This is a genomic window from Gulosibacter sediminis (assembly GCF_030011715.1).
Classification (GTDB): Bacteria; Actinomycetota; Actinomycetes; order Actinomycetales; family Microbacteriaceae; genus Gulosibacter; species Gulosibacter sediminis.
The window spans coordinates 1-56,444 of the sequence record NZ_JASCYH010000002.1 but is presented as its reverse complement, the minus strand read 5'-3'; the positions used below and the strand labels follow the sequence as shown (position 1 = coordinate 56,444).

The 56,444-nt window shown below is 66.6% G+C and carries 53 protein-coding genes and 4 tRNA genes (1 of these 57 running past the window's edge); 37 read left to right on the top strand and 20 right to left on the bottom strand.

Going from position 1 to position 56,444, the window contains the following annotated elements:
• The 4 genes in view from ctaC to QM019_RS01440 are tightly spaced (at most 60 nt apart) and all read left to right on the top strand, a layout consistent with a single transcriptional unit that may run on beyond the window.
• A protein-coding gene (gene ctaC, locus QM019_RS01455) for an aa3-type cytochrome oxidase subunit II (protein WP_282851578.1) crosses the window boundary here: on the top strand, positions 1 to 894 show its 3' portion. It extends 24 nt beyond the left edge of the window; 894 of the gene's 918 nt are visible here — the last part of the coding sequence; its start codon lies off the left edge, out of view; its stop codon occupies positions 892 to 894.
• Between the two features lie 18 nt (positions 895 to 912).
• On the top strand, positions 913 to 2,637 hold the full coding sequence (ctaD, locus tag QM019_RS01450; protein WP_282851577.1) for an aa3-type cytochrome oxidase subunit I: 1,725 nt from the start codon (positions 913 to 915) through the stop codon (positions 2,635 to 2,637).
• Positions 2,638 to 2,643: 6 nt separating this feature from the next.
• Positions 2,644 to 3,063, top strand: coding sequence for an aa3-type cytochrome oxidase subunit IV (gene ctaF / locus QM019_RS01445; RefSeq protein ID WP_282851576.1), 420 nt, complete (start codon positions 2,644 to 2,646; stop codon positions 3,061 to 3,063).
• 60 nt (positions 3,064 to 3,123) lie between these two features.
• Positions 3,124 to 4,260: a winged helix DNA-binding domain-containing protein gene (locus QM019_RS01440; protein WP_282851575.1), complete on the top strand. Its 1,137-nt coding sequence runs from the start codon at positions 3,124 to 3,126 to the stop codon at positions 4,258 to 4,260.
• A 12-nt stretch (positions 4,261 to 4,272) separates the two neighbouring features.
• Here QM019_RS01440 and QM019_RS01435 read toward each other — a convergent pair whose 3' ends face one another.
• The 3 genes from QM019_RS01435 to trpD are packed head-to-tail and all read right to left on the bottom strand — an operon-like array spanning position 4,273 to position 6,196.
• Complete coding sequence (locus QM019_RS01435) at positions 4,273 to 4,809, bottom strand: hypothetical protein (protein WP_282851574.1); 537 nt, start codon at positions 4,807 to 4,809, stop codon at positions 4,273 to 4,275.
• 3 nt (positions 4,810 to 4,812) lie between these two features.
• A complete protein-coding gene (locus tag QM019_RS01430; protein ID WP_193127766.1) occupies positions 4,813 to 5,073 on the bottom strand; it encodes an HPr family phosphocarrier protein in 261 nt (86 codons plus the stop codon).
• A 52-nt stretch (positions 5,074 to 5,125) separates the two neighbouring features.
• Positions 5,126 to 6,196: an anthranilate phosphoribosyltransferase gene (trpD, locus tag QM019_RS01425; RefSeq protein ID WP_282851573.1), complete on the bottom strand. Its 1,071-nt coding sequence runs from the start codon at positions 6,194 to 6,196 to the stop codon at positions 5,126 to 5,128.
• A 25-nt stretch (positions 6,197 to 6,221) separates the two neighbouring features.
• On the opposite strand from trpD, the gene ctaE reads away from it, so the two are divergent.
• The 8 genes from ctaE (at position 6,222) to paaZ (ending at position 15,702) form a co-directional block, all read left to right on the top strand.
• A complete protein-coding gene (ctaE, locus tag QM019_RS01420; RefSeq protein ID WP_282851572.1) occupies positions 6,222 to 6,905 on the top strand; it encodes an aa3-type cytochrome oxidase subunit III in 684 nt (227 codons plus the stop codon).
• Between the two features lie 24 nt (positions 6,906 to 6,929).
• Positions 6,930 to 7,769, top strand: a complete 840-nt coding sequence (qcrC, locus tag QM019_RS01415; RefSeq protein WP_282851571.1) for a cytochrome bc1 complex diheme cytochrome c subunit — start codon at positions 6,930 to 6,932, stop codon at positions 7,767 to 7,769.
• A 51-nt stretch (positions 7,770 to 7,820) separates the two neighbouring features.
• Positions 7,821 to 8,900, top strand: coding sequence for a cytochrome bc1 complex Rieske iron-sulfur subunit (gene qcrA / locus QM019_RS01410; protein ID WP_282851570.1), 1,080 nt, complete (start codon positions 7,821 to 7,823; stop codon positions 8,898 to 8,900).
• Positions 8,884 to 10,491 (top strand): cytochrome bc1 complex cytochrome b subunit, encoded by a 1,608-nt coding sequence (gene qcrB, locus QM019_RS01405; protein ID WP_125105786.1) that lies wholly within the window; start codon positions 8,884 to 8,886, stop codon positions 10,489 to 10,491. The genes qcrA and qcrB overlap by 17 nt, the downstream gene beginning before the upstream one ends.
• A gap of 147 nt (positions 10,492 to 10,638) precedes the next feature.
• Complete coding sequence (locus tag QM019_RS01400) at positions 10,639 to 11,853, top strand: thiolase family protein (protein ID WP_282851569.1); 1,215 nt, start codon at positions 10,639 to 10,641, stop codon at positions 11,851 to 11,853.
• A gap of 31 nt (positions 11,854 to 11,884) precedes the next feature.
• Positions 11,885 to 12,703 carry an enoyl-CoA hydratase/isomerase family protein gene (locus QM019_RS01395; RefSeq protein WP_282851568.1) on the top strand — a complete coding sequence of 273 codons (819 nt, stop codon included), beginning with the start codon at positions 11,885 to 11,887 and terminating at the stop codon, positions 12,701 to 12,703.
• Positions 12,700 to 13,554: a 3-hydroxyacyl-CoA dehydrogenase family protein gene (locus QM019_RS01390; RefSeq protein WP_282851567.1), complete on the top strand. Its 855-nt coding sequence runs from the start codon at positions 12,700 to 12,702 to the stop codon at positions 13,552 to 13,554. The genes QM019_RS01395 and QM019_RS01390 overlap by 4 nt, the downstream gene beginning before the upstream one ends.
• Positions 13,555 to 13,596: 42 nt before the next feature.
• Positions 13,597 to 15,702, top strand: coding sequence for a phenylacetic acid degradation bifunctional protein PaaZ (paaZ, locus tag QM019_RS01385; RefSeq protein WP_282851566.1), 2,106 nt, complete (start codon positions 13,597 to 13,599; stop codon positions 15,700 to 15,702).
• Positions 15,703 to 15,717: 15 nt separating this feature from the next.
• On the opposite strand, the gene QM019_RS01380 is transcribed toward paaZ, so the two are convergent.
• The 3 genes from QM019_RS01380 to QM019_RS01370 form a co-directional block, all read right to left on the bottom strand.
• The gene (locus tag QM019_RS01380) at positions 15,718 to 16,335 is read right to left on the bottom strand and encodes a TetR/AcrR family transcriptional regulator (protein ID WP_282851565.1); all 618 of its coding nucleotides are present in this window, start codon (positions 16,333 to 16,335) and stop codon (positions 15,718 to 15,720) included.
• A 91-nt stretch (positions 16,336 to 16,426) separates the two neighbouring features.
• Entirely contained in the window at positions 16,427 to 17,776 is a 1,350-nt protein-coding gene (locus QM019_RS01375) for an AMP-binding protein (protein ID WP_428831944.1), read from the bottom strand.
• A gap of 50 nt (positions 17,777 to 17,826) precedes the next feature.
• Positions 17,827 to 18,309, bottom strand: coding sequence for a PaaI family thioesterase (locus tag QM019_RS01370; RefSeq protein ID WP_125105792.1), 483 nt, complete (start codon positions 18,307 to 18,309; stop codon positions 17,827 to 17,829).
• Between the two features lie 173 nt (positions 18,310 to 18,482).
• Between QM019_RS01370 and paaA the strand changes: the two genes are divergently transcribed.
• Genes paaA through QM019_RS01340 form a run of 6 tightly spaced genes read left to right on the top strand, consistent with a single transcriptional unit; the run spans position 18,483 to position 23,197 of the window.
• Positions 18,483 to 19,466 carry a 1,2-phenylacetyl-CoA epoxidase subunit PaaA gene (paaA, locus tag QM019_RS01365; RefSeq protein ID WP_428831943.1) on the top strand — a complete coding sequence of 328 codons (984 nt, stop codon included), beginning with the start codon at positions 18,483 to 18,485 and terminating at the stop codon, positions 19,464 to 19,466.
• Positions 19,467 to 19,524: 58 nt separating this feature from the next.
• Positions 19,525 to 19,842 (top strand): 1,2-phenylacetyl-CoA epoxidase subunit PaaB, encoded by a 318-nt coding sequence (gene paaB / locus QM019_RS01360; protein ID WP_193127771.1) that lies wholly within the window; start codon positions 19,525 to 19,527, stop codon positions 19,840 to 19,842.
• Positions 19,839 to 20,666: a 1,2-phenylacetyl-CoA epoxidase subunit PaaC gene (gene paaC, locus QM019_RS01355; RefSeq protein WP_282851564.1), complete on the top strand. Its 828-nt coding sequence runs from the start codon at positions 19,839 to 19,841 to the stop codon at positions 20,664 to 20,666. The genes paaB and paaC overlap by 4 nt, the downstream gene beginning before the upstream one ends.
• A gap of 8 nt (positions 20,667 to 20,674) precedes the next feature.
• A complete protein-coding gene (paaD, locus tag QM019_RS01350) occupies positions 20,675 to 21,211 on the top strand; it encodes a 1,2-phenylacetyl-CoA epoxidase subunit PaaD (protein WP_193127773.1) in 537 nt (178 codons plus the stop codon).
• Positions 21,211 to 22,404 carry a 1,2-phenylacetyl-CoA epoxidase subunit PaaE gene (paaE, locus tag QM019_RS01345; RefSeq protein ID WP_282851563.1) on the top strand — a complete coding sequence of 398 codons (1,194 nt, stop codon included), beginning with the start codon at positions 21,211 to 21,213 and terminating at the stop codon, positions 22,402 to 22,404. Before paaD ends, paaE begins: the two co-directional genes overlap by 1 nt.
• Positions 22,405 to 22,414: 10 nt before the next feature.
• Positions 22,415 to 23,197 (top strand): enoyl-CoA hydratase/isomerase family protein, encoded by a 783-nt coding sequence (locus tag QM019_RS01340; protein WP_282851562.1) that lies wholly within the window; start codon positions 22,415 to 22,417, stop codon positions 23,195 to 23,197.
• A 10-nt stretch (positions 23,198 to 23,207) separates the two neighbouring features.
• Here QM019_RS01340 and QM019_RS01335 read toward each other — a convergent pair whose 3' ends face one another.
• Complete coding sequence (locus tag QM019_RS01335) at positions 23,208 to 25,670, bottom strand: DNA gyrase/topoisomerase IV subunit A (protein ID WP_282851561.1); 2,463 nt, start codon at positions 25,668 to 25,670, stop codon at positions 23,208 to 23,210.
• 76 nt (positions 25,671 to 25,746) lie between these two features.
• On the opposite strand from QM019_RS01335, the gene QM019_RS01330 reads away from it, so the two are divergent.
• Positions 25,747 to 26,886, top strand: coding sequence for an alkaline phosphatase family protein (locus QM019_RS01330; protein WP_282851560.1), 1,140 nt, complete (start codon positions 25,747 to 25,749; stop codon positions 26,884 to 26,886).
• 22 nt (positions 26,887 to 26,908) lie between these two features.
• Here QM019_RS01330 and sepH read toward each other — a convergent pair whose 3' ends face one another.
• Positions 26,909 to 27,970: a septation protein SepH gene (sepH, locus tag QM019_RS01325; protein WP_125105799.1), complete on the bottom strand. Its 1,062-nt coding sequence runs from the start codon at positions 27,968 to 27,970 to the stop codon at positions 26,909 to 26,911.
• A 192-nt stretch (positions 27,971 to 28,162) separates the two neighbouring features.
• Here sepH and QM019_RS01320 point away from each other — a divergent pair, with 192 nt between their 5' ends.
• Complete coding sequence (locus tag QM019_RS01320; protein ID WP_125105800.1) at positions 28,163 to 28,459, top strand: DUF4193 domain-containing protein; 297 nt, start codon at positions 28,163 to 28,165, stop codon at positions 28,457 to 28,459.
• A 24-nt stretch (positions 28,460 to 28,483) separates the two neighbouring features.
• Here QM019_RS01320 and QM019_RS01315 read toward each other — a convergent pair whose 3' ends face one another.
• The gene (locus QM019_RS01315) at positions 28,484 to 28,942 is read right to left on the bottom strand and encodes a DUF3093 domain-containing protein (RefSeq protein WP_282851559.1); all 459 of its coding nucleotides are present in this window, start codon (positions 28,940 to 28,942) and stop codon (positions 28,484 to 28,486) included.
• Between the two features lie 91 nt (positions 28,943 to 29,033).
• Here QM019_RS01315 and dut point away from each other — a divergent pair, with 91 nt between their 5' ends.
• The 5 genes from dut (at position 29,034) to dxs (ending at position 35,871) form a co-directional block, all read left to right on the top strand.
• Entirely contained in the window at positions 29,034 to 29,516 is a 483-nt protein-coding gene (dut, locus tag QM019_RS01310) for a dUTP diphosphatase (RefSeq protein WP_282851558.1), read from the top strand.
• Positions 29,503 to 30,249: a DUF3710 domain-containing protein gene (locus QM019_RS01305; protein WP_282851557.1), complete on the top strand. Its 747-nt coding sequence runs from the start codon at positions 29,503 to 29,505 to the stop codon at positions 30,247 to 30,249. Before dut ends, QM019_RS01305 begins: the two co-directional genes overlap by 14 nt.
• Positions 30,250 to 30,264: 15 nt before the next feature.
• Positions 30,265 to 31,026: a DUF3159 domain-containing protein gene (locus tag QM019_RS01300; RefSeq protein ID WP_282851556.1), complete on the top strand. Its 762-nt coding sequence runs from the start codon at positions 30,265 to 30,267 to the stop codon at positions 31,024 to 31,026.
• Positions 31,027 to 31,099: 73 nt separating this feature from the next.
• Complete coding sequence (acnA, locus tag QM019_RS01295; RefSeq protein WP_428831949.1) at positions 31,100 to 33,796, top strand: aconitate hydratase AcnA; 2,697 nt, start codon at positions 31,100 to 31,102, stop codon at positions 33,794 to 33,796.
• A 104-nt stretch (positions 33,797 to 33,900) separates the two neighbouring features.
• Positions 33,901 to 35,871 (top strand): 1-deoxy-D-xylulose-5-phosphate synthase, encoded by a 1,971-nt coding sequence (dxs, locus tag QM019_RS01290; protein ID WP_282851554.1) that lies wholly within the window; start codon positions 33,901 to 33,903, stop codon positions 35,869 to 35,871.
• On the opposite strand, the gene QM019_RS01285 is transcribed toward dxs, so the two are convergent.
• The 5 genes from QM019_RS01285 to QM019_RS01265 form a co-directional block, all read right to left on the bottom strand.
• Positions 35,825 to 36,718: a hypothetical protein gene (locus QM019_RS01285; protein ID WP_282851553.1), complete on the bottom strand. Its 894-nt coding sequence runs from the start codon at positions 36,716 to 36,718 to the stop codon at positions 35,825 to 35,827. The two genes, dxs and QM019_RS01285, sit on opposite strands and share 47 nt — an antisense overlap.
• A 98-nt stretch (positions 36,719 to 36,816) precedes the next feature.
• Positions 36,817 to 38,970, bottom strand: coding sequence for a 3-hydroxyacyl-CoA dehydrogenase NAD-binding domain-containing protein (locus QM019_RS01280; RefSeq protein WP_282851552.1), 2,154 nt, complete (start codon positions 38,968 to 38,970; stop codon positions 36,817 to 36,819).
• Between the two features lie 9 nt (positions 38,971 to 38,979).
• A complete protein-coding gene (locus tag QM019_RS01275) occupies positions 38,980 to 40,194 on the bottom strand; it encodes a thiolase family protein (protein WP_282851673.1) in 1,215 nt (404 codons plus the stop codon).
• Between the two features lie 48 nt (positions 40,195 to 40,242).
• A complete protein-coding gene (locus tag QM019_RS01270) occupies positions 40,243 to 41,496 on the bottom strand; it encodes a ribonuclease D (protein WP_282851551.1) in 1,254 nt (417 codons plus the stop codon).
• Positions 41,483 to 42,043 carry a DUF3000 domain-containing protein gene (locus QM019_RS01265; protein ID WP_428831942.1) on the bottom strand — a complete coding sequence of 187 codons (561 nt, stop codon included), beginning with the start codon at positions 42,041 to 42,043 and terminating at the stop codon, positions 41,483 to 41,485. Before QM019_RS01265 ends, QM019_RS01270 begins: the two co-directional genes overlap by 14 nt.
• A 108-nt stretch (positions 42,044 to 42,151) precedes the next feature.
• Here QM019_RS01265 and QM019_RS01260 point away from each other — a divergent pair, with 108 nt between their 5' ends.
• Entirely contained in the window at positions 42,152 to 43,357 is a 1,206-nt protein-coding gene (locus QM019_RS01260) for an alpha/beta hydrolase family protein (protein ID WP_282851550.1), read from the top strand.
• Here QM019_RS01260 and QM019_RS01255 read toward each other — a convergent pair.
• From QM019_RS01255 to QM019_RS01245, 3 genes are read right to left on the bottom strand one after another with little or no spacing between them, the layout of a single operon-like run.
• Positions 43,330 to 44,097 (bottom strand): dihydrofolate reductase family protein, encoded by a 768-nt coding sequence (locus QM019_RS01255; protein ID WP_282851549.1) that lies wholly within the window; start codon positions 44,095 to 44,097, stop codon positions 43,330 to 43,332. The genes QM019_RS01260 and QM019_RS01255 overlap by 28 nt on opposite strands.
• A 10-nt stretch (positions 44,098 to 44,107) precedes the next feature.
• Positions 44,108 to 44,533, bottom strand: coding sequence for a SufE family protein (locus QM019_RS01250; RefSeq protein ID WP_282851548.1), 426 nt, complete (start codon positions 44,531 to 44,533; stop codon positions 44,108 to 44,110).
• Between the two features lie 8 nt (positions 44,534 to 44,541).
• Positions 44,542 to 45,447 carry a sulfurtransferase gene (locus tag QM019_RS01245; protein ID WP_125105813.1) on the bottom strand — a complete coding sequence of 302 codons (906 nt, stop codon included), beginning with the start codon at positions 45,445 to 45,447 and terminating at the stop codon, positions 44,542 to 44,544.
• Positions 45,448 to 45,575: 128 nt separating this feature from the next.
• On the opposite strand from QM019_RS01245, the gene zapE reads away from it, so the two are divergent.
• The gene (gene zapE, locus QM019_RS01240; RefSeq protein WP_282851671.1) at positions 45,576 to 46,568 is read left to right on the top strand and encodes a cell division protein ZapE; all 993 of its coding nucleotides are present in this window, start codon (positions 45,576 to 45,578) and stop codon (positions 46,566 to 46,568) included.
• A 248-nt stretch (positions 46,569 to 46,816) separates the two neighbouring features.
• Positions 46,817 to 48,067: an ammonium transporter gene (locus QM019_RS01235; RefSeq protein WP_282825366.1), complete on the top strand. Its 1,251-nt coding sequence runs from the start codon at positions 46,817 to 46,819 to the stop codon at positions 48,065 to 48,067.
• A gap of 311 nt (positions 48,068 to 48,378) precedes the next feature.
• On the opposite strand, the gene QM019_RS01230 is transcribed toward QM019_RS01235, so the two are convergent.
• Positions 48,379 to 48,645 (bottom strand): DUF7218 family protein, encoded by a 267-nt coding sequence (locus tag QM019_RS01230; RefSeq protein ID WP_125105815.1) that lies wholly within the window; start codon positions 48,643 to 48,645, stop codon positions 48,379 to 48,381.
• Positions 48,646 to 48,902: 257 nt separating this feature from the next.
• Positions 48,903 to 48,974, bottom strand: a tRNA-Val gene (locus QM019_RS01225).
• A 192-nt stretch (positions 48,975 to 49,166) separates the two neighbouring features.
• On the opposite strand from QM019_RS01225, the gene QM019_RS01220 reads away from it, so the two are divergent.
• From QM019_RS01220 to QM019_RS01185, 8 genes are all read left to right on the top strand, one after another.
• Positions 49,167 to 49,239, top strand: a tRNA-Gly gene (locus QM019_RS01220).
• Between the two features lie 49 nt (positions 49,240 to 49,288).
• Positions 49,289 to 49,359: transfer RNA gene (locus tag QM019_RS01215), tRNA-Cys, on the top strand.
• A gap of 45 nt (positions 49,360 to 49,404) precedes the next feature.
• Positions 49,405 to 49,476: transfer RNA gene (locus tag QM019_RS01210), tRNA-Val, on the top strand.
• Between the two features lie 129 nt (positions 49,477 to 49,605).
• On the top strand, positions 49,606 to 50,268 hold the full coding sequence (locus QM019_RS01205; protein WP_282851547.1) for a pentapeptide repeat-containing protein: 663 nt from the start codon (positions 49,606 to 49,608) through the stop codon (positions 50,266 to 50,268).
• A gap of 62 nt (positions 50,269 to 50,330) precedes the next feature.
• Positions 50,331 to 50,582: a hypothetical protein gene (locus QM019_RS01200; RefSeq protein WP_282825372.1), complete on the top strand. Its 252-nt coding sequence runs from the start codon at positions 50,331 to 50,333 to the stop codon at positions 50,580 to 50,582.
• Positions 50,583 to 50,732: 150 nt separating this feature from the next.
• Positions 50,733 to 51,146 carry a hypothetical protein gene (locus QM019_RS01195; RefSeq protein WP_282825374.1) on the top strand — a complete coding sequence of 138 codons (414 nt, stop codon included), beginning with the start codon at positions 50,733 to 50,735 and terminating at the stop codon, positions 51,144 to 51,146.
• Between the two features lie 202 nt (positions 51,147 to 51,348).
• Entirely contained in the window at positions 51,349 to 53,274 is a 1,926-nt protein-coding gene (thrS, locus tag QM019_RS01190) for a threonine--tRNA ligase (protein ID WP_241209171.1), read from the top strand.
• Positions 53,274 to 53,834, top strand: coding sequence for an HIT family protein (locus QM019_RS01185; RefSeq protein ID WP_125105820.1), 561 nt, complete (start codon positions 53,274 to 53,276; stop codon positions 53,832 to 53,834). The genes thrS and QM019_RS01185 overlap by 1 nt, the downstream gene beginning before the upstream one ends.
• Positions 53,835 to 53,850: 16 nt before the next feature.
• On the opposite strand, the gene pdxR is transcribed toward QM019_RS01185, so the two are convergent.
• Entirely contained in the window at positions 53,851 to 55,332 is a 1,482-nt protein-coding gene (gene pdxR, locus QM019_RS01180; RefSeq protein WP_282851546.1) for a MocR-like pyridoxine biosynthesis transcription factor PdxR, read from the bottom strand.
• An 84-nt stretch (positions 55,333 to 55,416) separates the two neighbouring features.
• On the opposite strand from pdxR, the gene pdxS reads away from it, so the two are divergent.
• Positions 55,417 to 56,328, top strand: coding sequence for a pyridoxal 5'-phosphate synthase lyase subunit PdxS (gene pdxS, locus QM019_RS01175; protein WP_125105822.1), 912 nt, complete (start codon positions 55,417 to 55,419; stop codon positions 56,326 to 56,328).
• Positions 56,329 to 56,444 lie beyond the last annotated feature (116 nt).

The window sequence follows — 56,444 nt, the reverse complement described above, 5'->3', positions numbered from 1 at the left end:
GCGGCATCACTGGCGCTTGCTGCCCTCGCCTCGGTGACGCTGGCCGGATGTACTGCCCAGGAGCTCAATGGCTTCATGCCCGGCGAAGTTGGCACAAGCGACTTGGGCGACATGGTCTCGACGTTCTGGGTGAACTCGTGGATCGTGCTGCTTGTCCTCGGTGTGTTTGTCTGGGGACTCATCATCTGGGCGACCGTCGTCTACCGCCGCCGCAAGAACGACACAGGCATGCCGCGACAGATCCGCTATCACATGCCGATCGAGATGCTCTTCACGATCGTGCCGGTGATCTTGGTTGCCGGCTTCTTCGCATTCACCGCGCGTGACCAGGCCATCGCTGAAGAGGTCTACACCGAGGGTGAGATGGACGTACACATTGAGGTGTACGGCAAGCAGTGGGCGTGGGACTTCAACTACCTGCCCGTTGATGGTTCGGAGTACGACGGCAACGTCTACTACCAGGGCGTCCAGGCCGAAGAGGTGCGCGACGAGAATGGCGACACGACCGGCGAAATCAACGAGGACGAGCTTCCCACGCTCTACCTGCCGGTTGGCGCGCAGGTGACGATTGACCTCAAGTCCCGAGACGTTGCGCACTCCTTCTGGGTGCCGGAGTTCCACTACAAGGAAGACACGATCCCGGGCAAGACCAACCACTTCTCGCTGGTTGCGGAGCGCGAAGGCACGTACATCGGTAAGTGTGCCGAGCTGTGCGGTGAGTACCACTCGATGATGCTCTTCAAGGTGGAGGTCGTCTCTCAGGCCGAGTACAACGAGTACATCCAGTCGCTGCGCGACGAAGGCAACACCGGTGCCGTCGGCGACGAGGCTAACCGCAACAACCAGAACCCTGGCACCAAGGTTCCGGTCATCGAGCAAGACGAAGCTGAATAATCTCTAGGGCAGGGTGAAATGACTACTACGCAGAACAGACCCGCGGCAGCGCAGTCGCCGCAGGCCGCAGAGCCCGATTTGACGCCGAGCAAGGTGGGCAACAAGGGCAATTTGATCATCGATCTCCTCACCACCACCGACCACAAGAAGATCGGGTACATGTACCTTGTCTCATCGGTCGTGTGGTTCTGCATTGGTGGCGTGATGGCGCTCCTCATCCGCGGGCAGCTCTTTGCCCCTGGCATGGAGATGATCGCGACGAAGGATCAGTACAACCAGCTCTTCACGATGCACGGCACGATCATGCTGCTGATGTTCGCGACCCCGCTGTTCTCGGGATTCGCCAACGTGCTGCTGCCGCTGCAGATCGGAACGGCCGACGTTGCCTTCCCTCGCCTGAACGCCTTCGCGTACTGGCTCTACTCCTTCGGCGCGATCACCGCCGTGATGGGCTTCCTCACCCCGGGTGGTGCGGCCGCCTTCGGTTGGACCGCCTACACGCCCCTTTCGCTGACGACGTTCTCGCCGAGCGTCGGTGGCAGCCTCTGGCTCGCAGGCCTTGCCCTGACGGGGTACGGCACCATCTTTGGTGCCGTGAACTTCATCACGACGATCGTCACGATGCGCGCGCCGGGTATGACCATGTGGCGCATGCCGATCTTCACTTGGAACACCCTCATCACCTCGATCCTCATCCTGTTCGCCTTCCCGGTGCTCACCGTTGCCTGGTTCGGCGTGCTGATGGACCGCGTATTTGGTACCCATATCTACGACGTGGATTTGGGCGGTGCGATCCTCTACCAGCACCTGTTCTGGTTCTTCGGCCACCCAGAGGTGTACGTCATTGCGCTGCCGTTCTTCGGTATCGTCTCCGAAATCTTCCCGGTGTTCAGCCGCAAGCCGATCTTCGGTTACAAGACGCTCGTGCTCGCTACCATTTCGATCGCCGCGCTGTCGGCTTCGGTGTGGGCGCACCACATGTACGTCACTGGTTCGGTACTCCTGCCGTTCTTCTCGCTGATGACCATGCTCATTGCTGTGCCAACGGGTGTGAAGATCTTCAACTGGCTCGGCACCATGTGGCGCGGTTCGATCACGTTCGAGACACCGATGCTCTGGTCGCTCGGCTTTCTCGTCACCTTCCTCTTTGGTGGTCTCACCGGCGTTATCCTGGCGTCGCCAATGCTCGACTTCCCGCTCTCCGATACCTACTTCGTGGTCGCGCACTTCCACTACGTCATCTTCGGTACCGTCGTGTTCGCGATGTTCGCGGGCTTCTACTTCTGGTGGCCGAAGTGGACGGGTAAGATGCTCAACGAGGGCCTCGGCAAGGTTCACTTCTGGCTGCTGTTCGTCGGCTTCCACCTCACATTCCTCGTGCAGCACTGGCTCGGCGTCCTCGGCATGCCCCGTCGCTACTACACCTACCAGGCCGAGGACAACTTCACGTGGGCCAACCAGGTCTCGACCATCGGCGCCATCTTGCTCGCGATCTCGATGATCCCGTTCTTCCTCAACGTGTACCTGACTCACCGCAACGGCAAGAAGGTCACGGTCAACGACCCGTGGGGCTACGGTGGCTCGCTCGAGTGGGCGACCAGCTGCCCGCCGCCGCGCCACAACTTCACGGAGATCCCGCGCATCCGTTCGGAGCGTCCGGCGTTCGACCTCAACCACCCCGAGTACGCGGCGCCGGGTGCCCACCTGGAGTCCGACACCGTTGCGAGCGGAAAGGCGCACTAGTCCAAGATGAAAACCACACGCAATATTCTGTGGGGCCTCACCGCCTTCTACTTCGCAGTGTTCGTCGGTTACACCGTGTGGACCGCGGTTATCGAGAAGGAAGCAGAGTGGGTCGGTATCATCGGCTTCGCACTCATGAGCCTCTTCTCCGCGTTCATCGCGTGGTACATGGGTCTCGAGAACAAGCCATTCGCTCGTAACCTCCTGCCGGAGGACCGCGAGGAGGCCGAAATCAGCGAGGCTGACCCCGAGCTGGGCGTGTTCGCCCCCCACTCCATGTGGCCCGTGATCCTTGCCGCGGCCATCGCTGCCGTGTTCGCGTCGATCTGCTTCGGCTGGTGGCCGGTCTTCTGGTTTGCCCCGATCGGGGTCGTCGGTCTGCTCGGCTGGATGTTCGAGTTCTACCGCGGCAAGTACGCGCACTAGCGATTCGCTGAACGGAGCCCTGCAATCTCACGGTTGCAGGGCTTCGTTCGGTTCAGGCGGATGCTCGATAATTGGGTGATGGTCACCGCGAACGAACTCGTCGAGCTGCGCATGATTGCCCAAGGGTTCGTCACGGCGCCCTTCGCGACTCCGGCCGCCGCCGCGGCACACCTCTCGGCGTCCCAGGGCCAGCACCTCGGCGGTGTCATTGCTTCCCTGGCACTCCGCACGACGAGCGGGGCGCGCGCCGATGTTGTGTCGGCCTTCGCTCGCGGCGAGATCGTGCGCGGCTATCCGATGCGCGGAACTGTGTTTGCCGTCGCCGCCGACGACCTGGCCTGGCAGCTCGCACTCACCGGGCCCCGCCAGCTCGCCTCCGCCAAGCGACGGCGGATCGAGCACGGGCTCGATGAGTTGGTGCCGCAGGCGGCCGAGCTCGCCCGGGCGGCGATCGCGGCGTCGCCCGACCGAGCCATCACCAGGGCGGCCCTCGGCGAGGCGTGGGAGGCCAACGACATCCCGACCGATTCCGGCCGGCTCTACCACCTCGTGTTCACGCTCATGGCCCGGGGCGACGTCGCGTACGGGCCGCTGCGGGGCAGCGACCACCTGCTCGTCGACGCGCACGAGTGGCTGCCCGGCAGTTCGTCCCTCGAGGCGCGTTTCAACAGCGACGAGCGTGCCGCGCTCGAGCACTGGCTTCGGGCGTACCTCACCGGGCATGGTCCGGCGACGCTGCGCGACTTCGCGTGGTGGACGAAGCTGCCGCTTGGGCGCATCCGGGCCGCCGAGTCCGAGGCCACCTCCGAGCTCGAAGCGTACGGCGAGCTCGAGGGCGAGACCCGGTGGGGTCGCGCCGGCCTGCGCGAGGAGCGCGAGCGAATCGGCGCCGAGACGCTCGCCGTTGGCCGCCTGCTGCCCCCGTTCGACGAATTGGTACTCGGGTATCCCGACCGCCACTACATCGTGCCAGCGGAGCACCACGCCCGACTCGTGCCGGGCAACAACGGCGTCTTTCGCCCCTCGGCGGTCCGCCGCGGCGCGATTCTCGGCACCTGGAGCGCGAAGCAGCGGGCGGCGGGCCGCGAGTTCTTGCTCGAATCGTTCGCCGAGTCGGTGTCGGAGGCGGCGCGGGCCGAGTTCGCGCGCGCGTTCGCGAGCTATCCGCATCCAGAGCCGGATGCGGCGGGGGAGTAGCGCTCAGCCGCGCTAGTCGCCGTAGTGGTCGCGCACGATCTCGCCCGCGGTCACGGCGTCGCGGAAGCGCCGGACGTTGCCGGGGTGGATCGCGACGAAGCTGAAGAGGATGCCGACGATGGCAGTCCAGGCGAGCAGCGTCAGCACGTCGCCGGTCAGAGTCATGGGGATGAACCCGACGACGTACCCGCCGGCCATCGCGGCGGCGGCGTCGCCAGCCGAGAGGCGGGCCACGCGCGCCTCGGTGAAGTCCTGCGTGCCGGGCACGAACGAACGCATCACGACGTAGCCGAGCGCGTAGCCGAGCGACACGAGCGCGCTGACGATGAGCCAGCTGCCGAAGAGCGCCGGGAAACCGCTGGCGGCCAGATTCTGTCGGCCGGTCTCGGTGGCGTAGTGAAAGAGGAAAAACGAAACACCCCAGGCGAGGAAGGTGTCGACACCGATTGCAACCGCCGTCGGTCGCACCGGGCCACGAATCGCCGAGGCGAACACACGAACATCGTCGTCGTGCGCTGCGGCGCCCCCCGCCGGGGTGTTTCGCGGCATCGACTATTCGCCGAAGTTCGACTCAACGAGCGCGACGAGACCATTCACGGCGGCCTCGGCCTCGGGGCCCTCGGCGACGAGGGCGAGCTCGGTGCCCTTGGTGGCGCCCATGGCCATGATGCCGAGGAGGCTCTTCGCGTCAACGCCGTTGACGGTGACCTTCGCGTCGTACTTCGAGGCCTCCTTGACGAATTCCGAGGCGGGGCGGGCGTGCAGCCCGGTTTCGTTGTTCAGGGTGACGCTGCGGCTGATCTGATCGGACATAGTTACTCCTCGCGGTGATGCACTGGCGTGCTGCGGACGGCTTCTACCGTACTCAAACTTCGGTGTTGAACTTCTGGGATGCGGCCACGAATTGGTCAAGCTGTTCGATGGCCTTGCCGCTGTCGATCGCCGCTGCCGCGACCTCGATCTTTTCGGCGAGGCGATCCCGAATCGGGCGCTCGATCGACTCGGGCGACTTGGCGATGTCGAACGCGACGAGACCGGCAGCCGAGTTGAGCAGCACGATGTCGCGCACGGCGCCGGCGCGGTCGCCGCGCAGCGTCTCGCGGGCGATCTCGGCGTTGAACTCCGGCGTGCCACCGAGCAGCTCCTCGAGGTCGTAGGTGCCGAGGCCCACATCGCGGGGGTGCAGGTCATGCTCGGCGACGTCGCCGCCCGAGACCTCCCAGATGTGCGAGTAGCCGGTCACGGTAAGCTCGTCGAGGCCGTCGTCGCCGCGGAACACGAGCGCGGCGGCGCCACGCGTGCGAAACACGCCGACGATCACGGGGATCGATTCGCGGCGGGCGACGCCGACGGCGGATGCCTCGGCTCGCGTCGGGTTCGAGAGCGGGCCGAGCGAGTTGAACACGGTCGGAACACCGAGCTCCTTGCGCACCTTGCCCGCGTAGCCGAAGCCCGGGTGGAACAGTGAGGCGTAGAGAAATGCCTGGCCCGTCTCGGCGAAGATCTGCTCGAGGGCCTCGGCGTCGGTGCTGTGCACGGCGCCGAGCGCAGTGAGCACGTCAGAGGCGCCTGACTTCGCCGAGGCGGCGCGGCCGCCATGCTTGAGCACAGGGGTGCCGGTGGCAGCGATCACGAACGACGACATCGTCGAGACGTTGACGGTGCCGATCATGTCGCCGCCGGTGCCGACAATGTCGACGCCCCAGGCGGGGAGCTTGGTGGGCACGGCCTTCGCGAGAATGGCATCCCGGAAGCCAATGACCTCTTCGACGGTCTCGCCCTTGGCCCGCAGCGCGATCAGCCATGCGGCAAGTCGAGCGTCGGTGACGTTGCCAGCCATGACTTCTTCCATGGCCCAGGTTGCCTGGCGAACTGAGAGGTCCTCGCCGCGAAGCAGGGAATCAAGCATTTCGGGCCATGTTTGCAGCGAAGTCATAACAAAAAGAGTAGCGGGCGAAGAAATGCCGCCCCGCCTGTCAACTTTGCGAACCTGGGAAATCGGTCATAATGGTCATGTGACTTCTGCATCTCCCACTCCGACTGCACCGCGGGTCCATCGCCCCAATACTGTGGCGATTGGCACGATCGTCTGGCTTGGCTCCGAAGTAATGTTCTTCGCTGCCCTGTTCGCCATCTTCTTCACGCTTCAGGCCATGGCCCCGGCGCAGTTCGATGCCGGGCACGCCATGCTGAACATCCCCTTCGCCGTTGGCAACACGATCGTCCTCATCTCGAGCTCGTTCACGTGCCAGATCGGCGTTTCGCACGCTGAGGCTGGCCGTCGCAGCCGCAAGGACAACGGCGGTCGCTGGGCCACCATTGAGTGGTTCTACCTCAGCGCGATCCTCGGTTCGATCTTCATCGCGGGTCAGGTCTTCGAGTACGCCACGCTGGTCAGCGAGGGCTACGTGCTCAACCTGAACTCGTACACGAGTGCCTTCTTCATGGCCACGGGCTTCCACGGTCTGCACGTGACGGGCGGCATTCTTGCCTTCCTCATCGTGATCGTGCGCCTCTACGCCGTCCGCAAGATGGGCAAGCGCGAGATGCAGAGCGCCATGGCGATCTCCTACTACTGGCACTTCGTTGATGTCGTCTGGGTGGGTCTGTTCTTCGTCATCTACATCCTGCCGTTCATTCAGTAGCCGAGCCGAGGAGAAAGTTCGCTCATGTCTCTCACCACAACGAACCGCTCGGCCGCGAAGCGGAAGTCACGAGGGCGCGCACGTCGCAGCCCGCTCGCGACCGCGGCCCTGCTGGGAATCGGCCTGCTGCTGACGGGTGGCGCCTACGGTGCCATTGACACCGTCGTGGCCAACGCTGCCGAGGGTGGCAGCGAGGTCGACATGAACAGCGCGCAGACCATCGAGGCCGGCGAGAAGCTGTTCAACTCGAACTGCGCCACCTGCCACGGTATGAACGCGGTTGGCACCACCGAAGGCCCGAGCTTGATCGGTGTCGGCGCCGCCGCCGTCGACTTCCAGGTCGGCACCGGCCGCATGCCGATGCAGAACAACGCGCCGCAGGCGCCCGCCAAGCCCGTGCAGTTCACCGACGAAGAGACTGCGCAGCTCGCGGCCTACGTCGCATCGCTCGCCCCCGGCCCCGCGATTCCGGACGACGAGTACCTGCAGGGTGACGGCGACGCCGCCAACGGTGCAGAACTCTTCCGCATCAACTGCGCCATGTGCCACAACGTCGCCGCTGGCGGCGGTGCGCTCACCGAGGGCAAGTTCGCTCCCGAGCTGCAGACGGTCGCGCCCGAGCACATCTACGAGGCCATGGTCACAGGCCCGCAGAACATGCCGGTCTTCAGCGACACGAACCTCACGCCGCAGGACAAGGCCGACATCATCACCTCGATTCAGTGGATGACGCAGAACACCTCGATGGTCGGCGGCTACAACCTCGGGTCGATCGGCCCCGTCGCGGAGGGTCTGTTCATCTGGATCTTCGGCCTCGGTGCTGCCACCGGCTTTGCCATCTGGATCACTTCGCGGCCTAACTAGCCGTTCGATTCGTCACGTTTTTACTCCTCCACACTCCAGAAAGGCATCACCATGGCTGAAGACGAACACGGCGGCGAGCTTCGCACCGCCAATTCGTCGGACCGTGAGGTCAGCTCTGGCACGCTCGTAGAGCCCGCCGAGCCGCTCGAGAATCCGGGTCTGCCGGCGCATCACCACAAGGTGACCGACACGGATTCCGCTAAGGAAAAGAACACGGCGCGCGTCATCACGCTGCTGTTCTGGATCTCTCTCGCGTCCACGATTTTTGCGGTGCTCGCCTACTTCATCTGGCCGATCGACCGTGAAGACATCACGAGCGTTCGCTGGAACAACATGTTCGTCGGCCTCGGCATTGCCTTCGGCATGCTCTCGATCGGCTTCGGCGCGGTCGCGTGGTCGAAGTACCTGATGAAGGACGAGGAGATGGCCGAGGCCCGTCACAAGACGGGGGGCTCGCCGGCGACCAACAAGCGCGTTGCCGAGATCTTCAAGCAAGCCGATGAGGAGTCGGGCTTCAGCCGTCGCAAGCTGCTGCGCAACTCGCTCATCACCTCGGTGCTCGCGCTGCCGCTGCCCGGCATCGTGATGCTGCGCGACTTCTACAACGCGAACAACCCGAAGCCCGTTGAACTCATGCACGAAACGCTCTGGGACACCGGTGTGCGCCTCGTGCGCGACCCCACCGGCACGCCCATCAAGGCGTCCGAGGTCACCATCGGGTCCGCGTTCCACGTGATCCCCGACGGCCTGCTCGAGGTCGAGCCCGGCATGCTCAACGAGAAGGCAAAGGCCGTCGTGTTGCTCATGCGTCTGCCCGAGGAAAGCCTCAACGAGGCCGAGGACCGCAAGGACTGGTCGTACCACGGCATCGTCGCGTACTCGAAGGTCTGTACTCACGTCGGTTGCCCGGTCGCGCTCTACGAGCAGCAGACCCACCACCTGCTGTGCCCCTGCCACCAGTCGCAGTTCGATGTGACTGACCACTGCCGCGTCATCTTCGGCCCGGCGGGCCGTCCGCTGCCGCAGCTGCCCATCACCGTTGACAGCGAGGGTTACCTGGTCGCTCAGAGTGACTTCCACGAGCCTGTCGGCCCGACCTTCTGGGAGCGTCGCCATGACTACAACGTTTAAGGCACCTGCCGCCGAGACCGGCGCGGTCGCGAAGGCCGCCGTCTGGTTCGACGAGCGCACGAGCGTCTCGGGCGCCGTGAAGGAGCTCGGCCGCAAGATCTTCCCCGACCACTGGTCGTTCATGCTCGGTGAGGTCGCGCTCTACAGCTTTATCGCGATCCTCCTCTCGGGCACGTTCCTCACCTTCTTCTTCGACCCGTCGATGGCGCACGTCGAGTACGAAGGCTCGTACGTGCCGCTGCAGGGCATGGGTATGTCGGCAGCCATGGCGTCGACGCTCGACATCTCGTTTGATGTCCGCGGTGGTCTGCTCATGCGCCAGGTGCACCACTGGGCGGCGCTGCTGTTCGTGGCGTCGATCATGCTGCACATGGCCCGCATCTACTTCACCGGTGCGTTCCGCAAGCCGCGTGAACTCAACTGGGTCATCGGCCTCGTCCTCTGGGTCATCGCGATGCTCGAGGGCTTCTCGGGCTACTCGCTGCCTGACGACCTGCTCTCGGGTAACGGTCTTCGCATCGTCGACGGCATGATTAAGGGCGTTCCAGTGCTCGGCACCTGGATCTCCTTCTGGCTGTTCGGCGGCGAGTTCCCTGGCGACGCGATCGTCGGCCGCCTCTACTCACTGCACATCATGCTGCTGCCGGCCTTGCTCATCGTGTTCCTCGTGCTGCACCTGCTGCTCATGGTCGTGAACAAGCACACGCAGTGGCCTGGCCCCGGTAAGACCGAGGGCAACGTCGTCGGCAACCCGGTGCTCCCGGTGTTTGCGGGCAAGGCCGTTGGCTTCATGTTCCTCGTGCTCGGCCTCATCTTCTTCATCGCGTCGACGTTCCAGATCAACCCGATTTGGAACTATGGCCCGTACGACCCGTCGCCGGTTTCGGCAGGTACGCAGCCTGACTGGTACATCGGCTTCGGTGACGGCATGCTGCGACTGATCCCGCCGGGCCTCGAGGTTCCGATCGGCACGAGCTACACGATCACGTTCGCGATCCTCATCCCGTTCGCGTTCATGGGTCTGTTCGTCATCGGCCTGTTCGTGTACCCGTTCATCGAGTCGTGGATCACGGGTGACAAGCGCGAGCACCACCTGCTCGACCGACCGCGCAACGTGCCGTTCCGCACCGCGCTCGGCGCCGCGTGGATCAGCTTCTACGCCACAATGTGGGCGGCCGCGTCGTCCGACCTCATCGCCACGCACTTCCACATGGCGATGGAGCACGTCATCCACTTCCTACAGTTCTGGTTGATCATCGGAACGTTCATCGTCTACTTCGTCGTGCACCGCGCGTGTATCGCGTTGCAGAAGGCCGACCGCAACCTCGCGCTGCACGGCCACGAGTCGGGCCGCGTCGTGCGCCTGCCGCACGGTGAGTTCCAGGAAGTCCACGTGCCCCTCACCGACGACGAGCAGTTCGAGCTGCAGTACGACAACTTCGTGCCGGTGCAGCCCTACACGGATGCAAATGGCAAGAAGCAGGGCAAGCTGCGTGCGCGCCTGTCGCGCTGGTTCTTCGCCGACCGCATCGAGCCGGTCACGAAGGCTGAGATCGAGGCAAGCAAACACCACCACGGTGAACTGCACTAACGCCGCAGAACGAGGGCGGGCCCGAAGCAATTGCTTCGGGCCCGCCCTCGTTTTCGCGTGAGTTTCGCCGCTCTCGAAATACTGCAGGGCGTATACAGTAAAGTGAACCGCGAAGTCCGCACGTGTGTGAACAAAGGAGTTGGCCAAGTGGCTGAGGCATACATCATCGATGGCGTCCGCACCCCCGTGGGGCGCTACGGCGGGGCACTCGCCTCGGTCCGTCCCGACGACCTGGCCGCACTCGTGATCGGCGAGGTCGTGCGCCGCAGTGGCATCGATGCCACCTCGGTCGACGAGGTCGTGTTCGGCAATGCGAACGGCGCTGGCGAGGAGAACCGCAACGTCGCCCGCATGGCGTGGCTGCTGGCGGGGCTGCCACAGGAGGTGCCGGGGTTCACGATCAACCGGCTCTGCGCATCCGGCATGACTTCGATAGTTTCGGCGTCTCAGATGGTGCGCTCGGGCGACGCCGACCTCGTCGTCGTGGGCGGTGTTGAGTCGATGACGCGCGCGCCCTGGGTGGTCGAAAAGCCGGGGAGCGCCTGGGCGAAGCCCGGCCAGAGCTACGACACGTCGATCGGCTGGCGCTTCCCGAACCCCCGCTTCGTCGACGGCGAGCTCGCCCGCGACGGCAAGATGACCTTCTCGATGCCCGAGACCGGCGAGGAAGTCGCCGAGGTCTTCGGCATCAGCCGCGAGGACGCCGATGCCTTCGCGGTGCGCTCGCACGAGAACGCCTTCGCGGCGATCGAAGCTGGCCGCTTCGACAATGAGATCGTGCCTGTCGAGGTGCGCGACCGCAAGGGCAACGTGACGGTCGTCGACACCGACGAGGGGCCGCGCGCGGGCACGACGCTGGAGGTCCTCAGCCGGCTTCGCCCGGTGGTGAGGCCAGGCGGCGTGGTCACCGCCGGCAATTCTTCGTCGCTCAATGATGGCGCCTCGGCGCTCGTGATTGCCTCCGACCGCGCGATCGAGCGCTTCGGCCTCACGCCTCGCGCCCGCATTGCGGGCTCTGGCTCGGCCGGTGTAGCGCCCGAGATCATGGGAGTCGGCCCGGTGCCTGCGACGCGCAAGGCCCTCGACCGCGCTGGGTGGTCGCTCGACTCGGTGGGCGCGATCGAGCTCAACGAGGCGTTCGCTACGCAATCGCTCGCCACGCTGCGCGAACTCGGTGCCGACCAAGGCCGGGTGAATCGCAACGGTGGCGCGATCGCGCTCGGTCACCCGCTCGGTTCCTCCGGTGCCCGCATCACCGTGACCCTCATGAACCGCATGGAGCAGGAGGGGGCCGACCGCGGCCTCGCCACGATGTGCATCGGCGTTGGCCAGGGCACCGCCGTGCTGCTCGAGCGCCCGTAGCCGCCCGCGATCGAAGAACTGGAGCACCTCCATGACGATTTCCGACCTCGTCGCGCGCGCGGCCGCATTCGAACGGCTTGGCGTCGACGTTGCCGCCGACCGCGTCATCGTGACCCTCGACCACGCGCCCACCCGCAACGCGATCGACCAGCAGATGGTCGATGAGCTGCACGTCCTGTGCGGCGAGCTCGAGCGCGAGCCACGCATCCTCATCATCACCGGCGCCAACGGCATCTTTGCCTCGGGCGCCGACATCGCGCAGCTGCGCGAGCGTCGCCGCGACGACGCCCTCGCGGGCATCAACTCGACGATCTTCGACCGCATCGCGAAGCTGCCGATGCCGGTCATCGCCGCGATCGAGGGCTACGCCCTGGGCGGCGGAGCGGAGCTCGCGTACGCGGCGGACTTCCGCATCGCGACCCCCAATGTGAAGCTCGGCAACCCCGAGACCGCGCTCGGCATCATGGCCGCGGCGGGCGCCACCTGGCGGCTCAAGGAACTCGTGGGGGAGCCACTCGCGAAGGAGATCCTGCTCGCGGGACGTCAGCTCGGCGCTGACGAAGCGCTCGCCTGCCATCTCATCACCGAGGTGCACGAGGCCGCGTCGCTGCTCGACGCGGCGAACGTGCTGGCCGACCGCATCGTGAAGCAAGACCCGCTCGCGGTGCGCATCTCGAAGTCGGTCTTCCACCTACCTCGTGAGGCCCACCCGGTCGTCGACACGCTCGCCCAGGGCATGCTGTTCGAATCGCAGCAGAAGTTCGAGCGCATGCAGGCCTTCCTCGACCGACGCGAGGCGAAGCGAGCAGCCAGTGCGGCCGAAAACGAGAGCAAGGAGAGCAAGTCATGAGCACATCCGTGCTTCCCGCCCGCGTTGGCGTCATCGGCGGCGGGCGCATGGGCGCCGGCATCGCCCACGCGTTCCTCATCAACGGCGCCGACGTCGTCGTACTTGAGCGCGATGAGGCCGCCGCTGCGGCGGCGCACGATCGCGTGGTCGAGAGCGTCGCGAAGTCGATCCAGCGTGGATTTGAGCTCGACGCCGAGGTCACGGCCGCGCGGCTCCGCACGGCGGTCGACTACTCGGCGCTCGCCGACCGTGACCTGGTCGTCGAGGCGGTGTTTGAAGACTTCGCGGTGAAGCGGGATGCGCTGCGCGCGGCCGAGGCGCAACTGCGCGCCGACGCGACGCTCGCGTCAAACACCTCGTCGATCTCGCTCGACAGCCTCGCGGCGGAACTTAAGCGTCCCGAGCAGTTCCTCGGGCTGCACTTCTTCAACCCGGTGCCCGCGTCGACGCTGATCGAGGTCGTTATCGCCTCGGCCACGTCGGCGGCGCTACGCGAGGCGGCGCCCGAGTGGGTGCGCGCGCTCGGCAAGACGCCGGTCGTTGTGCGGGACTCGCCCGGCTTCGCCTCGTCGCGCCTCGGCGTCGCGATTGCACTCGAGGCCATCCGCATGGTCGAGGAGGGCGTCGCGAGCGCCGAGGACATCGACGCCGCGATGGAGCTCGGGTACAAGCACCCGCAGGGGCCACTGAAGACGACCGACATCGTTGGCCTCGACGTGCGCCTCGGCATCGCCGAGTACCTCGCCGAGCACCTCGGCGAGCGCTTCGCCCCGCCGCAGCTGCTGCGCGACAAGGTGGCTCGCGGCGAACTCGGCCGCAAGAGCGGCCGCGGCTTCTACGACTGGAATTAGGCGCGTCGGCACCCTCGCCGCCGCGGAGAGGACACAGCAACCATGACCCAGGTCAGCAACACCATCGACTTTGTGCCGAGCTACGTGCGCGATGAATGGTGGACGCCGTCCGGCGAAACCGCCGGGCAGCTCGTGCGGGATGCCGCGACGGGTGACGTGATCGCGCAGGTCTCGACCGACGGCCTCGACCTCGCCGAGGTGGTGGAGTACGCGCGCACGGTCGGTCGGGCCGGGCTTGGCGCGTTCACGATTCACCAGCGAGCGATGATCCTGAAGCAGCTCGCGCTGCTGCTCACCGAGCGCAAACCCGAGCTCTACGAACTCTCGATGCGCAGCGGTTCGACCAAGGTCGACAACTTCATCGACATCGACGGCGGTATCGGCGTGCTCTTCACGATGAGCTCGAAGGCACGACGCGAGCTGCCGAACTCGAATGTCGTCATCGACGGGCAGCTCGAGCAGCTGTCGAAAGACGGCTCCTTCGTCGGCGAGCACATCTACGCCCGCACGCCCGGCATCACCGCCGAGATCAACGCCTTTAACTTCCCCGTCTGGGGCATGCTCGAGAAGTTCGCCCCGGCGTTCATCGCGGGCGTGCCGTCGATCGTGAAGCCCGCGACGCCAACGGGGTACATCACCGAAGCCTGCGTGCGCATCATGGTCGAGTCCGGGCTGCTGCCCGACGGTTCGCTGCAGCTCGTCTCGGGCTCGGCGCGTGAGCTGCTCGACCACCTCGACTTCCGCGATTCCGTCGCCTTCACGGGCTCGAAGTCGACGGCTGACAAGCTGCGACAGCACCCGAACGTTGCCGAGGGAGGCCTGCGCTTCAACGCCGAGGCCGACTCGCTCAACGCGGCGATCCTCGGCGACGACGCGACGGCCGACTCGCCCGAATTCGAGTCGTTCGTACGTTCTGTGGTGACCGAGGTGCAGGCGAAGGCGGGGCAGAAGTGCACCGCGATTCGTCGCGTGATTGTGCCGAACGCGCTTGTCGAGCCGGTCATCAACGCGATCGCGCAGCGCCTCGACGAGAAGGTCCGCGTGGGCGACCCCCGCGCCGAGGGTACGACGATGGGCGCGCTCGCGTCGCTCGAGCAACTGCACGACGTGCAGGATGCGGTCGACCGCCTGATCTCGGGCGGCGGCGAAGTCGTCTACGGCTCGAACGAGCGCGATGAGGGTGCCACTGCGGCCTTCATGTCGCCGGTCGTGCTTAAGTGGGATGACAACCGCGCGGAGGCACTCCACGGGACCGAGGCGTTCGGGCCGGTCACCTCGGTCACGGGCTACGACACGCTCGACGAGGCCGTCGAACTCGCGGCGCTCGGCGCGGGCTCGCTCGTTGCGACGATCGCGACGAACGACCCCGAGGTGGCACGCACGCTGACCACCGGCATCGCGGGCTACCACGGTCGCGTGCACCTGCTCAACCGCACGACGGCGAAGACCTCGACCGGGCACGGCTCGCCGATGCCGCACCTCGTGCACGGCGGCCCGGGCCGCGCCGGTGGCGGCGAAGAGCTCGGCGGCGTGCGCTCGATCTTCCACTACATGCAGCGCAGTGCGATCCAAGGCTCGCCCGATCTGCTCACCGCGGTGACGGGCCAGTGGCACACCGGCGCGGCCCAGCAGCGTGTCGGCGCGCCGAGCTACGGCGGCACGCCCGAGGGCGAGAACGGGGCGGTGCATCCGTTCCGCAAGTCGCTCGAGACGCTGCGCCTCGGCGATGCGTTCGTGTCGGAGCTGCGCCAGGCGACGCTGCAGGAGATCACCGATTTCGCGAACACGACCGGCGACATCTTCTACGCACACACCAATGCGGAGGCGGCCGAGGCGAACCCGTTCTTCCCAGGCATCGTCGCGCACGGCTACCTGCTCATCAGCTGGGCAGCCGGCCTCTTTGTCGCTCCCGGTCGCAGCGCCGTCTACGCGAACTACGGCATGGAGCGGCTGCGGTTCATCACCCCGGTCGGCGTCGATGACTCGGTGCGCGTCGAGCTCACGGCGAAGCGCATCACCCCGCGTGAGACCGAGGCCTACGCCGAGGTCGTGTGGGATGCGGTGCTCCGCAACCAAGACGACGAGCTCGTCGCAACCTACGACGTGCTCACCCTCGTCGCGAAGCGCGAGGAACAGGCGCTCGGCTAGGCGACGTATGCGAAGCTATGAGCTTCGCGCACGCAGGCCCTGGAAGACCAACCGCACGACGAGGTCGCCCAGGGCCTGTCCGTTGAGCGGGCCGTCGGTGCGGTACCACTCGGTGATCGAGTTGATCATGCCGAAGACGAGCCGTGTCGCCGCGCGAGGGTCGATGTCGGCGCGAATGTTCTCTTCGTCGGCCACATCCTGCATCAGTTGGGCGACCGCGCGGTCGAAGTGGCGTCGGCGCTCGAGCACGCGGCGCTCGAGCTCGGTGTTGCCGCGCAGCCGCAGCAGTAGGGTCACCTCGGCGAGCTCCCCTGTTAGTACCGTGACGGTGGCGCGCATGACGAACTCGAGCCGGTCAACAACGTCGCCGGTCACGGCCTGCGGGTCGTCGAGCACGGCCTCGAGCGCGCCCATGGCATGGTCGAGCGCGGCGGCGAGCAGTTCTTCCTTGCTGCGCACGTGGTGGTAGATCGCCGACTTCGAGACACCGAGCTGGTCGGCGATCATGCCGATCGTCGTGGCCTCGTAGCCGTGCTCGTTGAACAGGCGCACGGCCGCTGAAATGACGTCGTCGCGATCGTTGCCGGGGCGGCCGCGGCGGGGCGCGTCGGGCTTGGTGCTGGAGATACTCATGTCTGGGGCAATCCTAGGCGGGAATGGGAGCGACGGGCACGTACGCAAACGGGACCCGCTGGTGTGGCGGGTCCCGGATGCGGTGGTCGCGTTAGCGCGTGAGCGGGCGGTAGTGGTCGGGTAGCTCCGACTGCCGCCGGTCGCGGTAGTCGAAAATGCGCTTCGCTTTGCCCTCGGAACGGGCGACGGTGTTCGGGTCGACGATGTGGATGCGCACCGAGGAGCCGATGCGGATCTTGATGTCCTGGCGCAGGTGCTCGCCGCAGGCCTGGGCCTCAGCCATGGTGAACTCGGGGCGACGCTCGATCACGACCGTGAGCTCGTCCATCCGCTTCGGGCGCGTGAGCTCGAGGTGGTAGTACGGGCTGAGCGCGCGCTGGCCGAGCGCGAGCTCCTCGATCTGCGACGGGAACATGTTCACGCCGCGCAGGATGATCATGTCGTCGGTGCGGGTTGCGACCTTCTTCATGCGGCGCATGTTCGGGCGGGCGTCGCCTGGCAGCAGCGTCGAAAGGTCCTTCGTGCGGTAGCGGATGATCGGCATGGCCTCTTTGGTGAGCGAGGTGAACACGAGCTCACCGATCTCACCGTCTGGCAGCACCTTCGTGAGGTCGTCCTTGTCGACGATCTCGGGGCGGAAGAGATCCTCCCAGATCGTCGCACCGTCTTGATGCTCGACCGACTCGCCCGCCATGCCGGGACCCATGAGCTCCGACAGGCCGTAGATGTCGATGGTCTTGAGGTCGAAGCCGCGCTCGATCTCGGCGCGCATCTGCTCGCTCCACGGCTCGGCGCCGAGGATCGCGATCTCGAGCGAGGTGTCGCGGGCATCGAGGCCCTGCTGATGCATCTCGTCGAGGATCGTCAGCAGATACGAGGGTGTACACATGATGATGCGTGGCGAGAAGTCCCGAATCATCTGAATCTGGCGCGAGGTCTGGCCGCCCGACATCGGCACGACCGTAAGGCCGGCCGCTTCGATGCCGGCGTGGGCGCCGAGACCGCCGGTGAACAGGCCGTAGCCGTAGGCGTTATGGACGATGTCGCCCTTCCGGGCGCCGGCGAGTCGCATGACGCGGGCGACGGCGCGGGCCCAGCGGTCGAGGTCGCCCTCGGTGTAGCCGACCACGGTCGGGCGCCCGGTCGTGCCCGACGATGCGTGCACACGGCGCACCCGCTCCATCGGCACGGCGAAAGTGCCGAACGGGTAGTTCTCGCGGAGATCTTCCTTCGTCGTGAACGGGAACTTCGCGAGGTCGGCAAGCTCCTGCAGATCGTCGGGCGTGACGCCGGCCTCGTCGAACTTTTTGCGGTACATCGGCACGTTCTCGTACGCGTGACGCACGGTCCACTTGAGGCGCTCGAGCTGCAGTGCGTCGAGCTCCTCACGGCTCATCTGCTCTTCGGGGTCGAGCGTGTCGAGATCAAATTTCTGGTCCACGGGAAATCGTTGCCTTCTCAGATCGATTGGTGGGGGAGTGGAGGCGGTGGCTACTCGGGCTTGCGGATGGTCCGGCAGCGGCCGCGGAAGAGGGCGATGCGTTGTGCCTCGGTGTCGTCGGGGCTCTGCGCGAAGATTTCGATGTCGCAGATGCCGCTTCGGGCCTGGTGCTGCATCTCGGCGCGAGCGGTGAGGGTTTGCCCCTGCGTCGCTTGGCGGAGGAAGTTGATGTCGACTCCCTGCGCGACCGTGATGGTGCCGTCGTCCTCGGGTGGATTGCACGCGAGAGCGAACGCCGTGTCGGCGAACGCGAACACCATGCCACCGTGGGCGATGCCAAATCCGTTGAGCATCTCCTGGCGAAGCTCCATCTCGATCTCGACCTTGCCGGGCGCGTACGAGCGCACGCGAATGCCCATCCACTTGCTCGCAAAATCGTCCTGCAGGATGCGGTGGGAGGATGCGAGCTCGTCGAACGTGGGGGTGGATTCGACAGCGGAATTCCTGGTGGTCGGCGACGGTGCCTGGGTCATGGGTTCACTCCTTCGTGAATTCCTGAACAGTCTTACAGAAAATTCGAAATATCGCTGAGAGTCGGCTGCTTGACCTTTCGAGTGGAACACATATACTGAACGCACGTTCTGTAATTGCTGACGTGTAGTCGCGTGCGCCCACGCGGCCACCGCCAAGTCGAAGGAGACACACAGTGACGAACAATGTGACCGAGCTGCCCGGCCGCGACGAACTCGACCTCGAGCGGGCGCAGACGTACTTTGACCAGCTCATCGCTGACGACACGCGCGTCGAACCGGCCGACTGGATGCCCGACGCCTACCGCAAGACCCTCACGCGCCAGATGGCCCAGCACGCGCACTCCGAGATCATCGGCATGCAGCCCGAGGCGAACTGGATCACCCGAGCCCCGTCGCTGAAGCGCAAGGCGATTCTCACCGCCAAGGTGCAGGACGAGGCCGGCCACGGCCTCTACCTCTACTCGGCCGCTGAGACGCTCGGCACTCCGCGCGACGTCATGACCGAGCAGCTCATCTCTGGCAAGGCGAAGTACTCGTCGATCTTCAACTACCCGGCCCGCACCTGGGCCGACATGGGCGCGATCGGCTGGCTCGTCGACGGTGCCGCGATCTGCAACCAGGTGCCGCTGTGCCGCTGCTCGTACGGACCGTACGGCCGCGCGATGGTGCGCATCTGCAAGGAAGAGTCGTTCCACCAGCGCCAGGGCTGGGAGATCCTCTACTCGCTCTCGAACGGCACGCCCGCGCAGAAGCAGATGGCGCAGGAGGCCGTGAACCGCCTCTACGGCCCCGCGCTGCAGATGTTCGGCCCGCCGGACGACCAGTCGCCGAACTCGCAGCAGTCGATGGATTGGAACATCAAGCGCTTCTCGAACGACGTGCTGCGCCAGCGCTTCATCGACATGATCGTGCCGCAGGCCGAGGCGCTCGGCCTGACCTTGCCCGACCCCGAGCTCAAGTGGAACGAGGAGCGCGGCCACTACGACTTTGGCGAGCTCGACTGGACCGAATTCTTCGACGTCATCAAGGGCCACGGCCCCGCGAACGCGCAACGCCTTGCCCGCCGCAAGGAGGCACACGAGAACGGCGCCTGGGTGCGCGAGGCTGCCGCGGCTTACGCCGCGAAGCAGGCCGACGTCGCCACCCGCGTGGCGTAGCCCGTACTAGTTTTCTCGTTGCGGTGGAGCACCGCGACGACTCGATGGAGAGTGTGAAATGTCCGAAACGACCGAATCCGTTCAGCCCGCGGGCCGCAACGAGTGGCCGCTCTGGGAAGTGTTCGTCCGTTCGTCGCGTGGCCTGAGCCATGTACACGCTGGCTCGCTGCACGCGCCCGACGAACACATGGCTCTGCGCAACGCGCGCGACCTGTACACCCGTCGCAACGAGGGCGTTTCGCTCTGGGTGGTGCGCAGCACCGACATCACCGCGAGCGACCCCGACCACAAGGACTCCTACTTTGAGTCGTCGCAGGGCAAGAACTTTCGCCACGCGACCTATTACACGAAGTCCGAAGGGGTGAAGCACCTGTGAGCGGCTCGGGCTTTGATTCCGCGACCCTCATCTCGGCCGGCTACGCGCTTACGAGCGAGGAGCTGATCCAGCGCGATGTGCAGGCGAGCGAGGATGTCGCGCAGTACGCGCTACGACTCGGCGACGACGCGCTGATTCTCGCGCAGCGCAACCTCTGGTGGGTTGCCCGCGCGCCCGAGCTCGAGGAAGACATCGCGCTGAGCAACATCGCGCTTGACCTGCTCGGCCACGCGCGCGTGCTGCTCACCTATGCGGGCAGCGCGTGGGGCAAGAGCGAGGATGACCTCGCTTACTTCCGCGAGGAAGAGGAGTTCCGCAGCCTGCACCTTGTCGAGCTCGAGAGCGAGGACTTCGGTCGCACCATCGCCCGGCAGCTTGTCTGGGCCCACTACGGCTTCGAGCTCTTCTCGCGCCTATCGCACTCGCAGGACGAGATTCTCGCGGCGATCGCGCAGAAGGCCGCGAAGGAGTACGACTACCACGTCGACCACGCCGAGCAGTGGACGCTGCGACTCGGCATCGGTACCGAAGCGGCGAACGCTCGACTGCAGGCGGGGCTCGACTACATCGCGCCCTACCTCGACGAACTGTTCGACGACGAGGAGCTGCACGATCGCCTCGACGGCATCGCGCCGCGCCCATCCGCGCTGCGCGAGCCGGTGATGTCGCGCGTGACCTCGGTGCTAGCCGAGGCCGGACTCACGCTGCCCGAGGTGCCCCAGGCCCTCACCGGAGGCCGCCGCGGCGAGCACCGCGAGTCGCTCGGTTACCTCCTCGCCGAGATGCAGGTGCTGGCACGGAAGCACCCTGGCGCGAGCTGGTAGGTGGGGGCATGAACACGCAGGTGCATCCCCACACGTCGACGCGGCCCAGCGACGCCCGGGCGGGCGCGGTGTGGGACGTCGCCGCGCAGGTTGCCGATCCGGAGATTCCCGTGCTCACGATCGCCGACCTCGGCATCCTCCGCGATGCGCTCGTCGCCGACGACGGCACGGCGCAGGTGATCATCACGCCGACGTACTCGGGCTGCCCGGCGATGGGCACGATTAAGCAGGACCTCCTGCACGCGCTCGAGTCGGCCGGCTACGCCGACCCCGAGGTTGTGCTCGTGCTCGCGCCGGCCTGGAGCACCGACTGGATTACCGACGAGGGCAAGCGCAAGCTCGAGGAGTACGGCATCGCGCCGCCCTCCGGCCGCTCGGCCGTCGGCGCGCAGCGCGGCGCGACTCGCCTCTCGCTCTCGGTACGCTGCCCTCGCTGCGGGTCCATCCAGACCAACGAACTCAGCCGCTTCGGCTCCACCTCCTGCAAGGCGCTGTATCAGTGCGCCGAATGCAAGGAGCCCTTCGATTACTTCAAGGTGCACTAGTGACTGCTACGAATCTGAACAAATCCGACTCGTCGGCCGGCGAAGGCGCCGGCACGGGCAAGCGTCGTGCGACGTTTCACCCACTCGAGGTGTCGCAGGTGCGCAGGCTTACTGACAGCGCGGTCGAGGTGAGCTTCGCCGTGCCCGCCGAACTGCAGGACGAATACGACTATGTGGCGGGCCAGTACGTGGCGCTGCGCACCGAGATCGACGGCACCGAGATCCGCCGCAGCTATTCGATCTGCGAGGCGCCCACCCCGGGTGTGCTCAAGGTCGGCATCAAGAAAGACCTCGGCGGCGTCTTCTCGACCTGGGCGAATGAAGACCTCAAGGCGGGGGAGACGCTCGAGGTGATGAGTCCGCAGGGTGCGTTCATCTCGCAGCACCGGCTCACCGGCATGAACGATGCCGAGGCCGTTTCGGGCGAGGCGCTCGCGGCGGGGCGCACGCATTTCGTGGCGGCCGCAGCCGGCTCGGGCATCACGCCCATCCTCGCGATCGCGAAGACCCTGCTCGCGCATCCTGAGACGACGCTCGACCTGATTTACGCGAACCGTTCCGCGAGCGAGGTGATGTTCCTCGAGGAGCTCGCTGACCTCAAGGACCGCTACCCGTCGCGGCTCGCGATTCACCACGTGCTCTCGCGCGAGCAGCGCCAGGCGCCGATCTACTCGGGGCGCATCGACGCCGACCGCCTCGGCCAGATCTTCACGCACCTCATCGATGTCGACAAGGTCGACGAGTGGTTCCTCTGCGGGCCGTTCGAACTCGTGCAGCTCATCCGCGACGAGCTGGATGGCCGCAATGTGCCGGCCGCGAAGGTGCGCTTCGAACTGTTCTCGACCGGCCAGCCGGGCGAGGGCGCCCAGGGCAGCGCCGGGCGACCGGTCGAGGTCGACCCCGAGGGCGAGAACTTCGAGATCAGCTTCCAGCTCGACGGCCTGACCGGCGACGTGAAGTCGCCGAAGACCGCCCGCGAGACGGTGCTCAACGCGGCGCTGCGCGTGCGCGCCGACGTGCCGTTCGCCTGCGCCGGCGGGGTCTGCGGCACCTGCCGCGCGAAAGTCACCGAGGGCACCGTCGACATGGCCGAGAACTACGCGCTCGAGGCCGACGACGTCGAGCGCGGCTACGTACTGACCTGCCAGTCGCGACCGACGAGCGATCGCGTCGCGGTGGACTTCGACGCCTAGGAGGCACGCCGTGATTACGACCCAGGTGACCGACCGGGTGATTGAGATTGTCCTGGATGCGCCCGAGCGGCTCAACTCGCTCGGCTTCGGCGACCTTGAGGAGCTCGCGACGGCGATTCGGGCGGCGGCCTCGGCCGTCGACTCGGGCGAGATTGGCGCGCTGGTGCTGCGAGGCGAGGGCCGCGCATTCTGCGCTGGCCGCGACATCTCGGGCGTCGACCCCGCCGAGGACGACGTGATCGGCTATCTCGAGGGTGGCGTCGAGACGGTCATGCGCGCGCTCAGCGAGTTTCCCGCGCCGACATTCGCGGCGGTGCAAGGCGCCTGCCTCGGGGTCGGGCTCGGGCTCGCGCTCGCGTGCGACGTCGTTTACGTCGCCGAACGGGCGAAGCTTGGTTCGCCGTTTGCGAACCTCGGGGCGACGCTTGACTCGGGCGGGCACTGGCTGTTCACAGAGCGCCTCGGGCCGCATCGCACGCTCGACCTCATCTACACGGCCGAGTTCATGAGCGGCCGCGAGGCGGTCGAGCAGGGGCTGTTTAGCCGCTGGGTCGCCGACGTCGAACTGCTCGAATTCACGCGCGTGCGCGCGGCGAAGGCGGCCTCGGGAGCCAGGCTCGCGTTCAACGCCTCGAAGGAGCTCGTGCAGCAAATCCGCGATCAGCGAGTTGGCCTGTGGAAGTCTATGTCGGCCGAGAACCACGCGCAGGCAGACCTCTGCGCGACCGAAGACTATCGCGAGGGCTTCGCCTCGTTCCAGCAGAAGCGCAAGCCCACATTCACAGGCCGCTGACCAGCCCCGCCTAGGCGGGTTGGCCCATCGCGCGACCCACGTACGCGACCGTGCCCTCGAGCTTGGTGCCCGACGCATCCCGGCGGGCGACCAGCTCGGGCAGCTGACGAATCGCGCCGTCCTTCGCATTCGCGTGCGCGGGGCCTGGGCCGACCCAGCCGATCGCAAGGGCCGATTCGCCGCGCACGAAGCGCTGCGCGCGCACGCCGCCGGTGCCGCGGCCCTTGGTCGGGTACTCGGCGAGCGGGGTGACCTTCGCGCTGCCCTCGACGTCGGCGAACAGCGCTTCGTCGCTCGGTGGCTCGGCGATGGTCACGACGACCGCGTTGTCGCGCTGCGCCGAGGTAACGACCGAGAAACCGATGACCCGCGCGCCGTCGCTGAGCCGCACGCCGGCCATGCCGCCGGCGCCGATCCCTTGCGGACGCACGTTCGACGCCTCGAACCGCAGCAGCTGGGCGTCGGACGTGACGAACACAAGGTCGTCCGCGTCGTCGGCCCGGGCGGCGCCCACCACCTCGTCATCGCCCTTGAGCGCGATGGCCGAGAGCTCGTGCTGCTTGCCCCACTCGGCGGGGTTCACACGCTTGACGACGCCGTTGCGGGTGCCAATGGCGAGCGGCGTCGATACGCTCAACGGCACGAGGCCCACGATTCGCTCTGCCTTGTCGGTGATGCCGAAGTAGTCGCGCGCCATGACGCCACCGGTGAGCAGCACTGAGCTAGCCGGCGAGGCGGGCAGCGAGACGGCGGTCATGCGGTAGACGATGCCGCGGTTCGTTACGGCACCGATGTCGCTCAGCGTGGTGGTCGCGATCTCGGCGAGGATCGCGTCGTGCTTCGTGCGGCGCTTCGGGCGCACGAACGTCTCGCCCTCGGCCACGTTGACGCGCAGGATGCGTCCGCTCGCCGAGAAGATGACGCGGGTCGGGTCGTCGCTCGACTGCAGCGACGCCTCGCCCGACTTCGCGCTCTGCTTTGCCGCCCGAATCTCGGTGTCGTCGGCGATGAGCACGGTGCGGCGCGGCGTCGCAAACTGGTCAGACGTGTCGCTGAGTTCCTGGCTGACGGCCTGGCGCAGCAACTGCTCGTCGGCGAGGAGCGCCTCGAGGTCGGCAATCTTGCGTCGCAGCTCGTCGGCTTCGGTCTCGAGCTCGATGCGCGAGAACTTCGTGAGGCGACGCAGGCGCAACTCGAGGATGTATTCGGCCTGGCGTTCCGAAAGGTCGAAGACGAGCATGAGCCGGCTCCGGGCGGCCTCAGCGTCGTCGGACGACCGGATGATCTCGATGACCTCATCGATGTCGACGAGCGCGATGAGCAGGCCGTCGACGAGGTGCAGACGGTCCTTGTGCTTGTTCAAGCGGAACTGGCTGCGGCGCCGCACCGCGCTGATGCGGTGCTTGAGATACACGTCGAGCATCTCGCGTAGGCCGAGCGTCTTCGGCGCGGTGTCGACAATCGCGACGTTGTTGATGTGGAAGGAATCTTCGAGCGGGGTGTGCCGGTAGAGCTGTTCGAGCACGGCCTCGGGCGCAAATCCCGTCTTCAGCTCGATGACGAGCTTGAGGCCCGACTTGCGGTCGGTGAGGTCGGTGACCTGCGAGATGCCGGCAAGCTTTTTGGACTGCACGCCCTGCTTGATCTTTTCGATGACCTTCTCAGGGCCAACGAGGTACGGAAGCTCGGAGACGACGATGCCGAGGCGGCGGGCGGTGACGTGCTCGATCGATGCCGTCGCGCGCATGGTGAACGAGCCACGCCCGTTCGCGTAGGCGTCGCGTACACCGTCGAGGCCGACGATGCGGGCACCGCCCGGCAGATCGGGGCCGGGCACGTGCTCCATGAGGTCCTCGAGCGTGGCGTCGGGATGCGCGAGCAGGTGCCGCGCGGCCGAGATCACCTCGCCGAGGTTGTGCGGCGCCATATTCGTCGCCATGCCCACGGCGATGCCCGAGGCGCCGTTGACGAGCAGGTTCGGCCACGCCGAGGGCAGCACCTCCGGCTGCTGCAGCGAGTTGTCGTAGTTCGGCACGAAATCGACGACGTCTTCGTCGAGCGAGTCTGTGAGAGCAAGGGCCGCGGCGGTGAGGCGGGCCTCGGTGTAGCGGGGCGCGGCGGGGCCGTCGTCGAGCGAGCCGAAGTTGCCGTGGCCGTCGACGAGCGGGACCCGCTGCACGAACGGCTGCGCGAGGCGCACGAGCGCGTCGTAGATCGCCGAGTCGCCGTGGGGGTGCAGCTTGCCCATGACGTCGCCGACGACGCGGGCCGACTTCACATGCCCGCGGTCGGGGCGCAGACCCATCTCGGTCATCTGGTAGAGGATGCGCCGCTGCACGGGCTTGAGGCCGTCGCGGGCGTCGGGCAGTGCGCGAGAGTAGATGACGGAGTAGGCGTACTCGAGGTACGACCCCTGCATCTCGCCCGAGACGTCAACGTCTTCAATGCGTTCGCCGTTTGCGCCCGTCGCCATTTGTTGCATCCACCTGCCTTGTCGCACGCCAAAACGGCGTTCCGGCCGGGCATTGCGAGTGTGAAAAGATACTCAGATGCCGTTTACGTTAGTGGAATCACCGGGTGATCAGCCGCTCCTCGCCGACGTGTTGCCCGATTGCCTTGCCGCGATGGGCGTGCCGTCGCCCGACGCGACGGGGCGGCTCGACCTCCCCGAAGTTCGCGGCGCCATCGTCATCCTCGTGGACGGCCTCGGGGCGCATCAGCTCCGGGCCCGCTCGGGGCATGCGCGCACGATCACGCGTGCCTGGAACGACGGCACCGCGCAAAGCTTCCCCTCAACCACGGTCTCGGGCATCACCTCGCTCACGACCGCGAGCCGGGCTGGTGACCACGGCATGGTCGCGTACTCGGTGTGGGACCGCGAGCAGCGCATGTACCTGAACCAGCTCTCGGGCTGGGGAACGAACATGCCGCCCGACACTTGGCAGCTGCGCGACACCGTGTTCGAGACGGTTCGTGGCGCGAGCCCCGTTGTCGTTTCGGTCGAGGATTACCGTGAGTCCGGGCTCACACTCGCGAGCCTGCGCGGCGCCGACTACCTCGGTGCCGAGACGATGCGCGATCGCAGTGAAGTGGCCGCGCAGGCGGCGCGCGAGCTCGCGCATCCGCTCATTTACCTGTACCACGCCGAACTCGACCAGACGGGCCACTCACAGGGGTGGGAGTCGGATGCGTGGACCGTGCGGCTCGAGGAGCTCGATGCGTCGATCGACCGCCTGCTCGAGCTCGTACCCGACGACATCGGGATTCTTCTGCTCGCCGACCACGGCATGGTCGATGTCGCTCGCGAGCGACAGCGCGACATTGACGACGCTTTGCCGAGCGACGTGGTTGCCGTCGCGGGGGAGCCGCGGCTGCGGCACATCTACCTGCCCGACGACGCCACCGACCTCGACCGCGAGGTGCTCGCGAGCCGGTTGCGAGCGGCCGAGGGCGACCTCGCCGTCGCGCTCACCCGCGACGAGGCGATCGCGCGCGGCTGGTACGGCGACGATGTCGACCCAGAGGTGTTCGACCGCATTGGCGACGTCGTGCTCGCGGCCGTCGGCGATGTCTCGTACTACGTGCGCCCCATGCCCGCGAGCATGCGCCAAATGATCGGCCAGCACGGCTCGGTCACACCGGAAGAGACAACGGTGCCGCTCGTACGCCTCGGGGCCTTCGTGCGCTAGCCGACTCGCGCGCGAGTCGGCGCTAGTCGTCAGTGCGAGTACCGAAGACGATTTCGTCCCACGTCGGCATCGCCGGGCGCGCGCCGGTGCGTTTGCGCGACTGCGACGGTGCCTGCTCGGCCTCGTCGACCGCGAGGTCGAGCTGGTTCGCGTCGTCGTCGAGCGCGACCGGATCGTGCTCGGGGTCGACCTCAGCCTCGGGCTCCGCCGGCGACTCGTCGGGCTGCGCGCTCGCGGCCGCGAACGGCGTCACGCGCGCCTGTGGCTCGGACGCGTCGGCCGGGCCGTCGATGACGAGCTCGTCGTCGTCCTGGTACTCGGCCATCTCGTCGTAGACCGTGTGCTGGCGCTCGCCGCGGCGGCGGCGCAGCTGCTCGAGCAGGTCGGCGGTCTCGTAGGTCGTGGCCGAGCTCGTGGCCTCGCTCGCTTCGGGCGCCGCGGGGGCGTCCTTCTCAGCGACGGGAATCACGCCCTCGGGATGCTCGTGGGCGACAGCGCGCAGGTGCGGCCCGCGCATGCCCTGCACCTCGCCCTGCTGCGACAGCGTGACGGCCGCGGGGGAGTCGGGGCGCAGCGCGTGGCCCTTCGTGTCGAACTTCCACAGCGCGTGGCGCTCGACGTCGCCCGTGACGAAGTTGAGGCCAACGTGCCAGCCGGTCTCGGGGTCGCGCCAGGCATCCCAGCGCACCTGCCGTGCCTCGAGCTGCTCGAGGCGCGCGTCGATCGCGACGCCGAAGCTCGTGGCCTCGCTCGAGAGCGGGTCAACCTGCTGCTGTAGTCGCACCGGCACCCCTCGCGCCTGTTCGACGATGTAGCCGCGCTCAGCAATGATCGGCGCCTCGAAGCGCTCGACCGTCTCACGGTCGGCGCCGGTCTCGGCCACGACCTCGTCGACCGTGTGGCCGGCGCGAATCAGCTGCTGGATCTCACGTGGCGGCACCTTCGGGCCGGCGCTGCGCACCTGGCGTTGCGGCCGGAGTGCGGCCTGCAGCGTGTCGTCGACACGAAGGCGGAATCGGTCACCGTTTTCGTTGGTGGCGAGCATCCAGCCGTCCTCGACGCTGACGAACCGCAGTTCCTGCATTTGAGCCTCCTCTATCGCCAAAAAGCTTCACAGATAAGCCCGAAAGAGTGCGGCAACTGGCTCGCGCGCCGCCGAAATATTCGCTCTCAGCGAGTTCCGCCCAAGGTCGCGTTGCGCGGGCTGCAAATGTCGTGCATAATTGCGCGCCAGCAGGGGTGTTTCCCTGCCACGTTCTTGAGCTATTGGATGGTAATGGCAACTGACTACGATGCCCCTCGTAAAACAGAAGAAGACACCGACTCGATCGAAGCGCTGAAGGAACGAGTACCCGCCTCGGCTTCCGCGAATGTCGACATCGACCAGGGTGATGGTGTTCACGGGTTTGACCTGTCGGACAGCGATCTCAGTGATATTGAGCTTGAGACCGTCGTGATTCCGCCGCAGGCCGACGAGTTCACCTGTATGGAGTGCTTCCTCATCAAGCACCGCTCGCAGCTCTCGTCGCACTCGACGCAGGGCAACCCGGTCTGTAAGGACTGCGCCGGCTAACTCACCGCCCGCGCGCTCAGTGGCTCAGCTTCGCTTCGGAAGCTGAGCCACTGCCGCATCCAGCGCCTTCGCAAGCTCCTTGGGGCGGCGGGTCGAGAACAGCCAGTAAGGGATCGGGTCGCGCTCGTCGGGGATCTCGACGCGCACGCTCGTGCGGACCCAGCCGCGCAGGCTCGTCCAGGCCCGCGCATCCAGGCCTGGACCCGCTGCGTGGCGGGCCGCTGGCACGGTCTCGTTGGCGGTGACGGCGCCGACATGGCGCAGCGGAATCTGGGCGGCGCCGACGCGCAGGGTCGCGTCGCTGACCTCGATGACGGGGGAGCTGCTGACGAGAAAGGCGACGTACCCGCCGTACAGGGCGATACCGAGGATCACGCCGACGAGGGTGTTGATCGGCAGAAATACCACGATCATCGCCGGCACAATGAGTGCCCCGGCGATGTACATCGAGAGGGACGGGGAGACTCGTTCGCGGTAATTCACCCTGCTATGCAATCACCGTCACCGCGTGGATTCCTGAGTTCTCGGTGCTCGATTCAATAGAGCTTTCCCCCGGTCGACTAGCCTACGTAGCGTGAGTGGCCACTACGACATCCCCTTTACCGGCACCCGGCCTTACCGGGCGAATCCGAACGACGCTGGCGCCGATTTGCTCTCGGCCGAGGAGCTGACCTTGCAACCGGGCGAGCGCGCGCTCGTTGGCACCGGCACCGCGATCGCGCTGCCGACCGGTACGGTCGGACTCGTCGCACCACGATCGGGTCTCGCCGCGAAGCATGGCATCACGATCGTGAATGCGCCGGGCGTCATCGACGCGGGATATCGTGGCGAGCTCAAGGTTTCGCTGCTGAATACGGATGCTCGCGAGCCGTACACGATCAACGTGGGCGACCGCATCGCCCAGCTACTAGTAGTGCCGATTCCCGCCGTCGTGTTCTCGCAGGTGGATGTGTTGCCCGAGGGTGAGCGCGGGGAAGCAGGATTCGGCTCGAGCGGATACGCGCACGGCGCGACCGCGACGCAGGCAGGAGAGGAGCCCGTGAATGGGTCTGTTTGACATGTTCCGCAAGCAGGAGGATGTGCCGAAGGCGGAGAAGCTCGTCGTCGAGGATGACGAGCTCGAGGTCGACGCCGAGACCGACGAGGCGGAGCCCGAGGAATTCGAGAAGGAGGCCCCGGCCGACCGTGCTGAGGAGGGCCCCTACGACGAGTCTGAGGCCGACGCCGCGACGAACCCGAGCGGCTACATCGACTTTGGCGCCCTGCGCATCCCTGCCCGCGAGGGGCTCGCGCTGCGCCTCGAGTTTCTCGAGAAGACGCGCCGGGTCATCGCCGTTGCACTCGACCTCAACGGCTCGACGCTGCAGGTGCAGGCGTTCGCCGCTCCGCGCTCGTCGGGCATCTGGGCGGATGTGCGCAGCAAGCTCAAGACGACCGTCACGCAGCAGGGTGGCGAGGTGACCGAGGTCGAGTCGGATCTCGGTACGGCGCTGCACACGTTCTTGCCACAGGTGGCGAACCAGAAGGGCGCCGCGCCGCGCCGCGGCGCCTTCTTCTACGGTGTCGACGGCCCGCGGTGGTTCCTCCGCGGTGTCGTGAGCGGTGCCGCGACCCGCGACGACGAGAAGCTCGAAGAGATGCTCGCGCTGTTCCGCGGCGTCATCGTGGTGCGTGGCGGCCGTGCTGCGCCGCCCCGCGACCTGCTCGAGCTCACGGTGCCGAAGGCGATGGCCGAGCAAATGCAGAAGCAAGCCGCCGCGCAGGCGGCGAAGCGCAAGCTTCAGGCCTAACGGAACAGTGACGACATGAGCGACGAACCGCGCGAGCGCGACACGGCGGCTGAGGGCCCGAGCGGCGACGAACTGCAGCAGAAGTTTGGCGCCGCCGCGCGCAACTCGGCGCTCGGCCGCGTCGCCGAGACCGACTCGATGTCGGCAGCGCTGCTCACCGCGATGGGCGGCTGGCGCGGCCTCGTCGAGGCGCTGCTGCCGGGCATCGCGTTCCTCGTGCTCTACGTGCTCACGAAGGACCTCTGGCTCTCGGTGGGCGTGCCCGCCGTGATCGGTCTCGCATTCGTTATCGTGCGCCTGGTGCGCCGCGAGCCGGCCGCATCCGCGGTCGGCGGCCTGCTCGGGCTCGTCGTCTCGGGGTTCCTCGCGCTGCGCAGTGGCGAGGGTACGCAGTACTTCGTTGTCGGGTTCTGGACCAACGGTGCCTACGCGGTCGGGCTGTTGCTCTCGATGCTCGTCCGCTGGCCGATCATCGGCGTCATCTCGGGTTTCCTGTTTGGCGACGGCACCAAGTGGCGCGCCTCGCGGCGGCTGATGTGGTGGATGCAGTTGGCGACTGGCGTCTGGGTCGCGTTCTTCCTGGCTCGCCTCGCGGTGCAGTTGCCGCTCTATTTTGCTGGCGCCGTCGAGGCCCTCGGGGTTGCCCGTTTGGTCATGGGGGCGCCCCTGTTCGCGCTCGTGATCGTGCTCACTGTGCTCTTTGTTCGCGCCGTATACCAAACCGCATCCGACCCCGCCAAGTCAGGCGAACCTAAGCAGAACCTGGCCGACGAATGAACTCGTCGCGCCCGCAAATACGGTAAGATCTCTCTAAGTCGAGATATCTTCCGGCAAGTCAAAGATTAGGAGCATCGTGACTGCTATCAATAGTTTCGGCGCCAAAGACGTTCTGAGCGTCGAGGGCACGGATTACGAGATTTTCCGCATCGACAAGGTTGCCGGCTACGAGAAGCTGCCTTTCAGCCTCAAGGTGCTGCTCGAGAACCTCCTTCGCACCGAAGATGGCGCGAACGTGACGGCCGAGCAGATCCAGGCACTCGGCTCGTGGGATGCCTCGGCCGAGCCGAACACCGAGATCCAGTTCACCCCGGCCCGCGTGGTGATGCAGGACTTCACCGGTGTGCCCTGCATCGTCGACCTTGCCACCATGCGCGAGGCCGTGAAGGACCTTGGCGGCAACCCCGAAACGATCAACCCGCTCGCACCCGCCGAGCTCGTGATCGACCACTCGGTTATCGCCGAGCTCTTCGGTAGCGACGACGCCTTCGAGCGCAACGTCGAGATCGAGTACCAGCGCAACGGTGAGCGCTACCAATTCCTCCGCTGGGGCCAGGGTGCCTTCGACGACTTCATGGTCGTCCCCCCGGGAACCGGCATCGTGCACCAGGTGAACATCGAATACCTGGCGCGCGTCGCCTTCGTGCGCGAGGTCGACGGCGTCAAGCAGGCCTACCCCGACACCCTCGTCGGCACCGACTCGCACACCACCATGGTGAACGGTCTCGGCGTGCTCGGCTGGGGCGTTGGCGGCATCGAGGCCGAGGCCGCGATGCTCGGCCAGCCCGTGTCGATGCTCATCCCCAAGGTCGTCGGCTTCAAGCTCAACGGCTCGATCCCCACCGGCGTGACCGCGACCGACGTCGTGCTCACGATCACCGACATGCTGCGCCAGCACGGCGTCGTCGGCAAGTTTGTCGAGTTCTACGGTGAGGGCGTCGGCCAGGTACCGCTCGCGAACCGCGCCACCATCGGCAACATGTCGCCCGAGTTCGGTTCGACCGCCGCGGTCTTCCCGATCGACGACGAGACGCTGAACTACCTCCGCTTCACCGGCCGCTCGGAAGCGCAGGTCAAGCTCGTTGAGGCGTACGCCAAGGAGCAGACGCTCTGGCACGACGCCGCCAACGAGCCGAACTTCTCGGAGTACCTCGAGCTCGACCTCTCGACCGTCGTCGCGTCGATTGCCGGCCCCCGCCGCCCGCAGGACCGCATCGAGCTCGACAACGCGAAGACGCAGTTCGAGAGCGACCTGAACAACTACGCTTCGGAGGCCTCGAAGCCCGTCACCGTCAGCAACAACGGTGCCGAGTTCGAGCTCGACCACGGCCACGTCGGCATCGCCGCGATCACCTCGTGCACGAACACCTCGAACCCCTCGGTCATGATGGCCGCGGGCATTCTCGCCCGTAATGCGGTCGAGAAGGGCCTGCAGTCGAAGCCGTGGGTGAAGACCACGCTCGCACCGGGCTCGAAGGTCGTCACGAACTACTACGACAAGTCGGGTCTCACGAAGTACCTCGACGACCTCGGCTTCTACCTTGTCGGCTACGGCTGCACCACCTGCATCGGTAACTCGGGCCCGCTCGATCAGCCGATCTCGGAGGCCATTAACGACAACGACCTCGCCATCACGGCGGTGCTGTCGGGTAACCGCAACTTCGAGGGTCGCATCAACCCCGATGTGAAGATGAACTACCTCGCGTCGCCGCCGCTCGTCGTGGCCTACGCCCTCGCCGGCTCGATGGACTTCGACTTCGAGAACCAGCCGCTCGGCCAGGACTCGGACGGCAAGGACGTCTTCCTCGCCGACATCTGGCCCGACGCGGCCGAGGTGCAGCAGGTCATCGACGAGTCGATCGACACTGAGATGTACACGAACGAGTACGCCTCGGTCTTCGAGGGTGACGACCGCTGGCGTTCGCTGCCGACCCCGGCCGGCTCGACCTTCGAGTGGGACTCGGAGTCGACCTACGTGCGCAAGCCCACGTACTTCGACGGCATGACGCTTGAGCTCACCCCGGTGGCCGACATCACCGATGCCCGCGTGCTCGTCAAGCTCGGCGACTCGACCACGACCGACCACATCTCGCCCGCGGGTTCGATCCCGGCCGCGAGCCCGGCAGGTCAGTACCTCACCGAGCACGGTGTGGAGCGTCGTGACTTCAACTCCTACGGCTCGCGCCGCGGTAACCACGAGGTCATGATTCGCGGTACCTTCGCGAACATTCGCCTGAAGAACCAGCTCCTCGATGGCGTCGAGGGCGGCTACACCCGCGACTTCACGCAGGCCGACGGCCCGCAGTCGTTCATCTACGACGCGGCGCAGAACTACGCGGCGCAGGGCACCCCGCTCGTCGTGCTCGGCGGCAAGGAGTACGGTTCGGGCTCGTCGCGTGACTGGGCTGCTAAGGGCACCAGCCTGCTCGGCGTTCGCGCGGTCATCGTCGAGAGCTACGAGCGCATCCACCGCTCGAACCTCATCGGCATGGGCGTTGTGCCGCTGCAGTTCCCGGCTGGCGAGTCGGCCGCATCGCTCGGCCTCGACGGCACCGAGTCGTTCTCGATCACGGGCCTCGAAGAGCTGAACAACGGCACGACCCCGAAGACCGTGCACGTCGTGGCAACCCCGACCGAGAACTCGGAGGCCGGTCGCGAGCCGGTCGAGTTCGACGCCGTCGTGCGCATCGACACGCCCGGTGAGGCCGACTACTACCGCAACGGTGGCATCCTGCAGTACGTGCTGCGCTCGCTCGTCGCGAACAAATAGTTCACCGCAGACCGCGTCGGCGGGTAGCCTTAAGGGCTGCCCGCCGACGCGGTTTTCCGCGCGCGGGCGGTAGAATTACTGCTTACGTGAAGAAGGGAGTCCGAATGGCGGAGCAGCTCTTGCCATCGATTAAGGGGCCCCGAGATCTTGACCGTCTCTCGCAGGCGGAGCTCGAGCAATTGGCGGAAGAAGTCCGCGCGTTCCTGATCGAGCACGTCAGCCGTACCGGCGGGCACCTTGGCCCGAACCTCGGCGTCGTTGAACTGACGCTCGCGATTCATCGCGTCTTCGACTCACCGAAGGACGCCGTGGTGTTCGACACGGGGCACCAGTCGTACGTGCACAAGCTGCTCACGGGGCGCCAGAACTTCGACGAGCTGCGTGAACGCGGCGGCCTCGCTGGCTACCCGCAGCGCGCCGAGTCTGAGCACGACATCGTCGAGTCGTCGCACGCCTCGAGCTCGCTGAGCTGGGCCGACGGCATCTCGCGCGCCTGGCAGGTCACCGGCCAGCGCGACCGCGCCGTCGTTGCCGTCGTCGGCGACGGCGCGCTCACGGGCGGCATGACCTGGGAGGCGCTGAACAACATCAGCGACGACAACTCGCGCCGCCTCGTCATCGTCGTTAACGACAACGGCCGCTCGTACGCGCCGACCATCGGCGGCATGGCCCGCTTCCTCAACCGCGTGCGCACCGACCGCACCTACACGAGTCTCCAGAAGTCCTCCGACCGTGCCTTCTCGCGCTTCGGCGGCAAGTTCGGCCGCAGCGTCTATCGCGCGGTGCGCGGCGGTCTGCACGGCTTCCTTTCGCGCTTCACGAACAACGAGTCGCTCTACTCGAACCTCGACGTCAAGTACCTCGGCCCGATCGACGGCCACGACGAGCGTGCCGTTGAAGAGGCACTGCGCCAGGCCCACGACTACGGGCAGCCCGTCATCGTGCACGTCATCACCGAGAAGGGGCACGGCTTCAAGCCGGCCACCGATGACGTGAACGACCAGTTCCACGCGGTCGGCCAGATCGACCCGATCACGGGCGAGCCGGTGGCCGAGTCAAGCGGGCAGTCCTGGACGGCCGTGTTTGGCGACGAACTCGTCAAGGTGGCCGACGAACGCGAGGACGTCGTGGGCATCACCGCGGCGATGCTGCGCCCGGTCGGCCTCGAACCGTTCGCGAAGAAGTACCCGAAGCGCGTGCACGACGTCGGCATTGCCGAGCAGCACGCGGTCACTTCGGCCGCCGGGATGGCCTTCGGCGGTCTGCACCCGGTCGTCGCGATCTACGCGACGTTCATGAATCGGGCGTTCGACCAGGTGCTCATGGATGTGGGCCTCCACCACGCGCCGGTCACCTTCGTGCTCGACCGCGCCGGCGTGACCGGCCCCGACGGACCGAGCCACCACGGCATGTGGGACTTGGCGCTGCTGCAGATCGTGCCGGGCATTCGGCTCGCCGCGCCGCGTGACGCGACGCGGCTGCGCGAGGAATTCCGCGAGGCGGTTGCCGTGGAAGACGGCCCCACCGTGCTGCGGTATTCGAAGGGCAAGGTCGGCGACGAGATCGAGGCGCTACGTCGGCTCGAGGATGGCGTCGACGTGCTGCATGTCGGCAGTCGTTCCGATGTCCTCATCGTCGCGGTTGGGTCGATGGCGGGCACCGCGATTGAGGTCGCACAGCGCGTCGAGGCGCAGGGCATCGGCGTCACCGTGGTCGACCCGCGCTGGGTCGTGCCCGTGCCCGAAAGCATCATCGCGCTCGCCAACGAGCACCGGCTCGTCATCACGCTCGAAGACGGCATCGTCGTCGGCGGCATCGGCACCCGGGTGCGACAAGACCTGCGCGCGGCCGAGGTCGACACGACGGTGACCGAGCTCGGCCTGCCCGACGAGTTCATCGACCACGCGAGCCGTGGCCAGATTCTTGAGGATGCGGGGCTCACGCCCCAGCAGATCGCGCGAAACGTCGTGGCACAGGTGCTCGGGTCACGCATTCCGCACGCGCGACCCGAACGCGTTGGCGGCTCGACTACGCCGGAAAGTCTGCTTCGCCCTCGGCAAGCACCTCACCAGTGATCGTGAGCCGGGTACCGACCGCACGGATGCGCGCATCCGTGAGCTCAATGCCCGCGGGCAGTTGCTCGTTGATGGCGATGGTTTCGGGAATGCGCCCGTCGCGCAGCACGATGCGTTCGACCGCCTTGTAGGCGAGCGCGAGCACGGGGTTCTTGCTCGAGAACTTCACCTGCTTGATGTGCAACACCATGTCATCGTCGATGCTCGCCTGCGCATCGACGATGATGCTCGCGCGCACGATGCCGTAGCCGCAACGCAAGGCGATGCGCACGTGGGCCTCGCGGTCGCTCGGGGCCTCGACCTCGGGCGTGAACTCGAGCAGCTTCACCTTCGCGTCGGCGCGCTCGAGCACCTCGCGCGCGAGCGGCTCGAAGTCGCGTGTGTCGACCTCGAACTGCGCCGAGGCGTGCCCCGGCTTGCCGTCGGCCGACTTGAGGTGCTCGACCCAGAGGCCGCCCTTCGCGTCCTCGAGCCAGGCGTAGCGGATGTTCTCTGCCGAGCCGGTCGCCCTGAGCTCGAGGGGCCCCAGCTTGAGCGGCTGCGCCGAGAAGGATGCCGCGTCGACCTGCACGATCGTGGGCGATACTGGCTTCGCGGGCTCGTCCGGCACCTCCTGCTCTCGCTCCTTCGCCTGCTCGACGAGCTGGCGCGGGCTGAGCTGCGTGCCCGAGAGGTCGAGGTCGAGGCGCTCGATGCGGGTGCCCTCGTCGTGCACCTGGCTCGTCATGCGAATCGTGTCGACCTGGGCCCGGGTGAGGGCGCCATCCTCGGCGATGATGTCGCGCAGGAGCGCATGGAGTGACTCCGAGTTGGTCGGGCGGGGCGAGTCGATGAGGTATTCACGCATGCCACGACGTTAGCCGACGGCAGTGGCCGCAAAACTGAGTCGGGAAAACGAAGCGGGCCGGCTCCCGGTGGGGGAGTCGGCCCGCGTTCGGGCGTTCCTTAGCGCTGCGCGGCGCCGCGGATCGTCGGGGTGTGGAACGTGCCGCCGAAGGCGCGCTCGCTGGCGCCCACGCGGTCGAGGTACGGCGTGATGCCGCCATCGAGCAGCGGGAAGCCCGCGCCGAGGATGAGGCTCAGGTCGATGTCCTCCGGGGCGGTAACGACGCCCTCGTCGAGCATGATCTTGATCTCTTCGGCGAGCCCGGTCTCGAGGCGCTCACGGAGTTGCTCGGCGGTCATGGGGGTCTTGCCCTCGGTGCCGACGATCTTCTCGAACTCCTTCGTGTAGCCCTTCGGGCGACCCTTGCCGTCGCGCTCGATGAGCTTCGCGCCCGAATCGGCCAGCGCATCCAGGTTCTTCGACTCGAAGAAGCGGTCGGGGAACGGCGTGTGGTGCGAGGTGAGCACGTGCGCTCCGACCTTGAGACCAACCAGTTCGAGTAGCTCGAACGGGGTCATTGGCAGGCCGATGGGGTCGGAGGCGTGGTCGACGACGGCGATTGGGGTGCCGGTGTCGACGGCGTGCATCGCCTCACCGAGCACCTTGGCGAGCACGCGGTTGACGACGAAGCCCGGGCGGTCGCTGGTGATGACCGCGGTCTTCTTGAGGTTCTTCGCGACCTGCATCGCCGTCGCGAGCGTGGCCTCGTTCGTCTTCGCTGCGTTGACCACCTCGACGAGCGGCATGACGGCGACCGGGTTGAAGAAGTGGAAGCCGACGAGACGCTCCGGGTGGCGGAGCTTCGAGCCGATCTCGTCCACTGAGAGCGAGGAAGTGTTCGTTGCGAGGATCGCTTCTTCAGAGACGATGTTCTCGAGGTCGCCGAAGACGTCCTGCTTCACCGAAACCTCTTCGAACACGGCCTCGATCACCCAGTCGCAGTCGGCGAACTGGCTGCGGTCGGTCGTGCCGGTCACGAGGGCGGTGAGGCGGTTGAATTCGTCGTTGTCGAGGCGACCCTTGTCGCGCAGCTTCTCGAGCTCGGCGTGCACGTTCGCGACACCGCGGTCGACGCGCTCCTGGTCAAGGTCGGTCATGATGACGGGCACCTTGAGGCGTCGCATGAACAGCGTCGCGAACTGGCTGGCCATGAGGCCGGCGCCCACGACGCCCACCTTGGTGACCTTGCCTGCGAGCGACTTGTCGGGCGCACCGACGGGGCGCTTCGCGCGGCGCTGCACGAGGTCGAAGCCGTACATTGATGCCATGAACTGGTCGCCCGAGATGAGGTCGGCGAGCGCCTCGTTCTCGGCCTCGAACCCGCGCGCGAGGTCGTTATGCTTCGCGAGGGCGATGATGTCGAGGGCCCGGTAGGGTGCCTGCGGCACGGTGCCGAGACGCTCCTCGACCGACTTGCGCGCGATCTTCACCGCGATGTCCCATTTTGTGACTCGCTCGATCTTGCCGGGCTCGTTTGGGCGCTTCACCGTCTCGCCGCCGAGCACGGCATCCGCGAACTTCAGCGAGTCTTCGAGGAAGTTGACCGGCGCGATGAGACGGTCGACGAGGCCGAGCTCGAGGGCCTGCGTCGGCTTGAGGGTGCGGTTCATCTTGAGCGGGTTCTCGATGATGACCTTGAGGGCGTTCTCGATGCCGATGAGGTTCGGCACGAGGGTGGCGCCGCCCCAGCCGGGCACGAGGCCGAGGTAGACCTCGGGGAGGGCGATGGCCGGGGTCGAGGCGTCGATGGTGCGGTAGGTCGAGTGCAGCGCGACCTCGACGCCGCCGCCGAGGGCGAGGCCGTTGACGAACGCGAAGCTCGGCACACCGAGGTCGCCGAGCAGTCCGAGCGCGTGGTGCCCGATCTCGCCCATGAGGCGCGCGACGTCGCGGCTCGGGATGCGGTCGACGAGCGACAGGTCGGCGCCGGCCGCGAAGCTGAAGCGCTTGCCGGTGATGGCGACGGCGTCGATCTCACCGGCGGCGGCACGCGAGCGCAGCGACTCGAGCGTCTCGCCGAGCGCGGCGAGCGTGTTCGGGCCGAGCGTGTTCGGACGCTTGTAGTCCTTGTTGTTGTCCAGGGTGATGAGGGCGAGGGTGCGACCGGATGCGAGGCGTACGTCGCGCACCTTCGACTCGGTGATGACCTCGACATCGGCGGCCGACTCGAGCAGCGCCGCATACTTGCTGCGGTCAAACTTGGGGAACTTCACTTGTTCTGCCTACTTTCCTGCTCGCGCGTGCTTCTTGCCGTTCCAGGACGGGTTCTCCCAGATGATCGTGCCACCCTGGCCGAGACCGACGCAGAGCGCGGTAACGCCGTAGCGCACCTCGGGGAACTGCTCGAACTGGTTCGCGAGCTGCATCATGAGGCGCACGCCGCTCGCTGCGAGCGGGTGGCCGAGGGCGATTGCCCCGCCGAAGCGGTTGACCGAGGCGTCGTCGTCCGCGATGCCGAAGTGGTCGAGGAACGAGAGCACCTGCACCGCAAACGCTTCGTTGAGCTCGAACAGTCCGATGTCGTCGATCTTGAGGCCAGCGCGCTTGAGCGCCTTCTCGGTCGAGGGGATCGGGCCGAGGCCCATCACCTCGGGCTCGACGCCCGCGAACGCGAACGACACCATCTTCATGCGCGACTTGAGGCCGAACTCCTTGAGCGCGTCGTCGGAGACGAGGATCGACGCGGTGGCGCCGTCGGTGAGCGGCGAGGCGTTACCAGCCGTCACGCGACCGTGCGGGCGAAATGGCGTCTTGAGACCGGCGAGGCCCTCCATGGTGGTGTGGGGCCGCAGGTGCTCGTCGCGGTCGGCGAGACCCCAGCCGGCTTCGCTCTCGATGGCGACCGGAACGAGGTCACGGGTGAAGTTGCCGTCCTCGTACGCCTTGGCGGCCTTCTGCTGCGAGGCGAGCGCGAAACGGTCGGCGCGCTCCTTCGTGTACTGGGGGTAGCGGTCGTGCAGGCGCTCGGCCGTGTTGCCCATGTTCAGAGCCTCGCCGTCGACGAGCTGCTCGGAGAGGAAACGGGGGTTCGGGTCGACGCCCTGACCCATCGGGTGGTGGCCCATGTGCTCGACGCCACCCGCGATGACGACGTCGTTCTGCCCAAAGCCGATGGTCGAACCCATCAGCGCCGAGGCGGTGAGCGCACCGGCGCACATGCGCTCGATCGCGAGGCCGGGGACGCTCAGCGGCAGGCCCGCGAGGATCGCGGTCGTGCGGCCGAGCGTGAGACCCTGATCGCCCTGCTGCGTCGTCGCCGCGATAGCGACGTCGTCATAGCGGTCGGCCGGGATCTGCGGATTGCGGTCGATGAGTGCCTTCATGGCCTTCACCGCCAGATCGTCGGCACGGGTTCCCCAGTACATGCCCTTTTCGCCAGCGCGGCCAAAAGGCGTGCGCGTGCCGTCAATGAAATGGACCTCTGATCCGGTCACTATTCCTCCTCGTGGTCCGCATCGTTACGGACCGTTGTGATCAGGCCGAGCCTATCGAGAGGAGATGTCGGAATCCGTAGCGCCTTGGGCAGCCTCGACAAATGACCTCGCGATTACGGGGGCCGTCATGTCGACCTGCCACTGTCGCGCTCCCAAATTACTGAGTTCAGTCCGAATCTCGGATTCGGTCTCGGCCGTGCCGTCCCAAGCAAGCTGTCGCAGGAGCGACGGCGTGAGCAGATTCTCGGTCGGCAGGTGCAGTTCTTCGGCGAGTTCGGCAACGGCGGGACGCGCTGCGCTGATCCGGGTGAACGCCTCGGGACGCTTCTGCTCCCAGGCCTTGATAGGCGGCACGCGGTTCGCATCCGGGGCTGCCCGCTTTGGCGGCACGGGGTTCTCACGGCCTGCGGCGACGGCAGCCCACCAGCGATCGAGCTGCGAGCGCGACTGCTTGCCCGTGAAGTCGCTCATCGCGCTGAGTTGTCCACGAGAGCGGGGCTGCGCCTTGGCGACTGCGAGCACGGCGCGATCGGGAACGATGCGACCGGGCGCCGTGTCAGTTTCGCGGGCGTAGGCGTCGCGGCTCAGCCAGAGTTCACGGGCGATCGAGAGCGCGCGCGGCGAACGAAGCTGATGCACGCCCGAGAGCGCACGCCACCGCTCGGGGTCGGCGTCGGGCTCGAGCGTGAGGTGTTTGACCGGATTGAGCGGCCGGCGCAGTTCATCCTCGAACTCCTCGAGCGCCCAGTCGGCCTTGCCCGCATCCACCAGTCGCTTCGCGAGCTCGTCGCGCATATCGACGAGCAGCTCGACGTCGAGGGCCGCGTATGCGAGCCACTCCTTCGGCAGCGGGCGAACCGACCAGTCGTCGGCCGAGTGCGCCTTCGCGAGCTCGATGCCGAGCAATTCCTGCACGACCGCGCCGAGCCCGACGCGATCCATGCCGAGCAGGCGCGCGGCGAGCTCGGTGTCGAACATCCGCGTTGGTTCGAGACCGATGTCGCGCATGCAGGGGAGATCCTGCGTCGCGGCGTGGAGGATCCACTCGTCGTCGGCGATCACCTCGGTCACCGACTTCAGCGAGCCGAACGGGATCGGGTCGATGAGCAGGGTGCCCGTTCCGCGACGGAAAATCTGAATGAGGTAGGCCCGGTCGGAGTACCGGTAGCCCGAGGCGCGCTCGGTGTCGATGGCGATGGGTCCGGTGCCCTCTTCGAGCCGGCCCAGGGCGTCGCTCAGGGCAATATGCGTGTCGATAACCTCGAGTCCGCCGCGCTCGAGGCGCTTGCCGTCAACCGCGGCCATGTTCACGCGCCGCGTGCCGCAGGATCGCGACGTCCTGCGAATCGACCGGCGGAAGTCCAGCGAGCATGCAGAGCAGCGTTGACCACGCCTCGACGTGGATGGCAAGGTCGGAATTCTGCGGCGTCCACGAGGCGCGCATTTCGATCTGGGAGCCCTCACCCTGCTCGGTGAGCTCACCGAAGCCCTTCGAGTTGACCACTGTGACCGTGCCCGAGGGGAAGCGATAGTCGGCGCCGTTCTCGTCGAGCGCGTCGACGAGCCACGACCAGGCGACCTCCGGCAGCATGGCGTCGCCGCCAATGTCGGTCTCCAGCGGGGCCTGCGCGAAGCAGACGACGCGGAAATCACCGCGCCATGCATCCGGCTCGGAGGGGTCGTGCAGCAGGATGAAGCGGCCCGTGCCGAGCTGGGAGTCGCCCTCCAGGTTGCCAGGACTAACATCTGCTGCGAGCGCCAACGCATGAGGGGCCAGACCCTCGGGTGAACGGATTTCCTGCACCCGTAAGTCGCTGCGAAACTCGACAGCTCGAATTGACTCGACTGCCATGTCGAACGCTACGGGCACCGGATGCAAGCTGACCACCACGCCTGAAGGTTAGGCCGGGTGGTGGGGCCTGTGAGCTGCGGCGCGCCGACTTGCCGCGAACGGAGGAAAATGACCGAACGATCCCTCAGGAACGCGACCGCGCTTGCGGCCGGTGCCACCGTGTTTCTTGGCTCGCTCGCGGCAACCGCGGCGACCATGCTCGCGCGCCAGGTGGTGAACCCGCCGCGGAGCACGCGCGGGCCGGTGCGGGTCATCAAGTGCGACCTGCACAACCCCGAGGCAACGGCGGGCACGATCACGCTCGAGCGCACGATTGAATCGGAGACGTCGGGGGAGTACACCCTGTTGTGGGACTCGGCCCGGGGCCGCGCGCGCCTCGGCGAGATCGTCACCGCCGACCTGCGGACGGTGACGCGGCGCTTCAGCGAAGCGATCGGTACGCCCATTGTCGGCATTCGTACTGTGCGGGTGGCCTCTGCCCCGCAGCGCGACATTCGCGACCTCGGCCTGCACTGGCGCGAGGTGGAGGTGCCCGGCGAGCTCGGCACGATGCCCGCCTGGTTCGTGCCGGCCGACCGCGAGGGCAGCCACGACTGGGTCATTCACGTGCACGGGCGCGGCGCGGCAATGACCGAGCCGCTGCGTGCGGTGCCGCTCGTGCGGGCCCAGGGGTGGAACTCGCTCATCGTGAGCTATCGCAACGACCTCGGCGTGCCTTCGCCGGCCGACGGCAAGTACGGCCTTGGACTCACCGAGTGGCACGACGTCGATGCGGCGCTCGAGTGGGCAATTTCGCGCGGTGCCGAGCGAATCGTGCTCACCGGCTGGTCGATGGGCGGTGGCATCGTCGGGCAGACCTACCTCAACTCACGCTTCCGCAAGCGCATCGTCGGCCTCATGCTCGAGTCGCCGGCGGTGAACTGGCACGACACCCTCGAGTACCAGGCTGCGCAGATGCGCGTCCCCGCGCCGGTAGCAAAGCTCGGCATGTGGCTGCTCAACTCGCCCCTGCACCGGGGCCTGCTCGGCACCGACGAGCCGCTCGACCTCGCGCAGCTCGACCTCGTGGCGCGGGCCGACGAGTTCGAGGTGCCGATTCTGTTGCTGCACTCGACCGCCGACACCGTCGTGCCGGTGACTTCGAGCCAACGGCTCGCGCAGGCGCGGCCCGACCTCGTCGACTACGTGGAGTTCACGCGTGCGCGGCACACACGGCTCTGGAACGTCGACCGCGAGAGCTGGGAGACGGCGGTGGACGACTGGTTCGCCGGGCTCAGCGTGCAGGCTCAGGCGTCGGCGCGCACCAGCCGCTGATAGAGGAAGCCGAACTCGTCCTCGAGCAGGAGCACGCGCTGGAAGGCGGAGTTGCGCGACGACGAGGGGAGCGCCGGTGACGTGTCGGGGCCGAACACCGGAGCCTGCGTGAGGCACACCTCGTCGAGGAGCGCCCCGTCGAGGAACTGACCGATCAGGGTCGTGCCGCCCTCGACGACGATCTGGCGCAGGCCGCGGCCGCGTAGCTCCGCGAGCACGGCATCCAGGGGCACCCGGCCGGCCGACGTGTCGAACTCGGCGAAGTTGGCGCCGGGCATCGTCTCGGCGGCGCGGTCGCGCGCCGAAGTCGGCCCGCACACGAGCACCGAGGCAGCCGCATCCGCCTCGCTGATGCGGTGGCCCGCAAGGTTGCCAGACTCCGAGATGATGCAGAGCCAGGTGGGGCGGGTCGCGGTGTGGCGCTCCTCGCGCACCGTGTTCGCGCCGACCACGACGACGTCGCTCATCTCGCGAATGAGCCGCAGGATGCGCCGGTCGGCCCGGTTCGAGAGGCTGTCCGAGGTGCCGTCGCCACCGGTGATGCGTCCGTTGAGCGAGCCGAGCATGTTCATGCGCACCCAGTCGGCCCGCGGTGGCGCGTAGTGCTCGCGCAGCCACGACTCGGCCTGGTCGATGCTGTCGCCGGTTAGGTCGAGCCGGTCGCCGGCACCGCCGAGCTGGCGGAGCCAGGCAGGGTCCGGCATGCGGCTGAGATCAAACGGCTGCGAAGTGTCGGGCACATCAACCAACCTACGCGCTCGTGGCCTCCCGGACCTGACGCTGCACGCGACTGAGCATGCCGACCATGCCGTTCAAGCGCAGCGGCGAGACCTGCTTGGTGATGCCGAGCTCGAACGGGAAGTCGACGGGGATGCCGAGCACCTCGTCGGTCGAGAGCCCGTCGATGCCCTGCACGAGCACTGAGGCGAAGCCGCGGGTCGTGGGCGCCTCGGCCGGGGCCTTGGCGAACAGGCGCACCGTGCCGTCGTCGACCTCGGTCGTGATGAAGACCGGTGACTGGCACTCAATGACGCGCTCGAATTCGACGTCGGCGAAGCGTTCGGGCACGTCGGGCAGCTCATCAGAGAACTCGAGCAGCATCGTGAGCCGCTCGCGCTCGGGGATCGCGAGGAAGTCGTCGCGGATCTCCGCGAGCTGAGCAGGAATTGCAGACATCATTGCCTCTATCGGGTCGGCGCGGTGCCGGGCTCTTCGCCGACGACGATCGGGGCGCCAACGAGCGAACCCCACTCGGTCCACGAGCCGTCGTAGTTGCGCACCGTCGGGAAACCGAGGAGGTACTTCAGTACGAACCACGTGTGGCTCGAGCGCTCGCCGATGCGGCAGTATGCGATGACATCGTCGCTGTCGCCGAGGCCGAGTTCGCCGCGGTAGATCTGCTCGAGCTCCTCACGCGACTTGAACGTCGCATCCTCATTCGCGGCGCGCGCCCACGGCACCGAGTGGGCCGAGGGGATGTGTCCGCCGCGCAGCGCCGACTCCTGCGGGAAATCGGGCATGTGCGTGCGCTCGCCCGTGTACTCGGGGAAGCTGCGCACGTCGATGAGCGGCTTGCCCTCGCTCAGGTGCGCGACGACGTCGTCGCGACGGGCGCGCAGGCCGGTCTCGTCGCGCTCGACGACGGGGTAGTCCGAGGCGGTACGCTCGGGCACCTCTCGAGTGAGTTCCCGACCCTCGGCGACCCACTTCTCGCGGCCGCCGTTGACGAGGCGGATGTCTTCGTGGCCGAACAGTTCGAACACCCACATGGCGTAGGCGGCCCACCAGTTCGAGCGGTCGCCGTAGAGCACGATGGTCGTGTCGCGGCTGATGCCGAGGCGGCTCATCAGCTCGGCGAAGCCCTCGCCGTCGACGTAGTCACGTACGACGGGATCGTTGAGGTCGGTGTGCCAGTCGACCTTGACTGCACCCGGAATGTGCCCGGTGTCGTAGAGGAGTACGTCTTCGTCAGACTCGACGACCACGAGGCCGTCGTCGTGAAGGTGCTCGGCCAACCACTCGGTCGAGACAAGACGGTGGGGCTGCGCGTACTGCGCGAATTCCCGGGATTCGTCGAAGACGACGGACATGACTACTCCTCGAATACTGCGGCGTTCGTACCTAGGTCAGCGTAGTCTTGACCCAGCTTATTCCTGCGCAAAAGGAGACCTCTGTGACCGTAGGCACCCTCGTACATCTCACCGAACAGGTTCCGCAGATGACGCCGGATGAGATGGTGCGGGCCCTGGTGCCGCCGCCACAGTTCGCGCACGCGAGTTTCGAGAACTACGTGCCCGATGAGTCCTATCCGTCGCAGATGCAGGCGGTCGAGATCTCGCGCGACTTCGCGAAGGCCGGGGGAGACCACTCGAGCGGCCGCGGCTTCATGTCAAAGATGTTCAAGCGCGCACCGACGGTGAAGCCCGGCGTCTACCTCGACGGTGGCTTCGGCGTCGGCAAGACCCACTTGCTTGCCGCGACATGGCACGCCTTTAGCGGTCGCAAGTACTTCGGCACGTTCATCGAGTACACCTCGCTCGTCGGCGCACTCGGCTACCAGAAGGCCGTCGAGGCATTCACCGGCGCCAGCCTGCTCGCCATCGACGAGTTCGAGCTCGACGACCCGGGCGACACCATGGTCATGACCCGCTTCCTCGGCGCGCTCGTCGAGAAGGGCACCCACGTCATGGCGACCTCGAACACCCCGCCGAATGCGCTCGGTGAGGGACGATTCGCGGCGCAGGACTTCCTCCGCGAGATCACGAAGCTTGCCGACGTGTTCAAGACGGTGCGCATCGACGGTGTCGACTACCGTCGGCGCGCGGTTGAGGGCCACGCGATCGTGAGCTCGCCGGCCGAGGTGCAGGATGCGGTGGATGCGTGCATCAGCGCGGGCAAGACAGTCGCGCAGGACGACTTCCGCACCCTCATCGACTTCCTTGCCACCGTGCATCCCTCGAAGTATGTGCGCCTCGTCGACGGCATCAGCTTGCTTGCACTCACCGATGTGAGCGAACTCACCGATCAGTCCGAGGCGCTGCGCTTCGTCGCCTTCATTGACCGGGTCTACGACGCCGAAATCCCGATTGTCGCCTCGGGCGTGCCCCTCGACGCGATCTTTGGTGGCGGCATGGTCGACGGCGGCTATCGCAAAAAGTACCTTCGCTCGGTGTCGCGACTCATTGCATCCACCGGCGCCGCCAGCGCGTAGCGCGCGCCGCGTTCGTCGCAGCCCGTAGCCCCGGAAAACTCCCGGGTTACGGGCTGATTCTTTGCAATTTTGCGCAATCTTCAACAAGGTTGCACGCAAGTTAAAATTTGTTGAGAGTGCAAAGTTACTCAAAATATGCACTAAAAACGCCATTTATTTTTGGCGTTCGGTCTACTCTCAGGAACCACACACCAACGGTTTCGGGTCGAGCGGTTGACCTGCCGGGTGTGATTGAGAGGAGAACTTCAATGGATACAGGTGGTGCGGCCTGGCTCATTACTGCGACGGCGTTGGTGTTGTTTATGACACCGGGCCTCGCGCTGTTCTACGGTGGCCTCGTTCGCGAGAAGGGCGCCATCTCGATGATGATGATGTCCTTCGGCGCGCTCGCGTTGGTCGCTGTGCTCTGGGTGCTGTTCGGACACGCGATGATCTCGGTCGACGGCTCGTCCTTCTTCCAGTTCGCGGGGAACCCGTTCACGGACTTCGGCATGGTGGCGACCTCGGGCGATAACGAAGCCATGATGGGCAGTGCCTACTCGGCGACATTCGCGATCATCACGGTGGCCCTCATCTCGGGCTCGATCGCGGATCGTGCACGCTTCGGCTCCTGGCTGCTGTTCGCGGGCATCTTCGCGACGCTGGTCTATTTCCCGGTCGCGGCCTGGGTGTGGGGCGGCGGCTGGATCTCACAGCTCGGCACGGCGCTCGGCTTCGGCGACCTCGGCGTCATCGACTACGCCGGTGGAACTGCGGTGCACATCAACGCGGGTGCTGCTGCCCTCGCTCTTGCGCTGGTGCTTGGTCGCCGCCAGGGCTTCGGCAAGAGCCTCAACCAGCCGCACAACGTGCCGCTCGTGCTCGTTGGTACCGCAATCCTCTGGTTCGGCTGGTTCGGCTTCAATGTCGGCGCCGAGGGCACGGGCAACCTTGTCGACGGCATCCCCGGCCTGATCACGGTCAACACGATCGTGGCCCCGGCTGCCGGTATCCTCGGCTGGCTCGCGATCGATCGAGTTCGCGGCAAGAAGCCGACCGCGGTTGGCGCTGCCTCTGGTGTCATCGCTGGCCTCGTGGGTATCACCCCCGCGTGTGCCGACATTCTTCCCGGATGGGCTCTGCTCCTCGGCTTCGTGTGTGGTGTTGCCGCTGAGTACGCTTGCGACCTCAAGTGGGCCGCGAAGTACGACGACTCGCTTGACGTCGTGGGCATTCACCTGGTCGCGGGCCTCATCGGCTCGATCTGGCCCGGTCTGTTCGGAACTACCTCGGGACTGTTCATGGGCTTCGGTGTCCAGCAGCTGATCCTGCAGGTTGTCGCCTCTGTGGCGGTATTGATCTACTCGTTCGTGGTTGCGTATGTGGTGGGGATGGTCATTCAGAAGACCATCGGCTTCCGAATCACGAGCGAGGAGGAGCTCGCAGGTGTGGACGAAAGTGTCCACGGCGAACGCGCTTACCAGCGCACCGGCGAGCTCAACCAGGTTGGTGCGGCGTAGGCCACTGATCGTCCTACGACGAATGGATGGCGGTGCCGGAAGCACTCACTGCGGGCCAGCGTAATGCTGTGTGAGTGATTACGAAGCCGCCGACCACACCAACCACCAGGGCCCCGGAGTCATCGACTCCGGGGCCCTTATTAATTCTCCCGTTGCGCGCCCTGCGCGGCCGCTACGAGCGTTGTGGCCGTGCGTGCGCACCTGTGCCCGCGTATCCGCCCTCGCACCAGATCGCGCCGCAGTCGATGTGGTTTTCTACGTTTGATGCGGTTGTACGCGCAGCGCTAGTAGAAAACTGCAGGGATCACCGGTTAGTGCTCTCGAAGTCGCGTGATGAGTTCGCTCTTTGTAGATCTGGACACTCCTGTGATGCCCAGCTCTCGCGCTCGCGCGCGGAGCTCCGGCACGGTCCGGTCCTCGTAGTTCTCAGCGGCTCCGCCGCGTTTGCCCACGGCGGTTCTGCCTTCCTTCGCTGCTGCGTTCGAGATTCGGGCTGCCTGTTCCTCAGACTTTCCCTCGGCGCGCAAGCTTTCATACAGTTCCGGGTCCTTTAACGATGATCGACGTTGACGTGGCATGGTCCGCTCCAATCAGTTCGTTTGTGCGAGCACCTTCGCCTGCTTGACGGTGTCCCTCGCACGAGATTGTTTGCATGCAATTACCACCTTCTCGAATCTGGGCCGACACGTCTACCCGCGTTGAGGAGACGGACCGGGGCAGTACGGGTCGCACTCAGACACGCCCGCGCGGGATGCGCGGCATAGACCGGACGGATGGCCGGCGACGGGGGAGTCGGGGAAACGAATCAGGGCCTCCCGTGGGAGGCCCTGTGAGGTGGGTGATACTGGGATCGAACCAGTGACCCCTTCCGTGTGAAGGAAGTGCGCTACCGCTGCGCTAATCACCCGCAACAAGGGTCTATCTTGGCACACGCGAGCGATGTCGCGCAAACCGGCTCCCTCGAGACACGCTGCTGGGAACGAATTTCATGCTGTTGATCTGGGATTTCTAAATTCCCCGCCGTCTCGATTTGCATTGCACGGAATGCTTGCATTAGTGTAGTTCGAGTGCTGAGGCGCCGAAAGGAAGCCAAAGTCACGCGGATGTAGCGCAGTTGGTAGCGCATCACCTTGCCAAGGTGAGGGTCGCGAGTTCGAGTCTCGTCATCCGCTCGAGTGTGAACAAGACCACGTCTTGAGAGCACGGGCATAGACCCAGTACGGTGACGTGGCCGAGAGGCGAGGCAGCGGCCTGCAAAGCCGTTTACACGGGTTCGAATCCCGTCGTCACCTCGGTATCCTGTACGGGATGCACAATGCAAGTCTCGCAAGAGATGAGCGCGATTGGCGCAGCGGTAGCGCGCTTCCCTGACACGGAAGAGGTCACTGGTTCGATCCCAGTATCGCGCACGAGCAAAACCCCCTGAGTAATCAGGGGGTTTCTTCGTTAGGCAGTGACCTGGGGCGATGTATCGGAGCGCGAACGGGCCCTTTGTCGTCGCCTCTCGGTAGGCTGCAGGCCGACGAATAGGAGCGGACGTGACAGCGAATCGAACCCCAAAGATTGTGGCACCGATGGTTGACGAGCTGCGTCTGCCAGAGCTCGCCGACGCCAGTGCGCTCGAGATCGTCGCTGCCGGCTACTACGAGGCACGTCGGTATATCGATGCTGACCTCGCGGGTCGTGAACTTTCGAGCGTGAGCGAGTGCGAGTTCCTCGGGCTCGATGTGCACGCGGCGCAGCTCCGCAACGTCAGCATCGCTGAGACTCGGCTCGAGCGAGTCAGGGCACCCGAGCTCAAGGCGGCCGGCTCTGACTGGCGCGACGTGCACATCGAAAGCTCCCGGCTCGGCGCCGTCGACCTTGCTGAGGCCGACCTCCGCGGGGTGCGAATCACCGCATCCAAGATGTCGTTTGTGAACCTTCGTGCCGCGACGCCACGCGATATTCGCTTCGAGAACTGCGTCATCGACGAACTCGACTTGACGCTGGCCCGCGCAGACCGGGTCGCGTTCCACGAGTGCACGGTGCGCACACTCATCCTCGATCAGGCCAGGTTGCAGCACTTCGATCTGCGCGGCGCTGAACTGAGCCGCGTGCGCGGCCTAACGTCGATGCGTGGCACGATTCTGACGTTTCACCAGGCCGTTGACCTCACCGAAACGTTCGCTGACCACCTCGGCATCACGCTCGCCGACTGAGCACGCTTGCAACCCGGGCGACGGCTGGGATGCGGCGGCGAGCGTCGCGAAGGACCGCTCGAGTGCTCGCCTTCGCAGACGTGAGCGCCTTCTTCACGCAAGCTATCCATACGCCGATTCAGGGCGAGCTGCCCAGGCTGCTCGGCGTGGGTGTGTTGAAGACCGCCTGGCGGGTCAGCGTGATGTTGCTCGCCTCGTCGCTCGCTGTGCCGATTAGCGCGCTCGTCGTAGAGAACGTCGACTGGCACATACCGTTCGTGGCCACAGCCATCGCGTCGGTCGCGGGCCGCGCCGAGGGTTCCGTCGGGCCATAGCCGCTGCTCGTGGCCGCGCCTGTCTGTGCGGCGATGGGGGCGTTCATTCGCCGGCTGCCCATCAACGACGAGATCGCTGACGTGCTCGAAGCGGCGACGCCGACATCGTACGAAACACTTGCGGGCTTCCCGGGTCGATAGGATGGCCCGGTGAATCAGGTGAGTGGCAGCAGCATGCGTCGGGTCAAGGGAATCGGCATCGCGGCGGCGGTCGGCGCAGTGTTGGCCGGCTGCTCGGGCGGCGGGGAAGCGGTGCCCGCGGTGACCGGTGACGCGACCGAATTCTCGACTGTCGAGGAGCTGCGCGACGCGTATGTCGCCGCGGGCGGCACCTGCGAGTCCTGGGAGGAAATCGACCCGGGCGACTACGACGCCAAGGCTGGGCGCTGCTCCGACACCGTCGTCATGGCCGTCTACGCGAACCCCGAAGAACTCGCGGCCGCGGTCGATCGCTCGAAGAACCTCGCCGTGCAGACGCACCTGCTCGTCGGCGAGAACTGGCTGCTCAACGTTGACAACCCGCAGGACTTCGTCGACGCCCTCGGCGGCACCACGGTCAGCTAGGGCAACCCGCACCACCTAGAATCGTTCGATAGCCGACGCGCCGTGCGCCGGCAACTTAACCACCGCATCCGCGCAAGTAGGAGACGACGTGTCTGCACCAGACCTCAAGAACGCACCAGCACCCCTGCGACTCGAGGCCAGCACGACGACGACGGGCACCGAACTCTTCGCGGACGCCCCGAAGCAGCCCGCGATCGTCGCGATGCGCGTTGACGGTCAGCTGCTCGACCTCTTCCGCGAGATCGAAGCGGGCCAGACCGCGGAGGCGGTAACCATCGACAGCGAAGATGGCCTGAACATCCTGCGCCACTCGGCCGCGCACGTCACCGCGCAGGCCGTGCAGAAGCTGCACCCCGACGCGAAGCTCGGCATCGGGCCGTTCATCACTGACGGCTACTACTACGACTTTGACGTCGAAGAGCCCTTCACCCCGGCCGACCTCAAGGCCGTCGAGAAAGAGATGCAGCGCATCGTTAAGCAGGGCCAGCGCTTCGCCCGTCGCGTCGTGAGCGACGAGGATGCGCGCGCTGAGCTCGCCAGCGAGCCGTACAAGCTCGAGCTCATCGGCCTCAAGGGCAACGCGGGCAGTGACGCCGGCGAAAACGTCGAGGTCGGCGCCGGCGAGCTCACGATCTACGACAACGTCGACCCGAAGTCGGGTGACACCGTCTGGTACGACCTCTGCCGCGGCCCGCACCTGCCGTCGACAAAGCTCATCGGCAACGGCTGGTCGCTCATGCGCAGCTCGGGCGCTTACTGGCGCGGCAGCGAGAAGAACCCGATGCTGCAGCGCATCTACGGCACCGCGTGGCCGACGAAGGACGAGCTCGTCGCCTACAAGACCCGCATCGAAGAGGCCCAGAAGCGCGACCACCGTAAGCTCGGCGCCGAGCTCGACCTGTTCAGCTTCCCCGACGAAATCGGCTCGGGTCTCGCGGTGTTCCACCCGAAAGGCGGCATCATCCGCCACGAGATCGAGTCGTTCATGCGCGAGCAGTTGCTCAAACATGAGTACGAGCTCGTCAACTCGCCGCACATCACCAAGGGCGCGCTGTTCGAAACAAGCCAGCACCTCAACTGGTACAAGGACGGCATGTTCCCCGCGATGCACCTCGACGAGGTCACCGACGACGAAGGCAACGTCACCAAGCAGGGCCAGGACTACTACCTGAAGCCCATGAACTGCCCCTTCCACAACCTCATCTTCCGCGCCCGCGCCCGCAGCTATCGCGAACTGCCACTGCGCCTTGCCGAGTTCGGCACGGTCTACCGCTACGAGAAGAGCGGCACGCTCTCGGGCCTCACCCGCGTGCGCGGCCTGACGCAGGACGACGCGCACATCTACGTGACGGATGAGCAGGTCAAGGGCGAGATTCAGCGCCAGCTCGAGTTCGTGTTCGAGACGCTGCGCGCCTTCGGATTGAACGACTTCTACCTCGAGCTCTCGACGCGCGACCCCAAGAAGTCGGTCGGCACCGACGAGCAGTGGGAGATCGCCGAGCAGACCCTACGCGAGGTCGGTGAGGAGTCGGGGCTCGACCTCGTCGACGACCCGGCTGGCGCCGCGTTCTATGGCCCGAAGATCTCGGTGCAGGCGCGCGACGCCATCGGCCGCACCTGGCAGCTCTCGACGGTGCAGCTCGACTTCAACCAGCCTGAGCTGTTCGAACTCGAGTACGCGGCGGCCGACGGCACGCGCAAGCAGCCGGTGATGATTCACCGCGCCCTGCTCGGCTCGATCGAGCGCTTCTTCGCGATCATGCTTGAGCACTACGCGGGCGCGTTCCCGGTCTGGCTTGCACCCGAGCAGGTCGTCGGCATTCCGGTCGCCGATGAGTATGCCGACTACCTCGGCGAGGTCATCTCGCGCCTGCGTCGCGAGGGCGTTCGTGCGCAACTCGACGACTCGGCCGACCGCATGCCGAAGAAGATTCGCACGCACACCAAGGCGAAGGTGCCGTTCATGCTCATCGCGGGTGAGGACGACCGCCAAGCGGGCGCCGTCTCGTTCCGCTTCCGCGACGGCTCGCAGCGCAACGGCGTGCCCGTCGACGAAGCGATCGCGCTCATCACCTCGGCCATCCGCGAGCACACGCTCGTGAGCTCCGACGCCGACGTGCTGGCGTAATGACGGGCGAGCGCGAACCCTACGAGCTGCAGCCGGCCGACGACTTCGTCGGCGTGCCCGACGGCTTCGAGCGCACCTGGGTGCCGCACCGCATGGCGTACATCGACAATGGCGAGGAACGGCGCAAGCCCGACCATGCCTGCGTCTTTTGCTCGGCGCCCGACAAGAGCGACGAGGACGGCCTCATCGTCAAGCGGGGCGAGCTCTGCTACGTCGTGATGAACCTGTACCCCTACAATACGGGGCACCTGCTTGTCTGCCCGTACCGTCACATCGCCACCTACGACCTCGCGACCGACGCTGAGGTCATGGAGATGGCGCACCTCACGCAGCGCGCGATGACGGTGCTGAAGTACCAGGGCGGCGTCGGTGGCTTCAACATCGGCATGAACCAGGGCGAGGTCGCCGGCGCCGGCATTGCTGGGCATCTGCATCAGCACATCGTGCCGCGCTGGCCGAACGACGCGAACTTCCTGCCGATCATCGGCCGCACGAAGCCGATGCCGCGTCTGCTCGGCGAGCAGCGCGCCGAGATCGCGGCCCTCTGGGACGCCGAGTAGCTCGCACGCGCTCGCGCTAGAGCGCCGCGCGGAGGCGCGCGAGTCCCTCGGCGAGTTGCGCCTCCGAGAGGTGCGCGTAGCCGATGACGATGCTGCCCGAGGCGGATGCGCTGCTCGCGCCGCTCGGGCCGCTCGGTGACGCACTGCTCGGCTCACGCCAGTACACGGCGCCGGGAGACACCCGCACGCCAGCCCGCTCGCACGCTGCCATGAGCTCGGCCTCATCGCGTCGCGTGTGAATCACGGCGTGGAGGCCGCCATCCATGGGGGAGACCTCGACCTGAGGCAGGTCGCCGAGCACCGCGAGCACCGCGGCGCGGCGCTGGCGATAACTGCGGCGCATCCGAGCGGCGTGTCGAGCCAGTTCACCCGAGGCGAGGTACTCGGCGAACGCCCGCTGCGTCACTGCCGAGACCGGGGTGCCGAGGTCGGCGCGCGTCGCGAGCAGCCGCTCCCGCAACGGCGCCGGCGCACCGAGCATCCCAATGCCGATTGTCGGCGCGACGGTCGACGAAAACGTGCCGAGGAGCGCGACGGTGCCGTCGCCCGTGCGGTCGAGCGCGGTGAGTGTCGGCAGCGGCTGGCCGACGTACCGGAGCTCGGAGTCGAAGTCGTCCTCGACGATGAGCACGCACTCGGTGCGCGCCCACGCGAGCAGGTCTTGGCGGCGGGAGATGGGCAGTGAGCCGCCAAACGGGTATTGGTGGCTCGGCGTGACGATCACGAGGTCGGGCTTCGCCGCGCCACGGGGGAGCCGGTCGGTGCGCAGCCCGTCACGGTCGACCTTGAGTGGCACGAGCTCGCAGCCGAGGCGCGCGAGCACGCGGCGCAGCGAGGGGTAGCCGGGAGACTCGACACCGACACGCACCGGCGCGGCGCCGGCCCGCTCGGCCGCGATCGTCTGCACGATGAGCGCGAGGCCTTCGCGGGCCCCGGCCGTGACGAGAAAGTTGCCGGCGTCGCGGGCGAGCCCGCGCATCCGCCGAAAGTGCTCGCTCACGGCGGCGAGGTAGCGCGGGTCGCCCGCGAGCGGCAGCGTCGCGAGGTCGGCGTCGGCCGCGTTGCGCCACGCGCGCCGCCACGCGGGCGTGCGCAGGGTGCCGGTCGAGGGTTGACCTGGGAGGAGGTCAATGGGGTCGAGGGAGGTCTCGGGTGCGCGGCCACCGGTACTCGGGAGCGAGGGGATGCCGGCTGCACCCCGCGCCGCATCACGCCGGCCAGGGTGCGTCTGCCCAAGCGCGGGGTTCACGGTGGTCGCGGCGCCAGTCTGCGACGTGAGATAGCCCTCGGCCGTCAGCTGTTCGAAGGCGGTCACGATGGTGCCGCGCGAGACTCCGAGCCGCGCGGCCCACGCCCGCGACGAGGGCAGCGCATCCCCGGCTCGCAGCACGCCGCGGTCGATGAGCGCCCGCACTGAACCCGCGAGCTGCTGCGGCAGTGGCAGCGGATGCGCGCGGTCGAGCGACACGGAAAGCTCGGTGATTTCGGGAGAGCGCATGGCTCGAGTCTGCCGAAGTGGTCTAACAAAGTCCAGTGATAGTGGATCTTCCAATGGGCCAATTGACCTCGCAGGATGGAGGACATGACCACTTCTGCAACTCCCCCCACCAACGCCAGCCCGAGCACCGACCGCGTCAAGCGCGGTCTCGCCGAGATGCTCAAGGGCGGCGTGATCATGGACGTCGTCACGCCCGAGCAGGCCCGCATCGCTGAGGATGCCGGCGCCGTCGCGGTCATGGCGCTCGAGCGCGTTCCCGCCGACATTCGTGCCCAGGGCGGCGTCGCCCGCATGAGCGACCCCGACCTCATCGACGCGATCATCGCCGAGGTGTCGATTCCCGTCATGGCCAAGGCCCGCATCGGCCACTTCGTCGAGGCGCAGGTGCTCCAGTCGCTCAAGGTCGACTACATCGACGAGTCGGAGGTGCTCTCGCCGGCTGACTACGTCAACCACATCGACAAGTGGCAGTTTGACGTGCCCTTCGTCTGTGGCGCGACCAACCTCGGCGAGGCCCTGCGCCGCATTAACGAGGGCGCCGCGATGATTCGCTCGAAGGGCGAGGCTGGCACCGGCGACGTCTCGGAGGCGATGAAGCACATCCGCAAGATCAGCTCCGAGATCCGCGCGCTTTCGTCGCTCTCGAAGGATGAGCTCTACGTTGCCGCGAAGGAGCTCCAGGCCCCGTACGCCCTCGTCGAGGAGGTCGCATCGACCGGCAAGCTGCCCGTCGTCATGTTCGTCGCCGGCGGCGTCGCGACCCCCGCCGACGCAGCGATGATGATGCAGCTCGGCGCCGACGGCGTGTTCGTCGGCTCGGGCATCTTCAAATCGGGCAACCCTGAGGCCCGGGCTGCCGCGATCGTCAAGGCGACGACCCTGTTCGAGAACGCCGACGTCATCGCCGAGGTCTCGCGCGGTCTTGGCGAGGCGATGGTCGGCATCAACGTCGCCGACCTCGCCCAGCCGCACCGCCTTTCCGAGCGCGGCTGGTGAGCCCCGCGCCGATCATCGGCGTGCTCGCGCTGCAGGGCGACGTGCGCGCGCACGCCCGGCTGCTCGCGCCTGTCTCTTATACACAAATCCGAGCCCACCAGACGGAAGGAGGCAGG

Bases quoted from the DNA above. Each gene is read 5' to 3' on its own strand.
- QM019_RS01270 (WP_282851551.1), bottom strand. From the start codon at position 41,496: ATGGCCGCGGTTGACGGCAAGCGCCTCGAGCGCGGCGGACTCGAGGTT.
- trpD (WP_282851573.1), bottom strand. From the start codon at position 6,196: ATGACTTCGCTGCAAACATGGCCCGAAATGCTTGATTCCCTGCTTCGC.
- QM019_RS01245 (WP_125105813.1), bottom strand. From the start codon at position 45,447: ATGTCCGTCGTCTTCGACGAATCCCGGGAATTCGCGCAGTACGCGCAG.
- QM019_RS01260 (WP_282851550.1), top strand. From the start codon at position 42,152: ATGACCGAACGATCCCTCAGGAACGCGACCGCGCTTGCGGCCGGTGCC.
- qcrA (WP_282851570.1), top strand. From the start codon at position 7,821: ATGGCTGAAGACGAACACGGCGGCGAGCTTCGCACCGCCAATTCGTCG.
- QM019_RS01395 (WP_282851568.1), top strand. From the start codon at position 11,885: ATGACGATTTCCGACCTCGTCGCGCGCGCGGCCGCATTCGAACGGCTT.
- QM019_RS01380 (WP_282851565.1), bottom strand. From the start codon at position 16,335: ATGAGTATCTCCAGCACCAAGCCCGACGCGCCCCGCCGCGGCCGCCCC.
- QM019_RS01265 (WP_428831942.1), bottom strand. From the start codon at position 42,043: ATGGCAGTCGAGTCAATTCGAGCTGTCGAGTTTCGCAGCGACTTACGG.
- pdxS (WP_125105822.1), top strand. From the start codon at position 55,417: ATGACCACTTCTGCAACTCCCCCCACCAACGCCAGCCCGAGCACCGAC.
- qcrC (WP_282851571.1), top strand. From the start codon at position 6,930: ATGTCTCTCACCACAACGAACCGCTCGGCCGCGAAGCGGAAGTCACGA.
- QM019_RS01305 (WP_282851557.1), top strand. From the start codon at position 29,503: ATGGGTCTGTTTGACATGTTCCGCAAGCAGGAGGATGTGCCGAAGGCG.
- QM019_RS01370 (WP_125105792.1), bottom strand. From the start codon at position 18,309: ATGACCCAGGCACCGTCGCCGACCACCAGGAATTCCGCTGTCGAATCC.
- qcrB (WP_125105786.1), top strand. From the start codon at position 8,884: ATGACTACAACGTTTAAGGCACCTGCCGCCGAGACCGGCGCGGTCGCG.
- zapE (WP_282851671.1), top strand. From the start codon at position 45,576: ATGACGCCGGATGAGATGGTGCGGGCCCTGGTGCCGCCGCCACAGTTC.
- QM019_RS01440 (WP_282851575.1), top strand. From the start codon at position 3,124: ATGCTCGATAATTGGGTGATGGTCACCGCGAACGAACTCGTCGAGCTG.
- QM019_RS01320 (WP_125105800.1), top strand. From the start codon at position 28,163: ATGGCAACTGACTACGATGCCCCTCGTAAAACAGAAGAAGACACCGAC.
- sepH (WP_125105799.1), bottom strand. From the start codon at position 27,970: ATGCAGGAACTGCGGTTCGTCAGCGTCGAGGACGGCTGGATGCTCGCC.
- QM019_RS01335 (WP_282851561.1), bottom strand. From the start codon at position 25,670: ATGGCGACGGGCGCAAACGGCGAACGCATTGAAGACGTTGACGTCTCG.
- QM019_RS01435 (WP_282851574.1), bottom strand. From the start codon at position 4,809: ATGCCGCGAAACACCCCGGCGGGGGGCGCCGCAGCGCACGACGACGAT.
- QM019_RS01330 (WP_282851560.1), top strand. From the start codon at position 25,747: ATGCCGTTTACGTTAGTGGAATCACCGGGTGATCAGCCGCTCCTCGCC.
- paaB (WP_193127771.1), top strand. From the start codon at position 19,525: ATGTCCGAAACGACCGAATCCGTTCAGCCCGCGGGCCGCAACGAGTGG.
- dxs (WP_282851554.1), top strand. From the start codon at position 33,901: ATGGCGGAGCAGCTCTTGCCATCGATTAAGGGGCCCCGAGATCTTGAC.
- paaZ (WP_282851566.1), top strand. From the start codon at position 13,597: ATGACCCAGGTCAGCAACACCATCGACTTTGTGCCGAGCTACGTGCGC.
- thrS (WP_241209171.1), top strand. From the start codon at position 51,349: ATGCGCGTTGACGGTCAGCTGCTCGACCTCTTCCGCGAGATCGAAGCG.
- QM019_RS01250 (WP_282851548.1), bottom strand. From the start codon at position 44,533: ATGTCTGCAATTCCTGCTCAGCTCGCGGAGATCCGCGACGACTTCCTC.
- QM019_RS01230 (WP_125105815.1), bottom strand. From the start codon at position 48,645: ATGCCACGTCAACGTCGATCATCGTTAAAGGACCCGGAACTGTATGAA.
- ctaF (WP_282851576.1), top strand. From the start codon at position 2,644: ATGAAAACCACACGCAATATTCTGTGGGGCCTCACCGCCTTCTACTTC.
- ctaE (WP_282851572.1), top strand. From the start codon at position 6,222: ATGCCGCCCCGCCTGTCAACTTTGCGAACCTGGGAAATCGGTCATAAT.
- QM019_RS01430 (WP_193127766.1), bottom strand. From the start codon at position 5,073: ATGTCCGATCAGATCAGCCGCAGCGTCACCCTGAACAACGAAACCGGG.
- QM019_RS01300 (WP_282851556.1), top strand. From the start codon at position 30,265: ATGAGCGACGAACCGCGCGAGCGCGACACGGCGGCTGAGGGCCCGAGC.
- QM019_RS01285 (WP_282851553.1), bottom strand. From the start codon at position 36,718: ATGCGTGAATACCTCATCGACTCGCCCCGCCCGACCAACTCGGAGTCA.
- QM019_RS01390 (WP_282851567.1), top strand. From the start codon at position 12,700: ATGAGCACATCCGTGCTTCCCGCCCGCGTTGGCGTCATCGGCGGCGGG.
- QM019_RS01235 (WP_282825366.1), top strand. From the start codon at position 46,817: ATGGATACAGGTGGTGCGGCCTGGCTCATTACTGCGACGGCGTTGGTG.
- ctaD (WP_282851577.1), top strand. From the start codon at position 913: ATGACTACTACGCAGAACAGACCCGCGGCAGCGCAGTCGCCGCAGGCC.
- pdxR (WP_282851546.1), bottom strand. From the start codon at position 55,332: ATGCGCTCTCCCGAAATCACCGAGCTTTCCGTGTCGCTCGACCGCGCG.
- QM019_RS01185 (WP_125105820.1), top strand. From the start codon at position 53,274: ATGACGGGCGAGCGCGAACCCTACGAGCTGCAGCCGGCCGACGACTTC.
- paaD (WP_193127773.1), top strand. From the start codon at position 20,675: ATGAACACGCAGGTGCATCCCCACACGTCGACGCGGCCCAGCGACGCC.